Below are 57,066 nucleotides of genomic sequence, written 5' to 3'. Positions count from 1 at the left end.
TTGGGCGACCTGGGAAGACCCCTTTATGAAACCGGCATACCTGTTCGCCCTGGTCGCCGGTGACCTCTGGTGTGTGGAAGACAGCTTTACCACCATGAGTTCGCGCGAGGTGGCCCTGCGCATCTATGTCGAGCCGGAGAATATCGACAAATGCCAGCACGCCATGGACAGCCTGAAAAAGTCCATGAAGTGGGACGAAGAGGTCTACGGTCGCGAGTACGACCTGGACATCTTTATGATCGTCGCGGTCAACGACTTCAATATGGGCGCGATGGAAAACAAGGGCCTGAATATCTTCAACTCCAGCTGCGTGCTGGCCCGCGCCGAAACCGCTACCGATGCCGCTCACCAGCGCGTTGAAGCGGTGGTGGCCCACGAATATTTCCACAACTGGTCGGGCAACCGGGTGACCTGCCGCGACTGGTTCCAGCTGTCGCTCAAGGAAGGCTTTACCGTATTCCGTGACGCCGAGTTCAGCGCCGACATGCACTCGCGTACGGTCAAACGTATTGAAGACGTGGCCTATCTGCGTACCCATCAGTTCGCCGAAGACGCCGGCCCCATGGCCCACCCGGTGCGTCCGGACGCCTTTATGGAGATTTCCAACTTCTACACCCTGACGGTGTACGAGAAGGGGTCGGAAGTGGTGCGCATGATCCGCACCCTGGTCGGTGCCGAGGGCTTCCGCAAAGGCAGCGACCTGTACTTCGCCCGCCACGACGGCCAGGCCGTGACCTGCGACGACTTTATCCGCGCGATGGAAGAGGCCAATGGCATCGACCTGACCCAGTTCAAGCGCTGGTACAGCCAGGCCGGCACGCCGCGCCTGACGGTCAGCGAGCACTATGACGCCGCGGCCAAGACCTACAGCCTGAGCTTCCAGCAAAGCTGCCCGCCATCGCCTGGGCAAAGTGAGAAGCTGCCCTTTGTGATTCCCGTGGAGCTGGGCCTTATCGGAGCCCAGGGCCAGGCCTTGGCCCTGCGTCTGCAGGGCGAAGCGCAGGCCGGTGAGGCCTCGCGGGTATTCGCCATCGACCAGGCCGAGCAGGTACTGACCTTTGTCGATATCGCCGAGCAGCCCCTGCCATCCCTGCTGCGTGGTTTCTCCGCGCCGGTCAAGCTGAGCTTCCCCTACAGCCGCGACCAGCTGATGTTCCTGATGCAGCATGACAGCGATGGCTTCAATCGTTGGGAAGCGGGGCAGCAGCTGTCGGTGCAGGTGCTGCAGGAGCTGATTGGCCAGTATCAGCGCGGTGAGGCCCTGGTGCTCGACCAGCGCCTGATTACGGCCCTGCGCAGCGTATTGGCCAATGAGCAGCTGGATCAGGCCATGGTCGCAGAGATGCTCTCGCTGCCGGGTGAGGCCTATCTGACCGAAATCAGCGAAGTTGCCGATGTCGAGGCCATCCACGCCGCCCGCGAGTTTGCTCGCCAGCAACTGTCGGCGGCGCTGTTCGATCTGCTGTGGGCGCGTTATCAGGCCAATCGCGAGCTTTCCCGTGGCACCGCCTATATCGCCGAGGCCGAGCACTTCGCCCGGCGCAGCCTGCAGAACATTGCGCTGTCCTACCTGATGCTCAGCGCCAAGGCCGAGGTGCTGGCGGCCTGTCTGGAGCAGTTCGAGAATGCCGACAATATGACCGAGCGCCTGACCGCTCTGGCGGTGCTGGTCAATTCGCCGTTCGAAGCCGAGAAGGCCACAGCCCTGGCCAGCTTTGCCGACTTCTTCAAGGACAACCCGCTGGTCATGGATCAGTGGTTCAGCGTGCAGGCGGCCTGCGCCTTGCCCGGCGCGCTGCAGCGGGTCGAGCAGTTGATGCAGCATCCGGCCTTTACTCTGAAGAACCCGAACAAGGTGCGCGCCCTGATCGGTGCCTTTGCCGGGCAGAACCTGCTGGGCTTCCACCAGGCCGATGGCAGCGGCTACCGCTTCCTCGCCGATCAGGTAATCGTCCTCAATGCCCTCAACCCGCAGATCGCCTCGCGCTTGCTGGCACCGCTGACACGCTGGGCCAAGTACGACAGTGCTCGCCAGCAACTGATGAAGGCCGAGCTGCAGCGCATCCTGGCATCGGGCGAGCTGTCCAGCGACGTCTTCGAAGTGGTGAGCAAAAGCCTGGCTGGCTGACGCATCGGTTGCCCGGTCGGGCTGCGGGGGTGTCGCCCTGGCAACCCGAGCGGTGTTTCTCGCCTGTCCTTCTCGGCTAGGCAAAGTCTGCATGCAGGCCTTTGCCTGGCCGCCAGAGCGCAACTTCTGGTTGCGCTCGCTCCTTGTCTATCTTGTCCGACAAAACCAAATGAAAGTGTTACCCGTAATGGCTCGGGTAACACTTTTGTGTTACTTGTTCGATTGTAAGAAAGGTTTGCGGGGGCATGATCCATTTCGCTTGACTTGCAGAGGCTTGAAATATCTGAACTCGCCGCAGGTTAAAACAACTTGGCAACCGACATATAGCGCCAGGCTGTAGGACAAAACAGGTAATAAGTTGTGTTGTTTGGTGTCATTTGTATGCGGAATGACCAGTCACAAAATGGCCGGCTCTTGGTAATTATTTATTGCGAGAGTTTTTTATACGCTCGTTTGAATTGGCACCATGGTTGCAGTGGCAAGCATGAATTGACCTCGTCTGGCCCGTGCCAGACAGTGGGGCGCGTGTAGCGCATTGGGGGATATGGCTTCCAATCACCATCTAAGGCTGTCGCTAGTACGGCCATCTCGTGCCCGGTAAACCAGGCGCACATAAAAGAATGATCTGTTCGCGGAGTAAGTCTCGATGCTAATTAAGTTCCGTAAACCTGTATTGGGTTTTGCGCCGGCTGCTGCTGGTTTCGCCTTTGCCGGTATTCTGCCGCTGCTGTTGTCCACTCAGGTTCAGGCCGTTGAATTCAGCTTTGCCGACAATGAAATCAGTGGCTCCATCGATACCACCGTGTCCTATGGTCAGTTGTGGCGCGTGCAGGGTGTCGACAAGACCAAGAACGATGTAAATACCAACGACGGTAATCGTAACTTCGATACCGGCCTGGTTTCCGAGGTCTACAAGTTCACCACCGATCTGGAGGCGACTTATCAGAACTACGGGCTGTTCGTTCGGGGATCTGTGTTCTATGACGCGCAGATCATGGACAAGCGCAACGACTACCTGAACAACAACGATCCAGCGCAGCCCAACCAGAATCTCGGCCGTCCGAGCAGCTTTACTTATGAAACCCGCCACAGTGCCGGGCGTGGTGCGGAAATTCTCGACGCCTACATCTATGGCAACTGGGATGTGGCCGATATGCCAGTCTCTGCGCGCGTCGGTCGGCAGGTGTTCAACTGGGGCGAAGGCCTGTTCTATCGCGGCGGTATCAACACCACCAACCCGGTGGATGCCGGCAGGTTCCGCCTGCCAGGTGCCGAGCTGAAAGAGGTGCTGGTGCCGGTCGAGGCGTTCAACTTCAATATCGGCCTGAGCGACAACCTGTCCCTGGAAGCCTTCTACCAGTGGAACTGGAAAGAGACGGCCATCGATCCGGTGGGTACCTTCTTCTCGGAAACCGATCTGTTCGCCGCCGGCGGCGAAACCGCCTACACCACGGTCGAAGCGCTGAGCAGTCCAACCTTTCAGTCGCTCTATCCGAGCCTGGCCACCGGTAATTTCGCTGGCCTGCAGGGCACCCAGTACCTCGATGCCAATGGCGTGTTCAAGGTCGCCAATATAGGTTCGGATATCAATGCGAAGAACGACGGCCAGTTTGGCTTGGCCTTGCGTTATATCGCCGAAGAGCTCAATTCCACCGAGTTCGGGTTCTACTTCGTCAATTACCACGCCAAAGAACCGACCATCTACGCCGACCTGAACCGCAGCTACGCTGGCCTGAATATCGATCAACTGGCTGGGTTGGGCGGTTTTGCCGGCTATGACGAGTTGGTGGCGGCCGAGGCGGCTGGTAATCCGCTGGCCGAGCAGGTGCTGGGCCTGGTCAATGGTGCGGCGGCGGTGGATGTGGCGAACCAGGTCAATGGTCGTCGCGAATATGCCGAAGATATCCGCATGTACGGGCTGAGCTTCAACACCACGGTGGCCGAGGCCTCGGTATTCGGTGAGCTGTCCTATCGGCCGAATCTGCCGATCGGCATCGCCGCCACCAACGACCTGCTCGGCGACCTGCTGGGCCAGGCCGCGTTGCTGGCCGCCGGCCGCCCGGCGAATATCGGCGGTCAGGAGGTGGTGATCACCGATCAGATCCATAACAGCACCCGGGTAGAGGCGTTCAATACCTCGCTGGGCACCATCTATAACTTTGGTCCGACCCTGAGCTTCGATTCACTGTTCGGCGTGGCCGAACTGGCCTCCGAGCATGTTCGTGGCGACAGTCTGCAGTACCTGGCCCATGACGGCAGCAGCCGTTATTACGCGGGCCGACCGAACGGCTCTTACATCTCGGGCTACGAGCGCGACGCGCAGATCAACAAGAACGCCTACGGCTACACTCTGGTGCTGTCCGGCACCTGGAACGATGTCTACGCCGGGGTGAATCTCTCGCCGTTCGCCGTGTACAAGCACGATTTCGAAGGCAATTCGCACCAGACCGGCAGCTTTATCGAAGGCCGCCAGGCCTACACCCTGGGCATGCGCGCCAACTACCTGAACAGCCTGGAAGCAGAAGTGCAGTACACCGAGTTCTATGGCGCGGGCCAGAACAACTCGGGCACCGACCGCGACAATATCGGCATCAACGTCAAGTACTCCTTCTAACCCAAGCAAGCAGTGTCGGGCGGCCGTGGCTGCCCGGCTGATGACTTATCACGGAGAAATACCATGCTGAACAAGCATTCCCTGGTCGCTGCCGCCATTGCCCTGGCGTTGTCTGCCGGTAGCGCGCTGGCCGCCGTTGCCCCTGCGGAGGTGGCCAAACTGGGTGCCAGCCTGACCCCCTTCGGTGCCGAGAAGGCCGGCAACGCGGCGGGTACCATTCCCGAGTGGACCGGTGGCATCACCCAGGTGCCTGCGGCCTACAAGGCGGCGGGCCAGCACCATCCGGACCCGTTCGCCGACGACAAGCCGCTGTTTACCATCACCAAGGCCAATCTGGAGCAGTACAAGGCCAACCTGACCCCAGGTCAGATTGCCATGTTCGATACCTACCCCAGCAGCTATCAGATGCCGGTGTACCAGACCCGCCGTTCCGGCTCTGCGCCGCAGTGGGTGTATGACAACAGCATCAAGAATGCCAGCACGGCCAAGCTGATCGATGGCGGCAACGGTTTTACCGATGCCTACGGCGGCATCCCGTTCCCGATTCCGCAAAATGGCGTTGAAGCGCTGTGGAACCACATCGCCCGTTATCGCGGCACCTATATCGTGCGTCGTGCCTCGGAAGTGGCGGTGCAGCGCAACGGCAGCTACTCCCTGGTGACCTCGCAGCAGGAGGCCATGTTCAAGTTCTACAACCCGAAAGGAACTGCGGCCGACCTGAACAACATCATGTTCTACTACCTGTCCTTCACCAAGAGCCCGGCGCGCCTGGCTGGCGGTGCAGTGCTGGTGCACGAGACCCTGGATCAGGTCAAGGAGCCGCGTCAGGCCTGGGGCTACAACGCCGGCCAGCGTCGCGTACGCCGTGCGCCGAACCTGGCCTATGACACCCCGATCGCCGCGGCTGACGGTCTGCGCACCGCCGACGACACTGACATGATCAACGGCTCGCCGGATCGTTATGACTGGAAGCTGCTGGGCAAGAAGGAAATCTACATTCCCTACAACAGCTACAAGGTCACCAGCCCCGAGGTCAAATACAAGGACCTGCTGCAGGTCGGTCACCTCAACCCGGCGTTCACCCGTAACGAGTTGCACCGTGTCTGGGTCGTCGAGGGCACCTTGAAGTCCAGCGCCCGGCATATCTACTCCAAACGTACCCTGTACCTCGACGAGGACAGCTGGCAGGCCGCCGTGGTCGATCAGTACGACGGTCGCGGTGAGCTGTGGCGCGTGTCGATCGCCTACCTGAAGAACTACTACGACCTGCCGACCACCTGGTCGGCCCTGGACAGCTTCCACGATCTGCAGGCCCGGCGTTACCACGTGCAGAACCTGGACAACGAAGAGTCGAGCACCATCGACTTCAGTCAGGCGATTCCGGACGATGGTTATTTCAAACCGGCAGCTCTGCGTCGCCGCGGGACACGTTAATCCGGTGTAGAGTGAGCGAAAGGCCGCTACTGTTGTAGCGGCCTTTTCCGTTGTTGTCGTCTAATTGGGTCGCAAGGTGCTGGCGGGTTTAACAAAACATAACGTCGCGCTGATTGTCAGGCCTTTTCAAAGCTCAGTAGGATAGACGGCTCTGCTATAACGGTAGTGCTACCTATAAGAATAAGGGGGAAGGTATATGAGTGAGCCCGTCATGCGGCGCACCCAGGCCGGTCATGTTGTGGGTCTACCCCGCACGCCGGCGTTGCGCGTCCACTCGCCGCTGGCTAAAGCGCTCTCGCTGTGCAGTGTGCTGTCCGTGCTGATGTTTGCCGCTGTACCCGCGTCCGCGCAAAACGCCAGCGATGCGGCCAGCAGCTATTCGATCGAGTCGGCACAGGCGCAGCACAGCCTGCTGCTGGATGTGGCCAGCCCCGGTAAGCGTCTGGTGACCGTGGGTGACCGCGGTCACATCCTGTTCTCCGACGACAATGGCGCTAACTGGAGCCAGGCCAAGGTGCCGACCAAGCAGCTGCTCACTGCCGTGTTCTTTATCGACGACCAGCACGGCTGGGCGGTCGGTCACGATGCACAGATCCTCGCCAGCAGCGATGGTGGTGCGACCTGGGTCAAACAGTTCGAAGACCTGGAGCGTGAAGCCCCACTGCTGGATGTCTGGTTCAAGGACCGCAACAGCGGTTATGCCGTCGGTGCCTACGGTGCCTTGCTGGAAACCACCGATGGTGGTGCCAGCTGGGAAGACGTCAGCGACCGTATGGACAACGCAGACGGTTATCACCTGAATGCCATCACCGAGGTCAAGGATTCCGGTCTGTTTGCCGTCGGCGAGCAGGGCGTGATGTTCCGTTCTCTCGACTGGGGACAGACCTGGGAAACCCTGGAGGGGCCTTACGAGGGTTCCCTGTTCGGGGCGCTGGGTACCGACGAGGCCGGGACCCTGCTGGTCTACGGTCTGCGCGGGCACCTGTTCCGTTCGGCCGATTTCGGCACGACCTGGGAGCAGATCCGCCTGAATACGGCGAACAACGGTCCTCTGGAGTTTGGTCTGTCTGACGGTAACCGTCTGGCCGATGGCTCTATTGTGGTGGTTGGGCATGGCGGCACCGTACTGAAAAGCACCGATAACGGCCGTAGCTTCAGCGTGACCAATCGTGTCGACCGGCTTTCGCTGGCAGGCATTGCAGCAATGGATAACGGCAATCTGATTCTGGTAGGGCAGGGCGGCGTGCATCTCGCTTCGCCTACTGGCGCCGATCTGGGCCAACAACAATAAGCCGGGAGCCTTTGCATGAGTAAGCATCAACAACAACCTGCGTCGTTCCTCGAGCGGTTGATCTTCAACAATCGCCCGGCCGTGATTTTGCTGTGCCTGTTGATCAGTGTTTTCCTGTTCTTCCAGGCGGCGCAGGTGCGTCCGCAAACCAGCTTCGAGAAGATGATTCCGCTGGGCCATCCCTATATCCAGAAGATGCTCGAGCATCGCAACGACCTGGCCAACCTGGGCAACACGGTGCGCATCTCGGTGGAAGCGGTGGATGGCGACATCTTCAGCAAGGAATATATGGAGACGCTGCGTCAGATCAATGACGAGGCCTTCTATATTCCCGGCGTCGACCGTTCCGGCCTGAAGTCGCTGTGGAGTCCGAGCGTACGCTGGACCGAAGTGACCGAAGAAGGCTTTGCAGGCGGCGAAGTGATCCCGCAGACCTATGACGGCTCCCCGGAAAGCCTGGAGGAGCTGCGCAGCAATATCCTCAAGTCCGGACAGATCGGCCGCCTGGTGGCAAACAACTTCAAGTCGAGCATCATCGACTTGCCGTTGCTGGAGACTTATGCCGACCCGAACGACCAGAGCAAGCAGATCCCCCTGGATTACCAGAAGTTCTCCCACGAGCTGGAAGAGAAGATTCGCGAGAAGTACCAGGCGCAGAACCCCAACGTCAAAGTGCATATCATCGGCTTCGCCAAGAAGGTCGGTGACCTGATCGATGGTCTGGTCGGTGTGGCCCTGTTCTTCGCGGTGGCCATCGCTATTACCTTTGTCCTGCTGTTGTGGTTCACCCACTGCTTCAAGAGCACCCTGGCGGTGGTCACCACCACCCTGATCGCGGTGGTCTGGCAGCTCGGTCTGCTGCATACCCTGGGCTTCGGTCTCGACCCCTACTCGATGCTGGTGCCGTTCCTGGTCTTCGCCATCGGTATTTCCCACGGCGTGCAGAAGATCAACGGCATTGCCATGGCCTCCGGTGAGGCGACCGACTCGCTGTCCGCTGCGCGCATGGCTTTCCGCCAGCTGTTTATTCCGGGCCTGGTGGCCCTGCTGTCAGACGCGGTGGGCTTTATCACCCTGCTGCTGATCGATATCGGCGTGATCCGCGAGCTGGCCATTGGTGCCTCCATGGGTGTGGCGGTGATCATCCTGACCAACCTGATCCTGCTGCCGGTGATGATTTCCTATGTCGGTATCAGCAAGAAGGCGGTGAAGATCAGCCGTGAAGAGGCGGAGAAGGAACATCCGTTCTGGCGCTTTATCTCCAACTTCGCGCACCCGATGGTAGCCCCCATTTCCGTGGTAGTTGCGATCACGGCGTTGGCCGGCGGTGTCTGGTACGGCCAGAACCTGAAGATCGGCGACCTCGACCAGGGCGCGCCGGAGCTGCATCCGGATTCGCGCTACAACCTGGACAACGATTTCGTCATCCGCAACTACTCGACCAGTTCCGATGTGCTGGTGATTATGGTCAAGACGGCCCCCGAAGGCTGTTCAACCTACCGCACGCTGTCGGCCATGGACGAGCTGATGTGGACCATGGAAAACACCGAAGGCGTGCAGTCGGCGATTTCCATGGTTACCGTGTCGCGTCAGGTGATCAAGGGCATGAACGAGGGCAACCTGAAATGGGAAACCCTGTCGCGTAACCAGGACGTGCTGAACAACTCCATTGCCCGCGCCGATGGCCTGTACAACGCTGATTGTTCGGTGGCTCCGCTGCTGGTGTTCCTCACCGACCACAAGGCCGAGACCCTGTCCCGCGCCGTGGCCGTGGCGGAAGACTTTGCCAAGCAGAACAACCAGGAAGGTCTGGAGTTTATCCTCGCGGCGGGTAACGCCGGCATCGAGGCGGCGACCAACGAAGTCATCGCGGCGTCGGAAACCACCATGCTGATCGCCGTTTACGCGGCCGTGAGCATCATGTGTCTGCTGACTTTCCGCTCCCTGGCCGCCACTCTCTGCGTGATCCTGCCGTTGGTACTGACCTCGGTACTGGGTAACGCGCTGATGGCCTACATGGGCATCGGGGTGAAGGTGGCGACTCTGCCGGTGATCGCCCTGGGCGTGGGTATCGGTGTCGACTACGGCATCTATATCTACAGCCGCCTGGAGACTTATCTGCGCCAGGGCCTGTCGCTGCAGGAAGCCTACTACGAGACCCTCAAGTCCACCGGTAAGGCCGTGCTGTTCACCGGCGTGTGCCTGGCCATCGGGGTGGCCACCTGGATCTTCTCGGCGATCAAGTTCCAGGCCGATATGGGCCTGATGCTGACCTTTATGTTCCTCTGGAACATGATCGGCGCGATCTGGCTGCTGCCGGCCCTGGCCCGCTTCCTGATCAACCCGGAGAAACTGCGCAACAAGGCCTGAGCCTGATACGCAGTCGCAACACTAAAAGCCGCGGCCCCTGGGTCGCGGTTTTTTTATGGGTGATGTATCAGTCATGTGTTGCAGGCAGTTTTTGTAGGGTGGGTCGGGCTAGCGCGGAACCGGGTTAGCCAAGTAACTGCGAGACCTGTGCGCCACGTAACCCAACAAGCGGTCTTCGGCTGGCCACCGATGGTGGGTTACGGCGCAACTGAATTAAGCATCGACGGATAGCTTGTGATCATGCGCCTAACCCACCCTACGAATCGTTGCCGGGCTGGCCCGCGCGCTGCGCCGGACTCCAGCAGCTTCGCGGACAAGTCCGCTCCTACATGGCCGGCGTGTAAGCCATCAGGCCAGGCAAGCCGATAATCGCCAGGTGGCTAGCGCGGATACAGCGGTGGCAGTGCACTGGCTTCCGAGTTGACGTTGCTTTCTGGGCTTTCTACCGCCGGCAGGCTGCGGATCGCCAGCCACAGGTTGCGCCCCTGCCAGTGCTGGCCGCTTTCGCTGTAGAGCGCGCCATTGAGGCCGTCGAGGGCGTCGGACAGCGGGGTGAAGCGTGCGGCCATATCGGCCAGGGTTTCCGGCTGTTGCCGGGCCCAGGCATCCAGCGCGTGGCGGGTGGCCTGGGAGTCGTTGGCCAGGCAGCTGCGTTTGAGGTCGTCGAGCAGGTTGCGCGGGCTGGGCCCGGCCTGCTGGTTGGGCATCACCGCCGGCTGGCGGCGGGCGCGCCACCACAGGGCAAAGCCGAGCAGGGTGGTCAGGCTCAGCAGGGCGCTGCTCAGTTGCCAGGGCCACAGCGGCGGGCCTGGTTGCAGGATCGTTGGGGCGGGTTGCAGAGGGCTGTCTTGCGCCTCCAGGCTGGGATTGCTGGCCACCTGCAGAGTGAGGGCCGGCAGGCGGGCGATTTCCAGGCGATCTTCTGCGGTGTTCCACCAGGGCACTTCCACCGCGGCCAGTTCGAGCGGGCCGCTGCGGTTGGGCACCAGGGCTTCGCGCTCCTCGCGGCTGCCGGTCAGGCCCGTTTCGCCGGCCTGGTTGGCCAGTTGCGGCTGGTCGGGGTAGCGCCGCAGGTCCTGGCCACGGGTGGCCGGCAGGGGCGGTAGCTGCGCGCTGGAGAGCCCCTCGACCTTGAGCAGGATGCTACGGGTCAGCGATTCACCGACCCGGGCCTGTTCCGGTTGCGGGCTCCAGGCCTCCGCCAGGCTCAGGGCGCGGGCGGGCAGCCAGGGGGCGTCGGCCGGGTAGCCGGCGGGCTTGGCCTTGACCTGCAGGGGCACCTCCGGCGACTTGACCCGGGTAACCTTGCCGGTGCGAGGGCCGAAGGGGTTGAAGTCATCGCTGCGCGAACGGTCTACCGCCGTGGCGCTGAACACCTGGGCGGGGATCAGCAGTTCGCCGCTTTCCTGGGGGAAGATGGCGTAGCGCAGTTCGATCACACCATGGCGAACGCCATTGATCTCGCGCTCATAGGTGCGCGCCTCGCCCAACACCTCGACCCGGGCCTGGGGTATTTCCAGCGGGCTCAGGCTGCTGTCGTCGTACAGCGAAACCGAATGGTAGATGCGCAGGGTCAGCAGCGCCTGGGCCTGCACATAGACGCTGTCCTGATCCAGGCTGGCGTCGATAAACACCGGGGCCAGTTTATCGCTGGCCTGGCTGGCGCTGTCCTGGACATGCAGGGTGATGGCCTGGGTCTGGTTGTCGCCCAGGCTCAGCGGCGGGATCACCACATAGCCGCTCTGCCTGGGTTGCAGGGTGACAATCCAGCGGGTGATGGCTCGGGCCTGGTTGTTGATGGTGCTCAGGCGATTGACCTGCCGCGTACCCAGCACTTCGAACAGGGCATTCAAGGGTTCCAGATCGGGCTTGCTGAAGCGCGTGGCATCATCCGATTCGAGGGTCAGCTCGACGCTTTCGCCGGCGCTCAGGCGCGTGCGATCGACACTGGCGGTGAAGGTCTGGGCGCTGGCCGAGAAGGCCAGCAGGCCGAGAATCAGGGTGCAGAGCAGACGACTCATGGAGTTTGTTCCTGACGCTGTTGTTCCAGCCAGAATTTACGTCGCAGCAGTTCGCCCGGATTATCGGGTATCTGCCGTAACCATTGCTCCAGGGCCTGACGCCGCTCACCGTTGGTGGCGGGTTCGGCACTGGCGAATTGCTGTTCGCCGTCGCCCTCATCCGGTTCGTCGGCGGGCGGCGCGCCGGGCTCTTCGTCGGCTGGCGGCTGTTGCTCGGTTGGCTGCGGCGGCTCAGCGCCACCGGCAGGTGGCGGTGTGCTCTGGGGTTCGCCGTCGCGTTGGCCGCCCTGGGGTGTTGGCGACGGGCTGTCGGTCTGGCTGGAGGACTCCTGGGCGGTGTCCGGCTCGGCGGTTTGCTGCTGCCGCTGGCGCAGCAATTCTTCGATCAGGGCCTTGTTGGTCTGTGCCTGGAGCAGCTCGGGTTGCAGTTCCAGGGCCTGGCTATAGGCCTCCAGTGCGGCCTCCAGTTCGTTGCTATGCGCCAGGGCATTGCCGCGGTTGTAGTGGTCTGCGGCCGATTCGCCGGCGGCAAAGCGCTCGGCCGCCGCGGCATAGTCGCCGGCCTGGTACAGGGCCACGCCTTGCCACTGGCGCTGCTTGAAGCGCTGCGCGGCCTGGGCCGGTTGCTGTGCCTCGAGCAGACGCTGGCCCTGCTGGTCGGCGCGCAGCCAGAGGTCGGTGAAGTCGAAGGCGTAGCTGTGCTGCGGCAGGCTCAACAACAACAGTGGCAGGCACAGCAGCCAGCCGCGCCGTGCCGCGCAGGCGGCCAGCAGGAGCAACGGCAGAAGCAGCCAGTGGCCCTGGTCGGCCCAGGCCTGCAGCTGGGTTGGCTCGCCGTCGCTGCGCAGGCGTTCGGGGCCATCGAGCAGGCCGAGGCTGCGCAGGTCGCGTTCATCCAGGGTGACCTGCTGGAAGCGTCCGCCGATCTCGCGCAGAAAAGCACTCAGGCTGGCGCTGTCCAGGCGTGGGATAAGGATTGCGCCCTGCCGGTCCTTGAGGAAGGAACCGTCCTCCTGAATGATCGGTGCGCCCTGGGCGCTGCCGATGCCGAGCATATGCAGGCGTTCGTCGCGACCGTCGAGGGCCTGGGTGATGCCCTGGCGCTCCTGCTCGCTGAGGGCGCTGCCGAGCAGCAGTAGCCGGCCCTGGCCTTGCTGGCCCTGCTGGAGCAGTTGCAGGGCCTTGAGCACGGCCAGGTCGGCACGTTGTCCGGGCTCGGGCATGATCGAGGGCTTGAGGGCGTCGAGCAGGTTGCGGCTGGTGCTCAGATCATCGGACAGCGGCACCAGGGTGTGGGCGCTGCCGGCGTAGACGACGATGGCGGTTTGCGCATCCTGGCGGGCTTCCAGCAGGTCGAGCAGCTTGCGCCTGGCCTGTTCCAGGCGGTTGGGCGAGGCATCACTGGCCAGCATCGCCGGGGTCAGTTCGAGCAGGACCACCAGTGGGTCGGCCGGTTTCAGCTTGTTCTGTTCGATGCGCTCCCAGCTGGGGCCGAGTAACGCCATCAGGGCCAGCAGCCAGGCCAGGCCCAGGGCGATCCAGGGCAGACGGCTGTTGCGCCCGCTGCCTGGTGTCAACAGCACGCCGTGAAAGGCCGCCGGAAGCAGGGCCTGCCAGTGCCCGCTGCGTTTTTTGCGGTGCCAGAGTTGCCACAGCAGCATGCCCAGCAGCGGCAGCAGAAGCAGCCAGAAGGGGCGCAGCCAGTGGGGCCAGAGGCTGTTGCCGAGCAACTCGATCATGACGGCCTCCTCGTATGGCGGTTGGCCACGGCACTTAGGCGTCGCCACAGCTCAGGCCACAGCGTACGTGCGACCAGCAGCAGGCTCAAGAGCAGGGCCGCGCTCAGGGGCCAGGGGTACAGTGGCAGGCTCGGGCGGGCCAGGGTGGGTTTCTGCGCGACGGGTTCAAGGCGATCGAGGGTCGCCTCTATGCGTTGCAGCTCCTGGCTGTCGCGGGCGCGGAAGTATTCGCCGCCGCTGGCTTCGGCAATCGCGCGCAGGCTGGTTTCGTCCAGATCCAGGCTCGGGTTGAAACCGAACATGCCGAGGACCCCATCCTCCTGCGGGTCGGCCCCGATGCCAATGGTGTAGATGCGGATCTGCTCTTCGGCGGCCAGGCGGGCGGCGAGCAAGGGGTCGAGTTCGCCGCTGTTGTTGGCCCCGTCGGTCACCAGCACCAGCACTCGACTGTCCGCCGGGCGTTGGCGCAGGCGCTTGACGGCCAGGCCGATGGCGTCGCCGATGGCGGTTTGCGGGCCGGCGATATTCTGCTGCGCCTCGTCCAGCCAGAAGCGCACGGTCTGGCGGTCGAAGGTCAGCGGCGACTGCAGGTAGGCGCGGCTGCCGAACAGGATCAGGCCGACCCGGTCGCCCTGGCGGCCCTCGATAAAATCGCCAAGCAGTTGCTTGACCAGGCTCAGGCGGCTGATCTGCTGGTCTTCCCAGCGCATGTCGGCGTAATCCATCGAGCCGGACACATCCACCGCCAGCAGCAGATCGCGCCCGCTGGCGGGCATCGGCAGGGGCGTGCCGAGCCATTGCGGGCGCGCTGCGGCCAGCAGTAACAGGCTCCAGAGCAGGACAAATGGCAGCTGTTGCCGCCAGCTCGGCAGGCGGCTGCGGGCGCGCTGTCCGCTCAGGTGTTGCAGTTCGGCGATAAAGCTGATCTTCAGGGCCGCCTCGCCGCTGTCGGCGGCGGGCAGCAATCGGCGCAACAGCCAAGGCAGCGGGGCGAGCAGGAAGACCCAGGGCCAGGCGAATTCAAACATGCTTGCGAATCCAGATGGCCACGGCCTGGTCGAGGCCGGCGATGGCCTTGTCGTCGAGGGTGCAGTGCGGCCGATAGGTGCCCTCGACCAGGATCATCCAGCGGGTCAGACCGGCGGCCGGGCAGCGGCTGTCGAGAAAGGCCAGCCAGGCGCGGCTGCTCAGGGTATGGCTGTTGCCTTGCGGGTAGCGCTCGCGGCACAGGCGCTTGAGGATGGCATTGAGCTGTTGCAGCCAGGGCCCGGCATCGACGCCGTCGTAGGGTTTGCGCAGCTGTGCGAGTTCGTCCAGGGCGGCCTGGCGGACCGGGTCCAGAGGTGCGGCGGACTCGACCGCGGCCTTGCGCGGCAGGCGCTTAAGCAGCTTGAGCGCGCCCCACAGCAGCAGGGGCAGCAGTGCCGCGAGCAGCCACCAGCCCGGTGCCGGCGGCCACCAGCCGATCGCCGGCGGGGCGATCAGCGGTTCGAGTCGTTCCAGCGCGGTCACTGGGTTTTCCTCGGGCGCTGGGCGTTCAGGTGTTCGCGCAGCTGTTCGATCATTTCCGTCTGGGTGCTCAAAGCCAGCAGCGGCACGCCGAGCTTTTGCGCCAGACGCAGCCAGCGTGCCTGACGCGCCTGACCCAGGCTGCGATAGGCCTGGCGCAGGTCGGCGTCATGGCTGTCGAGTTCCAGCTGCGCACCCTGCTCGGCAAAACGCAGCAGGCCGGCGGCGGGCAGGGCGTGATCGAGGGGGTCGGACAGTGGCAGCAGCAGCAGGTCGATATGCCGGGCCAGGAGCTGCAGCTGCTGTTCGCTGTTGTCGCCCAGGGTGCGCTCGTCGCAGATCAGCACCACCAGGCTGCCGGGGCGCAGCACTTCGCGGGCACGGCGCAAGGCCAGGGCCAGGCTGTCGCGGTTGCCGCCGGCGTTGCCGGACAATGCCTGGTTGGCGCGCACCAGACGGTTGAGCAGTTGCAGCAGGCTCTGCTTGCTGCGTCGCGGCTTGATTTCATGCTGTTCCAGATCGCCGAACACCAGGCCGCCGATGCGGTCGTTATGGCCCAGGGCGGCCCAGCCGATCAGGCCGGCGGCCTGGGCGGCGAGTACCGATTTGAACACCAGGCCCGAGCCGAAAAACAGCCGGGCGCTCTGCTCGACCAGGATATAGATCGGTCGCTCGCGTTCTTCGTGGAACAGCTTGGTGTGCGGCTCCTGAGTGCGTGCGGTTACCCGCCAGTCGATGCTGCGCACGTCGTCGCCGGCCTGGTAGGCGCGCACCTGATCGAAGTCGACACCGCGGCCGCGCAACTTGGAGTGGTGCAGACCGATCAGCGGGCTGCGCTGTGCCGGGGTGGAAAACAGCTGCACCTCGCGCACGCGATGACGCATCTCGATCAGCTCGCCGAGGCTGATGCGTACACCGGGTTGGGACGGTTGGTCGTGCATGGCGATCAGGCGACCGCCACGACGTCGAGAATGCGCTGCACCACGCGGTCCTGGTCGATGCCGGCGGCTTCCGCTTCGAACGACAGGATGATGCGGTGGCGCAGTACGTCGAACAGCACCGCCTGGATATCTTCCGGGCTGACGAAATCGCGCCCGGCCAGCCAGGCGTGGGCGCGGGCGCAACGGTCCAGGGCGATGGAGCCGCGCGGGCTGGCCCCGTAGGCGATCCACTCGGCCAGCTCCGGGTCGAACTTGGCCGGGGTGCGCGAGGCCATCACCAGTTGCACCAGGTATTCCTCCACCGCATCGGCCATATACAGGCCGAGGATTTCCTGGCGCGCGGCGAAGATCGCCTGCTGGCTGACCCGCTGCTCGGGCTTGGTCTCGCCATGGAGCGCCTCGCCACGGGCCTGGGCGAGGATCTTGCGTTCCACGCTGGCATCCGGGAAGCCGATCTTGACGTGCATGAGGAAGCGGTCGAGCTGGGCTTCGGGCAGCGGGTAGGTGCCTTCCTGCTCGATCGGGTTCTGCGTGGCCATCACCAGAAACAGCGGCGACAGGTGATAGGTGCTGCGGCCCACGCTGACCTGGCGTTCGGCCATGGCTTCGAGCAGCGCCGACTGCACCTTGGCCGGGGCGCGGTTGATTTCGTCGGCCAGCACCAGGTTGTGGAAGATCGGCCCCTGCTGAAACACGAAACTGCCGGTTTCCGGGCGGTAGATCTCGGTGCCGGTGATATCGGCCGGAAGCAGGTCGGGGGTGAACTGAATGCGATGGAATTCCGCCTCGATGCCTTCGGCCAGCTCCTTGATCGCCTTGGTCTTGGCCAGACCGGGAGCGCCCTCGACCAGCATATGGCCGTCGGCGAGCAGGGCAATCAGCAGCCTTTCGATGAGTTTTTCCTGGCCGAGGATCTGTGTTGAAAGAAAATGTCGCAGCGCGACAAGCGCTTCACGGTGTTCCATCGTTAAGCTCATCCGGCAAATGTGACCAGCGAGTCTCGAACCTCGCCAGAGTTAAGTGGCAGCCACTTTAATGCAATCGCTGCCTCCTAGACTAACGTTGAACCACAAGGTTGTGGCGAAGGTCATTACTCGCGACTGCCCCTAGTTGAATAACAAGCCAAACGGAGCTTACCCATGGCGTTCTTTACGGCGGCCAGCAAAGCCGATTTTCAGCATCATCTGCAAACGGCGCTGGCGCAGCACGTCAGTGAACAGGCCTTGCCACAAATGGCCCTGTTCGCCGAACAATTCTTCGGCATCATCGCGCTGGAGGAGCTGACCCAGCGTCGCCTCTCCGATCTGGTTGGCTGCACATTGTCGTCCTGGCGCGTACTGGAACGTTTCGATTCGGCCAAGCCCGAGGTGCGGGTATTCAACCCCGATTATGAAAAGCACGGCTGGCAGTCGACCCACACCGCCGTGGAGATCCTCCACAGCGACATCCCGTTCCTGGTTGACTCGGCGCGCATGGAACTGAACCGTCGCGGTTACAGCATCCACACCCTGCAGAACAGCGTGTTCAGCGTACGCCGCAACAAGAACGGCGAATTGCTGGAAATCCTGCCCAAGGGTACCCAGGGCAAGGACATCCGCCAGGAAGCCCTGATGTTCCTGGAGATCGACCGCTGCGCCAACACCGGCGAGCTGAAGACCCTGGAAAAAACCTTGCAAGAGGTGTTCCGCGACGTGCGCATGAGCGTCGCCGATTTCCAGCCGATGAAGGCCAAGGCCAAGGAACTGCTGGCCTGGTTGGACAAGGTCAAGCCAGCCCAGGTCGGGCTCAAGGTCGAAGGGGCCGAGCTGGACGAGATCAAGGTGTTTATGAACTGGTTGCTCGACGACCACTTCACCTTCCTCGGTTACGAAGAATTCGCCGTGGTCGATGTGCCCGGTGGCGGCAGCATGCAGTATGACGAGGGCTCCCTGCTCGGTCTGTCCAAACACCTGCGCACCGGCCTTAAAGCCGATGAGCTGCATATCGAGCCCGAGGCGGTGGCCTACCTGCGTGAGCCGCAGCTGCTGTCCTTCGCCAAGGCCGCCGTACCGAGCCGCGTGCACCGTCCGGCCTACCCGGATCTGGTGTCGATCCGCGAGCTGGACAGCAAGGGCCGGGTGATCAAGGAATGCCGCTTTATGGGCCTGTACACCTCGGCGGTGTATGCCGAGAGCGTGTGGAACATTCCCTATATCCGCCGCAAGGTCGAGGTGATCGAGCAGCGGGCCGGTTTCGGCAGCAGCGCCCACCTGGGCAAGGAGCTGGCCCAGGTCTTGGAAGTGTTGCCGCGCGACGACCTGTTCCAGACCTCGGTCGATGAGCTGTTCAACACCGCCATGTCCATCGTGCAGATTCAGGAGCGCAACAAGATCCGCGTGTTCCTGCGCCGCGATCCCTATGGCCGTTTCTGCTACTGCCTGGCCTATGTGCCGCGCGATGTGTACTCCACCGAGACCCGCATGAAGATCCAGCAGGTGCTGATGGAGCGCTTGCAGGCCATCGATTGCGAGTTCTGGACCTTCTTCTCCGAATCGGTGCTGGCGCGGGTGCAGTTCATCCTCAAGGTCGACCCGAAGAACCGCGTGCAGATCGACCCGCTACGCCTGGAAAAGGAAGTGATCCAGGCCTGCCGTTCGTGGAAGGACGACTACGCCAGCCTGATGGTCGAAAGCCTCGGCGAAGCCCAGGGCACCGAGGTGCTGAGCGAATTCCCCGATGGTTTCCCGGCTGGTTACCGCGAACGCTTTGCCCCGCATTCGGCGGTGGTGGACATGCAGCACATTCTCAGCCTGAACAGCGCCCGCACCCTGGTGATGAGCTTCTACCAGCCGCTGACCCAGGATGGCCAGCAGCTGCACTGCAAGCTGTACCACGCCGACACGCCGTTGCCGCTGTCGGACGTGCTGCCGATTCTGGAAAACCTCGGCCTGCGCGTGCTTGGCGAGTTCCCCTACAAGCTGCGCCGCGCCGATGGCCGCGAGTTCTGGATCCACGACTTCGCCTTCACCTATGCCGAAGGCCTGGATGTCGACATTCAGCAGCTCAACGACACCCTGCAGGGTGCTTTCATCAATATCGTTGGCGGTGCGGCGGAGAACGACGGCTTCAACCGTCTGGTGCTGATGGCCGCCATGCCCTGGCGCGATGTGGCGTTGCTGCGTGCCTACGCCCGCTACCTCAAGCAGATTCGCCTGGGCTTCGACCTCAGCTATATCGCCAGCACATTGGTCAACCACGCCGATATCGCCAAGGAACTGGTGCGTCTGTTCAAGACGCGCTTCTACCTGGCGCGCAAGCTGGCAAGCGAGGACCTGGAAGACAAACAGCAGAAGCTGGAGCAGGCGATTCTGGCGGCTCTGGACAATGTCGCGGTGCTCAACGAGGACCGCATCCTGCGCCGCTACCTGGACCTGATCAAGGCCACCCTGCGCACCAACTTCTACCAGACCGATGCCAGCGGTGCGGCCAAGAGCTACTTCAGCTTCAAACTCAACCCGCGGGCAATCCCGGAAATTCCACGGCCGACGCCCAAGTTCGAAATCTTCGTCTATTCGCCGCGCGTCGAAGGCGTGCACCTGCGTTTCGGCGACGTGGCTCGCGGCGGCCTGCGCTGGTCGGACCGCGAGGAAGACTTCCGCACCGAGGTGCTGGGCCTGGTCAAGGCGCAGCAGGTGAAGAACGCGGTGATCGTGCCGATGGGGGCCAAGGGCGGCTTTATTCCGCGGCGTCTGCCGCTGGGCGGCAGCCGTGACGAGGTACTGGCCGAGGGCATCGCCTGCTACCGCATCTTTATCTCGGGTCTGCTGGATATCACCGACAACCTCAAGGAAGGTGCCGTGGTACCGCCGCAGAACGTGGTGCGCCACGATGGCGACGACCCGTACCTGGTGGTGGCGGCGGACAAAGGCACCGCGACCTTCTCCGATATCGCCAACGGTATCGCCGCCGACTACGGCTTCTGGCTGGACGACGCCTTCGCCTCGGGCGGCTCGGCGGGTTACGACCACAAGGGCATGGGCATCACCGCCAAGGGGGCCTGGGTCTCGGTGCAGCGCCACTTCCGTGAGCGCGGCATCGATGTGCAGAAGGACAACGTCACGGTGATCGGTGTCGGCGATATGGCCGGCGACGTGTTCGGTAACGGCCTGCTGCTGTCGAAAAGCCTGCAGCTGGTGGCGGCCTTCAACCATATGCATATCTTTATCGACCCCAACCCGGATGCGGCCAAGAGCTTTGTCGAACGCCAGCGTCTGTTCGACCTGCCGCGTTCCAGCTGGAGCGACTACGACAGCTCGCTGATCTCCGAGGGCGGCGGCATCTTCCTGCGCAGTGCCAAGAGCATCGCCATCAGCCCGCAGATGAAGGAGCGCTTCGATATCAGTGCCGACAAGCTGGCCCCCACCGAGCTGCTCAACGCGCTGCTCAAGGCCCCGGTGGACCTGCTGTGGAACGGCGGTATCGGCACCTACGTCAAGTCGAGCAAGGAAAGCCATGCAGACGTCGGCGACAAGGCCAACGACCTGCTGCGGGTCGACGGTCGCGAGCTGCGCGCCAAGGTGGTGGGCGAGGGCGGTAACCTCGGCATGACCCAGCTGGGGCGTGTCGAGTTCGGCTTGACGGGTGGCGCGAGCAACACCGACTTTATCGATAACGCCGGTGGCGTGGACTGTTCCGACCACGAGGTCAACATCAAGATCCTGCTCGGCGAGATCGTTGCCGCCGGCGACATGACCGGCAAACAGCGCAACAAGCTGCTGGTGGAAATGACCGATGCGGTCGGCGGCCTGGTGCTGGGCAACAACTACAAGCAGACCCAGGCCCTGTCCCTGGCCGAACGCCGCGCCCGCGAGCGGGTCGGTGAGTACAAACGCCTGATGGCGGCTCTGGAAAGCGCCGGCAAGCTGGATCGCGCCCTGGAGTTCCTGCCCAGCGACGATGAGCTCAACGAACGCGCCAACAACGGCCTGGGCCTGACCCGGCCGGAGCTGTCGGTGCTGATCTCCTACAGCAAGATCGACCTCAAGGAGTCTCTGCTCAAGTCCCGGGTACCCGACGACGAGTACCTGGCGCGGGAAATGGAAACCGCCTTCCCGCCGCTGCTGGCGCAGAAGTTCGGCGAACCGATGCGTCGCCATCGCCTCAAGCGCGAAATTGTCAGCACCCAGATCGCCAACGACCTGGTCAACCATATGGGCATCACCTTCGTGCAGCGTCTGAAGGAGTCCACCGGCATGAGCGCGGCCAATGTCGCCGGTGCCTATGTGATCGTGCGCGACGTGTTCCGCCTGCCGCACTGGTGGCAGCAGATCGAGGCCCTGGACCACCAGGTGCCAGCCGACCTGCAGCTGCAGCTGATGGACGAGCTGATGCGCCTGGGCCGTCGGGCCACCCGCTGGTTCCTGCGTAGCCGGCGCAACGATCTGGATGCGGCCCGTGACGTGGCGCATTTCGCGCCACGTGTCGAGGCCCTGGCCATGCGCCTGGACGAGCTGCTCGAAGGCCCGGCTCGCGAGCAGTGGCTGGCGCGCTTCCAGGCCTATATGGAAGCCGGTGTGCCGGAGGTGCTGGCGCGGGTCGTGGCCGGTACCAGCCATCTGTACACCCTGCTGCCGATCATCGAGGCCTCCGATGTCACGGGGCAGGAGCCGGCCCGCGTGGCGGCAGCCTACTTCGCGGTAGGCGGCTCCCTGGAACTGTCCTGGTACCTGCAGCAGATCACCAGCCTGCCGGTGGAAAACAACTGGCAGGCCCTGGCCCGTGAAGCCTTCCGCGACGATCTGGACTGGCAGCAGCGCGCCATCACCGTGTCGGTGCTGCAGATGGTCGACGGTCCGGCGGATATCGAGGAGCGTGCCGGTGTGTGGCTGGAGCAGCATCGCCGTCTGGTCGATCGCTGGAAGCTGATGCTCGGCGAACTGCGCTCGGCCACCACCACCGATTACGCCATGTACGCCGTGGCCAACCGGGAGTTGATGGACCTGGCGCAAAGCGCCTGAGGTAAAGGCGCAGGCAATGCCTGCGCCGCTGCATAAAAAAGCCCCGCTTGATGCGGGGCTTTTTTATGGCCATGTCCCAACCGGATGCTGGAAAAAGTACTACCGGTAGGGTGCGCTGCGCGCACCAGCGCAGCCTGATGATTTGCTGCGCACGGCGCACCCTACAGCAGCAGGGTCGGCTTCAGTCGTCGAAGTCCATCCAGCCGCCCATTTCCTTCCAGCGATTGACGATGCCGCAGAACAGCTCGGCGGTCTTCTCGGTGTCGTAACGGGCCGAGTGCGCTTCCTTGCCGTCGAAGTCGATATCGGCGGCCTGGCAGGCTTTGGCCAGGACGGTCTGGCCGTAGGCGAGGCCGGCCAGGGTGGCGGTGTCGAAGCTGGAGAAGGGGTGGAAGGGGTTGCGCTTGATGCCGGTCCGCGCCACGGCGGCATTGAGGAAGCCCAGATCGAAGCTGCTGTTATGGCCGACCAGGATCGCCCGCTTGCAGCTGTTGGCTTTCAGCGATTTGCGCAGACCACGGAAGATTTCCGTCAGCGCGTGCTCTTCAGTGACGGCCATGCGCAGCGGGTGATCGAGCTTGATCCCGGTGAAGTCCAGCGCCGCCTGTTCGATATTGGCCCCGACGAAGGGCTCGACCCGGAAGAAATGGGTGTGGTCCGGGTAGAGAAAACCCTGCTCGTCCATGGCGATGGTGGTGGCGGCGATTTCCAGCAGGGCATCGGTGGCGCAGTTGAAGCCGCCGGTCTCGACATCCACAACCACCGGCAGGTAGCCGCGAAAACGTGCGGCCATGGGGTGGCGCGGGCCGGAGGGGCTGCTTTCCAGTTCGTCGTCGTACAGATCTTCGCTCACGCGTTTTCCTCCAGCAGGTGCCAGCGCAGGGTTTCGCCGGCACGCAGCGGGATAACGCGTTGCTCGCCCAGCGGCAGGCTGGCCGGGGCGGTCCAGTCTTCACGCACCAGGGTGATGGTTTCGCGGTTGCGCGGCAGGCCATAGAAGTCCGGGCCGTTGAGGCTGGCGAAGGCCTCCAACTTGTCCAAGGCGTTGCGCTGCTCGAAGGCCTCGGCATACAGCTCGATGGCGGCGTAGGCGCTGTAGCAGCCGGCGCAGCCGCAGGCGGCTTCCTTGGCGTGCTGGGCATGGGGTGCCGAGTCGGTGCCGAGGAAGAACTTGGCATTGCCGCTGGTGGCGGCATCCAGCAGGGCGTCCTGGTGGGTGTTGCGCTTGAGAATCGGCAGGCAGTAGAAGTGCGGGCGAATGCCGCCGACCAGCATGTGGTTGCGGTTGTACAGCAGGTGATGGGCGGTGATGGTCGCGCCGACATTGGCCGAGGCGCTCTGCACGAACTGCACCGCATCGCGGGTGGTGATGTGTTCGAACACCACTTTCAGGCTCGGGAAACGCTCCACCACACGGGTCAGGTGTTCGTCGATAAAGACCTTCTCGCGGTCGAATACGTCGATCTCGTTGCGCGTCACTTCACCATGCACCAGCAGCGGCAGGCCGATCTCGGCCATGGCCTCGAGCGCCGGGAAGATCTTGTCGATGCTGGTCACGCCGGAGTCGGAGTTGGTGGTCGCGCCGGCCGGGTAGAGCTTGGCCGCATGGACGAAACCCGAGGCCTTGGCCGCGCGCACGTCGTCGGGGCTGGTCAGGTCGGTGAGGTAGAGCACCATCAGCGGTTCGAAGCGGCTGCCGGCAGGGCGGGCGGCAAGGATGCGCTGGCGGTAGGCGTCGGCTTCGCTGGCGTTGCGCACCGGCGGCACCAGGTTGGGCATGATGATGGCGCGGGCGAAGGTGCGGGCTACATCGGCGACCGTGTGGGGCAATACGGCACCGTCACGCAGGTGGATATGCCAGTCGTCGGGACGCAGCAGGGTAAGGCGGTCAGTCATGGAAGCTTCCAGGCGGGCGAAACGTGGCGAGAATGCTACCGGAAAAGGCTTGTGGCGGCACGCTGAAAGCTGCCCAGTCCGACAATCTCGGACGGATGCCAGGGGCGCTTGGCGCGGCAAGTACCGCGCGCATAGCCGCAAGGCCTCAAGTTTTCCCCTCAGGCACCGATAGCCCGAACGTAAGCCGTATTCCTGGGAGCCTGTCGTGCGCCGTTATCCACTCGTCCTGCTTTGCCTGCTGGCATGCCAGCCAGTGCTGGCCATTAGTTTCCAGACCCGCCTGGAGAAGGTCGAGTGGCAGGTCGAGGGCGATCAGTTCGAATGCCGCCTGAGCCAACCCATTACCGATTTCGGTTCCGGGGTATTTGTACGTCGGGCGGGGGAGCAGGTGACCTTCCGTATGCAGGCCCGCGAACGCTGGCTGGGGGCTGGGTCGGCGACCTTGCTGGCGGCCGCCGCACCCTGGCAGCCCGGGCGCGGCGATATCAATCTGGGCGCGGTCAGCGTTGGCTCCTCCGAGGTGCTGTTCAACAGCTCCCAGGAGCAGGGCGCACGCCTGCTGACCGGCTTGCTCGAAGGCCGCAGCCCATTGCTGCGCCACCGCACCGCCCAGGGCGGCGAAGCCATCGAGGTGCGTCTGCTGCCGGCCAGATTCCACAAGGCCTATAACGACTACCTCGCCTGCACCGCCAAACTGCTGCCGGTGAACTTCGACCAGGTGCGTCGCAGCCAGGTGGGCTTTCCGGGGGGCGGGGTGGACCTCGAACCAATGGCCCGGGCCAAGCTCGATATCATCCTCAGCTTTCTCAAGGCCGACCCCAGCGTCAATCGCATTCAGCTCGATGGCCATGCCGACAACAGTGGCAATCGCCTGATCAATCGCGACCTGTCGCGCCGCCGCGCCCTGGCCGTGATGGAATACCTCAAGGCCAACGGCGTGCCGGCCGAGAACATTACCCTGCGTTTTCATGGCGAACGCTACCCGCTGGTACCGAACAACAGCGAGGCCAACCGGGCGAAGAATCGTCGCGTCAATGTGCAACTCGAACGCGCCCCTGAAGCCCCGCCTGCGGCACCCGCCGAAGCTCCAGCCACCGACCCGGCCGCGCCTGCAACCACTTCCTGAGCCCAGGGAAACACGGCTGGCGGGCAACAGAAGCTGTCGCTTGGTCGTCTCAGGCTGTCGCGGCCCTGTAAATTGGCCGCCGAGGCCAGTAGAATCACGGGTTTTCCCGCACAACCCCGTGGAGTTGATGGCATGGCCGACGTAAACAAGGTAGTCCTGGCATATTCCGGTGGCCTGGACACTTCCGTGATCCTCAAGTGGCTGCAAGACACCTATAACTGCGAAGTGGTGACCTTTACCGCGGATCTCGGTCAGGGTGAGGAAGTCGAGCCGGCCCGCGCCAAGGCCCAGGCCATGGGCGTCAAGGAAATCTACATCGACGACCTGCGCGAAGAATTCGTACGCGATTTCGTCTACCCGATGTTCCGCGCCAACACCGTCTACGAAGGCGAATACCTGCTGGGCACCTCCATTGCCCGTCCGCTGATCGCCAAGCGCCTGATCGAAATCGCCAACGAGACCGGTGCCGACGCCATCTCCCATGGCGCTACCGGCAAGGGTAACGACCAGGTGCGTTTCGAACTGGGTGCCTACGCCCTCAAGCCCGGCGTGAAAGTCATTGCACCTTGGCGCGAGTGGGACCTGCTGTCGCGCGAGAAGCTGATGGACTACGCCGCCAAGCACGAAATCCCGATCGAGCGTCACGGCAAGAAGAAGTCGCCGTACTCCATGGACGCCAACCTGCTGCATATCTCCTATGAAGGCGGCGTGCTGGAAGACACCTGGACCGAGCACGAAGAAGACATGTGGAAATGGACTGTCTCCCCCGAGGCAGCGCCGGATACCCCCACCTATATCGAGCTGACCTACCGTAAGGGCGATATCGTTGCCATCGACGGCAAGGACATGAGCCCGGCCACCGTGCTGGCTGAACTCAACCGCATCGGCGGCGAGAATGGCATCGGTCGTCTGGATATCGTCGAGAACCGCTTCGTCGGCATGAAGTCGCGCGGCTGCTACGAGACCCCCGGCGGCACCATCATGCTCAAGGGCCACCGCGCCATCGAGTCGATCACCCTGGACCGCGAAGTCGCTCACCTGAAAGACGAGCTGATGCCCAAATACGCCAGCCTGATCTACAACGGTTTCTGGTGGAGCCCTGAGCGTCTGATGCTGCAACAGATGATCGACGCCTCCCAGGCCAACGTGAACGGCGTGGTGCGCATGAAACTGTACAAGGGCAACGTGATCATCACGGGGCGCAAGTCCGATGACTCGCTGTTCGACGCCAATATCGCCACCTTCGAAGAAGATGGCGGCGCGTACAACCAGGCCGACGCCGGCGGCTTTATCAAGCTCAACGCCCTGCGCATGCGCATTGCTGCGGGCAAAGGGCGCAAGATGCTCTGATAGACTTGAACACCTGAGCCACAACAAGCCCCGGCCATAAGCCGGGGTTTGCATTTATAAGCCCGCAAGATGGGCCATAACGAGGAGAAATCTGATGAGACTGCTGCATACCATGCTGCGCGTCGGCGATATGGATAAATCCATCGCGTTCTATACCGAAGTGCTGGGCATGACCCTGCTACGGCGCAAGGACTACCCGGAAGGGCAGTTCACCCTGGCCTTTGTCGGCTATGGCGATGAGGCGCACAACAGCGTTATCGAGCTGACCCATAACTGGGGTGTCGACGGCTATGATCTGGGCACGGGTTATGGCCATATCGCCCTGGAAGTGGCCGACGTGTACAAGGCCTGCGAGGACATCCGCGCCCGCGGCGGCAAGATCACCCGCGAGCCGGGGCCTATGAAGCACGGCAGCAGCATTCTGGCCTTTGTCGAAGATCCCGACGGCTACAAGATCGAACTGCTGTCGCCGTCGCGTGCCGACTGACAGCTGCTAGACTTTGTAGGCAATGGCTTGCAAGACTAATTGCAGTTTTGCCAGGCCGGGCGAGGTGTTCCATGGCTAGCGAGAACTATGCACAGCGGCTGATCCAGGCCGTGCAGGAGTTATCCATGGCAAGGAGCCTGAATGCGGTAGCGGAAGTCGTGCGCCATGCGGCGCGCGAGTTGGTCGGGGCCGACGGTGCCACCTTCGTCTTGCGTGACGGCGAGCAGTGTTTCTACAAGGACGAAGACGCCATCAGTCCGCTGTGGAAGGGCCAGCGCTTTCCCCTGCTGGCCTGCATCAGCGGTTGGGCCATGCTCAATCGCCAGGCCGCGGTCATCGAAGATATCTACCTGGATGATCGGATTCCCCACGCCGTCTATCGACCGACCTTCGTCAAAAGCCTGGTCATGGTGCCGATCCGTGCACTGGAGCCCATAGGCGCTCTCGGCACCTACTGGGCCAGCCAGCACCGCGCTACGACGGAGCAGGTCGAGATGCTCCAGGCCCTGGCCGACGCCACCTCGGTGGCGCTGGAAAACGTTCAGGTGTATGCCGAGCTGGAGCGTCGAGTGGCGGAGCGCACCGCGCAACTGGCCGAAACCAATAGCCGTCTGCGCGTCGAGATTGCGGAGCGGGAGCGGGCCGAACAGGCGGTGCGCCAACTGTCGCTGAGCGATGAACTGACCGGTCTCTACAACAGGCGCGGCTTTCTGCTGCTGGCCGAGCGCGAGCTGGAGGCCGCGCGGCGGCGCAAGGGACGCAGCCTGCTGCTGTATGCCGACCTGGATTATCTGAAACAGGCCAACGATCGCTTTGGCCATGCCATGGGCGATAGCATGCTGATTGATGCGGCCCAGGTGCTGCGGTCCCTGTTTCGCCCCACCGATGTGGTGGCGCGCCTGGGGGGCGATGAGTTCGTAGTGCTGGCCTGTCATTACAGCAGCAGCGAAGAGGTGCTGCAGCGTCTGGACAAGGCCGTGGCGGCCTTCTGCCGCAATAGCGGTCGGCAGTTGTCGCTGAGTGTCGGCATTGCCGAGTCGTCGTTGCAGGCTGACGAGAGCCTGGAGCAGTTGCTGACCCAGGCCGATGCCGCCATGTACGCCAACAAGTGCGCCAGGCGTGATTTGCAGGCCGTGAGCTAAGCAGGCGCTACAACGAAAAAGCCCCGCGGATCGGCGGGGCTTTCTATGACGGGCTAGGGCTTACAGGTCGAAGTCGTATTCGGCCAGCTGCTTGTGCAGGCGTCGTTCCTCGAGAAAGTTATCGATGATGCGGCGCTTGGTCAGGTTGGTTTTTGCCACCTCGACCGGGGTTTCCGCATCCTCGGTCTCTTCTGCAACAAAGTCTTCATCGAGTTCAAGATCTTCTTTCGCGGTGCTCATCTTTTTCACTCCTGGCTACAGGGGGCCATTTGCGCACCTTATAGCGGCAAAACCTGTGCGGGTAAAAAAGATTTTTTCAATCGACCTATCGATTGGCTAAATAGCCGCTCAATCGTCTGAGGTTTTCTGCTTGTATTCGCATAGGTCTTCGATGCGGCAACTGCCGCAGCGCGGCTTGCGCGCCTGGCACACGTAGCGGCCGTGCAGGATCAGCCAGTGGTGTGAGTCGAGGAGAAATTCCTTGGGCACAAACTTCATCAGCTTCTTTTCCACCTCCAGCACGTTCTTGCCGGGAGCGATGCCGGTGCGGTTGCTGACCCGAAAAATATGCGTGTCCACGGCCATGGCCAGCTGGCGAAAGGCGGTATTGAGCACCACGTTGGCGGTCTTGCGGCCGACGCCGGGCAGGGCTTCGAGGTCTTCGCGGTTATCCGGTACCTGACTGCCGTGCTTCTCGATGAGGATACGGCAGGCCTCGATGACGTTCTTCGCCTTGCTGTTGTACAGGCCGATGGTCTTGATGTAATCCGACAGCCCCTCCACGCCCAGGGCATGGATGGCCTCGGGGGTGTTGGCTACCGGGAACAGTTTGGCCGTGGCCTTGTTGACGCTGACGTCGGTGGCCTGGGCGGACAGGGTGACCGCCACCAAAAGCTCGAAGGGCGAGCTGTAGGCCAGCTCGGTCTTGGGCTCGGGGTTGTCTTCGTGCAGGCGGCGGAAGATCTCGTAGCGCTTGGCCGCGTTCACTCGATGACTCCGGTCACCCGCACCCGGCGGCTTTGCACCGGCACATCGACCTGGCGCGCCTTGGCCCGTTCGGCCAGCACCTCGTCCACGCGGTTTTTACAGGCGATCAACAGGCCGAGGACGATAAAGGCTCCCGGCGGCAGAATGGCCAGCAGAAAGCCGCGGTACTCGGGAAACACCGTTACCTGCCAGTTGGCGGCAAGCGGGCCGAACAGCAGGTGCATATTGGCGAACAGCACGCCGGTGCCGAACAGCTCACGCAGGGCTCCGATCATCACCAGCACCGAACCGAAGCCCAGGCCCATGGCCAGGCCGTCATAGGCGGAGCGGGCCGGGTCGTTCTTCGCCGCGAAACCGTCGGCGCGGCCGAGGATCACGCAGTTGGTGGTGATCAGCGGGATAAAGATGCCGAGAATCTGGTACAGCTCGTAGGTAAAGGCCTGCATCAGCAATTCGATGCAGGTGGTCAGGGCGGCGATGATCATCACAAAGGCCGGCAGCCGCACCGCGGTGTTGACTACGCCGCGCACCAGCGATACCGCGGTGTTGGAGCAGATCAGCACCACCGCGCTGGCGAGTGCCAGGCCGAGGGCGTTGACCACAGAGTTGCTCACCCCCAGCAGTGGGCAGAGGCCGAGCAGCTGCACCAGCGCCGGGTTGTTCTTCCACAGGCCGTTAAGGGTGATATCGCGGTAACTGGGGCTAGCCATTGGACTTCACCTGGGCTGCGAACAGCTGCTGCTTATGGGCATCGAAATACTGCAGGGCCTTGTGTACCGCCTTGACCACCGCGCGCGGGGTGATGGTGGCACCGGCAAACTGGTCGAACTCGCCGCGATCCTTCTTCACCGCCCAGCCCGCTTCGTCGGGCGCTTGCAGCGAGCGCCCGACGAAGCTTTGGATCCAGGGGCTTTTCGCCAGTTCGATCTTGTCGCCCAGGCCCGGGGTTTCCCGGTGGTTGAGCACCCGTACCCCGGCCAGGCGGCCATCGATCTGGATACCGATCAGCAACCGGATCGCGCCGCTGTAACCATCCGGGGCGGTAGCGCGCAGGATAATGGCGCTGGGTTGGCCATTCTTCAGGGCGATATAGGCGGGCTGGGGCGATTTGCTGCCGAGCAGCAGTGGGTCATGCAGCTGGATACTGTGGTCCAGCAGCTGGTTGTCGTAGCTGCCCGGGGGCAGGATTTCGCTCAGGGCGCGGACCTGAGCCGCGCGCTCGGAGGCGGCGATACGCCCGGCAGTGGCTTGTTGCAGCACCGCCACCAGACCCACGGTGGCAATGGCGAACAACCCGAGTACCAGGCTGTTCTTCAACATCGAGCGGCTAATTTCAGGCAGGGCCACGGTCACTCTCCCAACTTGAAGCCGCGAGTCGGCTTGCGGTGGCCATAGGTGCGTGGCCGCGTGTAGTAGTCGATGGTTGGGGCCGCCAGGTTCATCAGCAGCACGGCGAAGGCCACCCCGTCCGGGTAACCGCCCCAGGCGCGGATCACATAGACCAGCACGCCGACGCCGACGCCAAAGAGCAGTCGGCCGAGGTTGCTGGTCGCGCCGCTGACCGGGTCGGTGACGATAAAGAAGGCCCCCAGCATGGTCGCGCCGGTGAGCAGATGAAACAGCGGCGAGCCGTGGGAGTCTGAGCCTGAGCCGTTCCAGAACAGCAGGCTCATCAGGGCCAGGGCGGCGAGCATGCCCACCGGCGCATGCCAGCTGAACAGGCGCTTGTGCAGCAGGTACAGACCGCCAGCGAGGAAGGCCAGGTTGACCGCTTCGGTGGCGGCACCGCCGAGATAGCCGAAGGCCGGATTCTGCGCCCACAGCTCGTCCATGGTCAGGCTCTTATTGATCTTCAGGGCGTCCAGGGCGGTGGCCTGGGCCCAGCCGTCGGGCAGGCTGGCGAGGCCGAGGATCTGCTGCAGGCCGTCCAGCAGGCCGACAGTATGGGGGGCTGGCCAGCTGGTCATCTCCACCGGGAAGGAAATCAGCACCACCACATAGCCAAGCATCGCCGGGTTGAAGGGGTTCTGCCCGAGACCGCCATACAGCTGCTTGCCGAATATCACGGCAAAGCCGGTGGCCACCAGGGTCAGCCACCAGGGTGAGTAGGGCGGCAGCGCCAGGGCCAGCAGCACGGCGGTGACCAGCACGCTGTAGTCCTTGAGGAAGAACAGTAGCGGGCGCTTGCGCAGGGCCAGAATGGCGGCCTCGAAGCCCAGGGCGCAGATACTGGCCCACAGCAGGTTGATCAGGGTGCCGGCACCGAACAGCCAGGTCAGGGCCAGGATGCCCGGCACCGTGGCCAGCAGCACCTGCAGCATGACCTGCTGGGTGCGGTTGCTGCCCTTGGCGTGGGGCGAGGTGATGCGGGGCAGGGCCATTGGTGCTCCGGTTGATGCTTGGGTTGGTTGCGCGGGGCTGTTATCAGCTGTCCGCGTGTTCCTGTAGCTTGCTTTCGGCGTCTGTCAGCCGCTGGCGCGCGGCGGCCAGGGCATCGGTTGCGCTGCTGTCGTCGCGCTCCAGTTTGCGCAGGTCGGCGCGGGCGAAGGCCACCTCGGTTTTCAGGGCGCGGGTGGTTTCGTCGATGGGCTTCTTGTCGGTGCGCACCAGCTCTGGCGCGGGCTTGCCGGAGGCATCCTCGGCCTGATGCAGCGCCTGTTCAGCCGCCGCCAATGCGCTGCGCAGTGGTTCGAGCGTGGCATCGTCGCTGCCGGCCTTCTCGGCCTTTTTCAGTTCGGCGCGCTTCATCGCCAGTTCGATCTTGGCCTTTTTCAGCGGATCGACGGCTTGTGCATCAGTCGTTTTTTCTGCGACTGCCGGTGCCTGGGCTTCGAGACCAGCCAGTAGCTTCTCTGCCGCCTCCAGCTGGCTGCGCACTTGTGGCAGTTCGGCTTCCTGCTCGGGACTGGGCGCTTCGAGTCTTTCCAGCTTGCGCATTTGGGCGCGGAGCATGGCGGCATCGATCTTGGCTTTTTTCAGTGCGCCATCGTCGGCAGCAGTTTTGGCTGCGGGGGCCGGTGCCTGGGTTTCGAGGCCGGCCAGGAGTTTTTCCGCCGCTTCCAGCTGGCTGCGCAATTGTGGCAGTTCGGCTTGCTGTTCGGGGCTGGGCGCTTCGAGTCTTTCCAGCTTGCGCAGCTGGGCGCGGAGCATGGCGGCATCGATCTTGGCTTTTTTCAGTGCGCCATCGTCGGCAGCAGTTTTGGCTGCGGGGGCCGGTGCCTGGGTTTCGAGGCCGGCCAGGAGTTTTTCCGCCGCTTCCAGCTGGCTGCGCAATTGTGGCAGTTCGGCTTGCTGTTCGGGGCTGGGCGCTTCGAGTCTTTCCAGCTTGCGCAGCTGGGCGCGGAGCATGGCGGCATCGACCTTGGCTTTTTTCAGCGCGCCATCGTCGGCAACCGGTTTGACTGCCGGGGCTGGTGCCTGGGCTTCGAGACCAGCCAGTAGCTTCTCTGCCGCGTCCAGCTGGCTGCGCACTTGCGTTAGTTCGGCCTGCTGCTCGGGGCTGGGCGCTTCGAGTCTTTCCAGCTTGCGCAGCTGGGCGCGGAGCATGGCGGCATCGATCTTGGCTTTTTTCAGTGCGCCATCATCGGTGGCAGTTGCTGGCGCGGCCGGAGTTGGCGGGTTGGCGGCCATGGCCGTGTCGAGCGCCTGCTGGGCGGCGGCTGCGGCGCTGCGCAGTTCGTCGACCTGGGCCTGCAGTTCGGGGCTGGCATGGGCGGCCAGCTGTTTCTCGGCCTTTTTCAGGGCGACCTGGGCCATGCTGGCTTCGATCTTGAGTTTCTTCTGTTCGTCACTCAGGCCGGCCGGTTTGGCTGCAGGTACGTCGTTGCTGGCCGCAGCAGTTGCGGCGTGGGCCTGGGCGGCCTTGGCCTGGGCCGCTTTGGCGGCGCGGGCCTGACGTTCGGCTTCCTTCTGCTCTTCGGCGCGGCGCAGGCGTTCCTGGCGCAGCTCGAAGCGCTGTTTCGACTGCTCGGCCTTGAGCTGCTTCTGCTCCAGGTCGCGAATTTCGCCCTTGGCCGCGCGGTAGTACTGCACCAAGGGGATGCTTGATGGGCAGACGTAGGCGCAGGCGCCGCACTCGATGCAGTCGAACAGGTTATGCGCCCTGAGCTGCTCATGCTCCTGGCCGATGGCGAAGAAGTGCAGCTGCTGCGGCAACAGGCTGGCAGGACAGGCCTCGGCACATTCGCCGCAGCGGATGCAGGGCATGGCCGGCGGCGGGGCCGGCAACTCGGCCGCGGTCGAGGCCAGCAGGCAGTTGGTGGTCTTGATCAGCGGTACGGCGAAATCCGGCAGGGTAAAACCCATCATCGGCCCGCCCATGATCAGGCGATTCAGCTTGCCGCGGTCGAGGCCGGCAAACTCCAGCAGTTCGCCCACCGGGGTGCCGAGTAGCACCTCGACGTTCATCGGCCGCGCCAGGGCTTCGCCGGTGAGGGTGGTGATGCGCGAGATCAGTGGCTTGCCGTTGATCACCGCGTCATGAATGGCCACGCAGGTGCCGACGTTCTGGCAGAGGATGCCGATATCCGCGGGCAGGCCGCCGCTGGGCACTTCCACGCCGGTGAGAATCTGGATCAGCTGCTTCTCACCGCCCGAAGGGTATTTCGTGGGGAACACCTTGAGCTGATAACTGCGCTCGCTCAGCGCGCTGCGCAGCGCGGCAATGGCTTCGGGCTTGTTGTCTTCGACGCCAATCAGCACCTCATCGGGCTGGATCAGCTGGGCGAGGATATCGATGCCCGAGATCAGTTCGCTCGCGCGTTCGCGCATCAGCAGGTCATCGGCGCTGATATAGGGTTCGCACTCGGTGCCGTTGATGATCAGCGTGTGAATCTTCTGGGTCGGCCGCGCGTTGAGCTTGACCGCCGTGGGAAAGCCCGCACCGCCCAGGCCGCTGATCCCGGCCTGGCGAATCAGCTCGATCAGAGCGCTGTTTTCCAGATGGCGATAGTCCGCCCAGGGCGTCAGTTCGATCCACTGCTCCAGGCCGTCGCTGTCGATGACGATAGCCGGGGCGAGCATGCCGGATACGTGCGGGTAGGGCTGTGGACCAATAAAGCTCACGGTGCCGGAGGTCGGCGCATGCACCGGCACGCTGACAAAACCATTGGCGGCGGCGATCAGCTGGCCTTTCAGCACGCGCTCGCCCACGGCCACCACCGGCTCAGCCGCCGCGCCTATATGCTGATTAAGCGGCAGGACCAGGCGCTTGGGCAGCGGTGCGGGTTGAATCGGCGTGCGGTTGGACAGCTCCTTGCGCTCGGCCGGGTGGATGCCACCGGGAATATCCCAGATGCGTTGCTGCGCGCTCATGCTGCCTGCTCCCGGTCCGAGGCGATCAGTTGGCCGGGGGCCAGGGGTTTTTCCCATTTCCAGCTCTGTAGCGTGCTGCCGACCTCAAGCATGTCGATGCAGTCCACCGGGCAGGGTTCGACGCACAGGTCGCAGCCGGTGCACTCGCTGACGATCACCGTGTGCATCTGCTTGGCCGCGCCGACGATAGCGTCCACCGGGCAGGCCTGGATGCACTTGGTGCAGCCAATGCACTCGGCTTCGCGGATATAGGCCACCATCTGCGGTTTCTCGCCTTCCACGGCGTCCAGCGGCTCGGCTTCAACGTCGAGCAGGTCGGCCAGGGCGGCGATGGTTGCTTCGCCGCCGGGTGGGCATTTGTTGATCTTGTCGCCGCCGGCAATCGCCTCGGCGTAGGGCTTGCAGCCCGGATAGCCGCACTGGCCGCACTGGGTTTGCGGCAGCAGGGCATTGATCTGTTCGGCAATCGGGTTGCCTTCGACCTTGAATCGCACCGCGGCGAAACCGAGGATGGCCCCGGCCACCAGGCACAGGCCGAGCAGGGCCAGAACGGCGATCAGCACCAGACTCATAGCTTGATCAGCCCGGTAAAGCCCATAAAGGCCAGGGACATCAGCCCGGCAGTAATCATGCCGATGGCCGCGCCCTGAAAGGATTTGGGCACGTCGGCAATGGCAATGCGCTCACGCATGGCGGCGAACAGCACCAGCACCAGGGAAAAGCCCAGGCCGGCGGCGAAGCCGTTGGCGGTGGCGGTGATAAAGGTGAACTCGGCCTTGTTGGCGTTGAGCAGGGCCACGCCCAGAACGATGCAGTTGGTGGTGATCAGCGGCAGGAATATACCCAGCACGCGGTACAGCAGCGGGCTGGTCTTGTTCACCACCATTTCGGTGAACTGCACCACCACGGCAATCACCAGAATAAAGCTGATGGTGCGCAGGTATTCGATATCCAGCGGTTTAAGCACGTACTGCTGCACCAGGTAGCTGCACATGGCGGCCAGGGTCAGCACGAAGGTGGTGGCCAGGGACAGGCCGATGGCCGTCTCGATCTTCTTCGACACGCCCATGAAGGGGCACAGGCCGAGGAACTGCACCAGCACGAAGTTATTGACCAGGATGGCGCTGACCATGATCAAGGCGAGTTCGGTCATTGCAGGTTCCATTGATGGACGGGCAAAAGGCCATTTCCCTCATCCGGCGCTACGCGCCACCTTCTCCCAGGGGTAGAAGGCCAGAAGGATGCTGTCGCTGCGCGACTTACTGTGTTCAAGGGCCGCTATTATCGGTAAGCCGACCCAGCCAGACAAGCTGGATCAGCCACCTTGAGGTGTCGGCATAAGGCTGGCAGCCCAAGAAGCTACAGGCTGCCCGGGCTTATTTGACCCGTTGACCCGGCTTGGCACCGCTGTCGGGGCTAAGCAGGTAGATTTCTTCACCGCCGGGGCCGGCCGCCAGCACCATGCCTTCGCTGACGCCGAACTTCATCTTGCGCGCTGCCAGGTTGGCCACGTACAGGGTCAGGCGGCCTTCCAGCTTGCTCGGGTCCGGGTAGGCGCTCTTGATGCCGCTGAACACGTTGCGCTTGGCATCGCCGATATCCAGGGTCAGGCGCAGCAGCTTGTCGGCCCCTTCGACGAATTCGCACTTCTCGATCAGGGCGATACGCAGATCCACCGCGGCAAAGGCGTCGAAGGCGATCTCGGCGGCCAGCGGGTCTTTAGTCAGCTCGCCATTGCCCGCTGCGGCAGGTGCGGCTTCGCTGGCGGCCAGGTCTTCTTTGGAGGCTTCGATCATGGCGTCGATTTTCGCAGGCTCGATACGGGTCAGCAGGGCGCTGAACGGATTTAGCTGGTGGTCGGCCAGCAGCGTCTGGTGGTCGTCCCAGCTCAGCGGCGCGACATTGAGGAAGGCCTCGGCATCGCTGGCCAGCTTGGGCAGTACCGGCTTGAGGAAAATCACCAGCTGGCGGAACAGGTTCACGCCCAGGGCGCAGATGGCCTGCACTTCGTCCTGCTTGCCGTCCTGTTTGGCCAGGGACCAGGGGGCTTTGTCGGCGATCCAGGCGTTGGCGCGGTCGGCCAGGGCCATGATCTCGCGCATGGCGCGGGCAAAGTCGCGGGCTTCATAGGCTTCGGCGATGCTCGGCGCGGCGGCCTGGAAGGCCTCGGTCAGTTCGGGCGCGGCGTTGCCGGCGACCAGCAGACCGTTGTTGCCCTTGTGGATAAACCCGGCGCAACGGCTGGCGATATTGACCACCTTGCCGACCAGGTCGGAGTTGACCTTCTGCACGAAGTCTTCCAGGTTCAGGTCCAGATCGTCGACGCCGCGGCTCAGCTTGGCCGCGTAGTAGTAGCGCAGGTACTCGGGGTTGAGGTGATCCAGGTAGGTGCGTGCCTTGATAAAGGTGCCGCGCGACTTGGACATCTTCTGCCCGTTGACCGTCAGGTAGCCGTGTACGGCGACCGCGGTCGGCTTGCGGAAACCCGCGCCTTCGAGCATGGCCGGCCAGAACAGGGCGTGGAAGTTGACGATGTCCTTGCCGATAAAGTGGTACAGCTCGGCGGTCGAATCCTTGCCCCAGAACGCATCGAAGTCCAGCTCGGGCGTGCGCGCACAGAGGTTCTTGAAGCTGGCCATATAGCCGATCGGCGCGTCCAGCCAGACGTAGAAGTATTTGCCGGGCTCGTCGGGGATCTCGAAGCCGAAGTAGGGCGCATCACGGCTGATATCCCATTCCTGCAGGCCGGAATCCAGCCATTCGGCGATCTTGTTGGCCACCGCATCCTGCAATGCGCCGCCGCGGGTCCAGCTTTTCAGCATGGCCTCGAAGTCTGGCAGCTTGAAGAAGAAGTGTTTGGAGTCGCGCAGCTCCGGCACCGCGCCGGAGATGGCCGAGCGTGGGTTCTTCAGCTCGGTTGGCTCGTAGGTCGCTCCGCACTTTTCGCAGTTGTCGCCGTACTGGTCTTCGGCCGCGCACTTGGGACAGGTGCCCTTGATAAAGCGGTCGGCGAGGAACATGCCCTTTTCCGGGTCGAAGTACTGGGTCACCGAGCGGGTAGCGATATGCCCGGCGTCGCGCAGCTTCAGGTAGATGGCCGCCGACAGCTCGCGGTTTTCATCCGAGTGGGTCGAATGATAGTTGTCGAAGTTCACCCCGAAGTCGGCGAAGTCGGCGGTGTGTTCGGCCTGCACATTGGCGATCAACTGTTCCGGGGTGATGCCTTCCTTCTCGGCGCGCAGCATGATTGCCGAGCCATGGGCATCGTCGGCGCAGACGTAGATGGCCTGGTTGCCGCGCAGCTTCTGGAAGCGCACCCACATGTCGGTCTGGATGTACTCGAGCATATGGCCAAGGTGGATCGAACCGTTGGCATAGGGCAGGGCGCTGGTAACGAGAATCTTGCGGGCTTCGCTCATGGGGATCGGCTGCACTGGTAACTCAGGGAAGCCGGTAACTATAAAGCAGCTGTAAGCTGCAAGCCACAAGCCGCAGGCCTGTGGGGTGGAAAACTGCATGGCGGTTGTCGTCTTGGGCGGCGTCGGCGGCGGAAAAGGCCTGCGGCGGTTTTCCACCCTACGTTATGATGTCCGCCTGCTTTACTCAGCCTTTCGGAGCCTTCCATGAGTGTCGTCACCCGCGCAGCGGTCGAAGCCGCCTTGTCTCAATACACCGATCCGCATCTGAATCAGGACCCGGTCAGTGCCGGCTGCCTGCGCGAGGTGGATATCCAGGGCGGTCAGGTCAAGGTGCGTTTGCAACTGGGCTACGCCGCGGGGCTGTTCAAGAGTGGCTGGGCGCAGATGCTGCAGATGGCCCTGGAGAACCTCGACGGCGTCGAGCGTGCCCGGGTCCAGGTCGACTGCGTGATCGAGGCGCATAAGGCCCAGGAGCAGATACCGGCCCTGGCCAATGTGAAGAACGTGATTGCCGTGGCCTCCGGCAAGGGCGGGGTGGGCAAGTCCACCACGGCGGCCAATCTGGCCCTGGCGCTGGCTCGCGAAGGTGCCAAGGTCGGCATTCTCGATGCGGATATCTATGGGCCGAGCCAGGGCATCATGTTCGGCATCCCTGAAGGCACGCGGCCCGAGATTCGCGATCAGAAGTGGTTTGTGCCGCTCAAGGCCCATGGCGTGGAAGTGATGTCCATGGCCTTTCTTACCGACGAGAACACTCCGGTGGTCTGGCGCGGGCCTATGGTATCCGGAGCATTGATTCAGTTGATCACCCAGACCGCCTGGGATGATCTGGATTACCTGGTGGTCGATATGCCGCCGGGCACCGGCGATATCCAGCTGACCCTGGCGCAGAAGGTGCCGGTGGCCGGTGCGGTGATCGTCACCACTCCCCAGGATCTGGCCCTGCTGGATGCCAAGAAGGGCGTAGAGATGTTCCGCAAGGTGAATATCCCGGTGCTTGGCGTGGTGGAAAACATGGCGGTGCATATCTGCTCGAAGTGCGGGCATGCCGAGCACCTGTTCGGCGAAGGCGGCGGCGAGAAGCTGGCGGCGCAGTTCGGCGTCGATCTGCTGGCCTCGCTGCCGCTGTCGATGGCCATTCGCATGCAGTCAGACGGCGGCAAGCCGACCACTGTGGCCGATCCGGAAAGCCAGATTGCGATGATCTACCAGGAAGCCGCGCGCAACGTCGGTGCGCGTATCGCCCAAGGCACCGGGCAGCAGGCTATGCCGAGCATCGAAATCAGCGAGGACTGAGAGGTTGCGGCGCGCAGGCTCTGCGCGCCGTTGCTGTAAAAGCCTAATTACAAAACATACACCCACAAAAAAGCCCCGCACTAGGCGGGGCTTTTTATCAAGCAGGTTAGTGCAGGTTATACAACCTGAACTTCCTCAGCCTGCATGCCTTTCTGACCACGGGTGGCCACGAAAGTCACTTGCTGGCCTTCTTTCAGGCTCTTGAAGCCATCGCTCTGGATAGCTTTGAAGTGTACGAAGAGGTCGTCACCGGATTGCGGAGTGATGAAGCCGTAGCCTTTTTCATCGTTAAACCACTTGACGGTGCCATTCTGACGATTCGACATGTTATGTCTCCTAACAATTTAAATAACAGCCCTGGAAAAGCCCAGGCCGGGACTGAGTGCAACGAGTACTAGGAGTCGGACGATGTTTGGATCGAAATCTAGGCATCAAGTAGCGATTCGCGGTGACACATGCAGCACAGTGGAATCACCATACTCGCTTTTAACGCTAAGCGCGAATGCTCTGTGCATCTTTCTGTTATTTGGTCGGGCCAGGTGGATGGCCTGCTGGTCGTCCGCAGTGGTGCAAGAGGCTTTGAACCCGGTGGCCGGCCCCGGTAAGATGCGCTCACTTTTTCATCATCAGCCCATTCAGGACGCCCGCCATGAGCATTAAATCGGATAAGTGGATTCGCCGCATGGCCCAAGAGCACGGCATGATCGAACCCTTCGTCGAGCGCCAGGTGCGTGCCGAGGGTGCGCAGCCGCTGATCTCCTACGGTGTTTCCAGCTACGGCTACGATGTGCGCTGCGCTGACGAATTCAAGGTGTTCACCAATATCAATTCGGCCACGGTCGACCCGAAGAACTTCGACGAGAAGAGCTTCGTCGATGTGAAAAGCGACGTGTGCATCATTCCGCCTAACTCCTTTGCGCTGGCCCGTACCGTGGAATTCTTTCGCATCCCCCGCGATGTGTTGACCATCTGCCTGGGCAAGAGCACCTACGCGCGCTGCGGCATTATCGTCAATGTGACGCCGCTGGAGCCGGAGTGGGAAGGCCACGTGACCCTGGAGTTCTCCAACACCACCACCCTGCCGGCGAAGATCTATGCCAACGAGGGCGTGGCGCAGATGCTGTTCCTGCAGTCCGACGAAGCCTGTGAGGTGTCCTACAAGGATCGCGGCGGCAAGTATCAGGGTCAGTTGGGCGTGACCCTGCCCCGCGCCTGACGGGGTGTTTGCAGGACCTGAAGAGCCGGGCAGTGCCCGGCTTTTTTACGCCCGCAGGCTGGCTGCGGGCAAATTCCGGGCAAAAAAATAGGCGCTTAAAGCGCCCGGAGAATCAATCGATGCAGAGTTTCTGAGTGGACTCTGCGGCGAAAGTTCAATGATTGGCCAGCAACTGCCCGCTGAGCGGACAAAAGAAAGGGCGCTCTATAAGCGCCCTAAAACGATGATCTATGGAGTAAGTCCACTCACTCTGAGTGGTGCTGGCCGAAAGGGTTCAGTAACTCCCGACGAACGGTCGTTATTGCCCGGGTACCAGCACCAGGCGTCTGCTGCCATAGGCTTTATCGAGGTTGTGCGGCTGGAAGGGGAAGGTCATGTACTGTCCCTTGAGCCAGGCGTCGATGCCGTCGGCGTAGTGCTTGCTGGCCGGATTGCCGGATTGCCCGGAGCTGTTCAGGCCGATCAGCGGTTCCTCGCGGCCGAAGTCGACGACGATGCGCATGGCGGGTATCAGCCAGGTGTCGAAGTTCTGCCCCCAGTTGTAGGCCGACACGTTGAGCGTGCTGTGGTCGCCGCCTGCCGGGTAGGGGCCGCGATCCAGATAGCCCTTGAGGGCATTGATGCTGGCGCGCTGGCTGGCGCTCATATAGCGGGCGAGGTGGCTGGTTTCGGTGGTCCAGTTGTAGCTGTGCAGCTTGCCCCACTGCCAGGCGCTGCGCTCTGTGCCCAGCTTGCTTTCCGTAAAGCTCACTGCGTCGGCCAGGCTGCGGGCCAGGATGGCGGGTTTGTCTTCCTGCTGTGGGGTGCGGATATCGTTCCAGAAGGGGCTGTCTTCACGGCCCAGCAGGTGGTCGGCCTGGGCCGAGTAGGAGCTGTTGGCGGTTTCCACCAGGGCCTGCCAGGCCGGGCTGGTGTCCGGGCCCAGTTCGTCGAGGAAGGTCTCCCGCGCGCTCTGGTAGAGGAAGGCGCTGAACAGCGCGGCATCTGCCGAGGTGGCGGCCAGCTTGCCGTCGAATTTCATCAGTCGGCTGTGCGCCTCGCGGGCCTTGCTGCGCTCTGCTGGCGGCAGGGCGTCGATGGCTGTTTTCAGACCCTCGGCCATGCCCGGTGCGCCGAACATGCTCTGCAGTTTGCCGGCAAACAGCGAGGTCTGGTCGTACTGCATGGCGATCATGCTCTGGCTGTCATGCTTGCCTGTACCGGCGAGCTCGGCGATGCGTTCGGCGCGTTCGGGGTAGTACCAGGAATTGGACAGCTGCATACCGTAGCCGCGCGGTACCGTGCGCTGGTTGGCGGTGCCCAGCCAGCCTTCTGGCGGGTCCTGGTCGTAGGGGTGGAGCATGGGGTCGGCGAAACCGTCCCATTCATACTGGCTGTCCCAGCCTGGGGACGGCATCAGGCCCAGGCCGGCGCGGCGATTGGGGAAGCGGCCGGTAACTTGCCAGCCGATGTGCCGGGCGTCGGCGAAGACGACATTGAGCGGCATGGCCCTTACTTCGCGGGTGGCCTCGAAGGCCTGTTCGACCGACTGGGCGCGGGACAGGTCGAAGAAGGCATCGAGGGTCTTATCCGCTTCGAACTGGGTGGTTTGCAGCGCCAGGCCATAGCCGCTGCTCAGCTGCATGGGCTGCAGCATGTGCTTGCGTTCGCCCAGCGCGGAGTTCAACAGCGGGCCATGGCGGGTTTCGTAGAGGGTTTCGCGGATTGGCCGCTGGCCCTTGATAAAGAAGGTTTCCTGGCGCTGCTGGGCGGGTAGCCACTTGCCGTCGGCCAGGTACATCAGCCGGCCGTTTTCCCGTTTGATCTTTTCCAGAAACAGGTCCTGGTTGTCGCCCATGACCATGGTCATGCCCCAGCCGAGTTTGCCGTTGAAGCCGGCCACTACTGCCGGTACCCCGGCAATCGACACGCCGGCCGCCTGGTACTTGGGCGAGCGGATCTGCACGAAATTCCATGCCGAAGGCATCGACAGCGGCAGGTGGGTGTCGTTGGCCAGCAGGCTTTTGCCACTGCGACTGTTTTGCGGCGCAATCGCCCAGTTGTTGGACGCGGCGACGCCGAGCATATGGGCGTCGGCGAATTGGCTGACGGCATTGCTGACGGCTCCTAACCCTACAAGCTGACCGTTGAGGTTCAGGCCCTTGAGCTTGGCCGCTTCCTCTACAGGGAGTGGCTCATCGGGGTAGGTCGGCAGCAGCCAGGCCAGCTGGTCGCTGCCAACTTTCTGCGCCAGCACCAGGGCGGCGATTTCTTCCTGCAGGTTGACCGACAGGCCGAAGTTCAGCAGGCAGAACACCAGCACCGAGTCTTCCGCCTTCCAGTAGGGCGGGCGATACCCGGACTCGGCCAGGTCCATCGGCAGCTTGTCGCGGTAGCGGAACAGGTAGGCATTGACCCCGCGGGCATAGACCTCGAAGAAGCGCTGCAGGCGTGGGGAAGCATTGCGGTAGAGCACCTCGGCGCTTTTCTTCAGATTGACCGCACGCATGAATCGGTCGATTTCCAGCACGCCGGGGCCGGCCATTTCAGCCAGGCGGCCCTCGGCCATCAGACGCAGACCCACCATCTGGCTCAGGCGATCGCTGGCGTGCACATAGCCAAGGGCGAACAACGCGTCATGGAAGGTGTTGGTTTCGATCAGCGGCATGCCCAGCGCGTTGCGGCGGATGACCACGCTTTGCGCCAGCCCCTGGACGCGTGCGGTGCCCTGGTCCGGGTGCACGCTGGCGCTGTAGCGGCTTTGCAAAAACGACTGGCAACCGCTTAGCGTCACCACAGCGGTCAGGGCGGCAGCCAGGCTCAGGTGGGCCATGGGGCGAAACAGGCGCGATAGCATGCAGCGGGCTCCTTGCGGTACGGGCAGACATCGATGGGGCACGCGCCTTCGCTGCTGTGCAAACAGGGTGCAGGTGCGGGGTTGTTAAATTAGTCAGCGGCCATGCGCCTGGCAAGGCGCATGGTGGCTACTTCAGGCGCTTTTACGCGGTGCCTGCAGGCCTTCGTCGAGCAGCCAGCGCGCCGCAGCACGAGCCGCCGCCTTGTGCTGCAGCTCTAGCTCGTTGAAATGCTTCTCGTGCTGGCGGCGCAGGTGCTTGTCCAGGGCCTTCCATTCGGCGTGGGTTGGCACCTGTGCGGTGGCCTCGAACAGCAGATGGAAAACCTGGCAGCGGGCATCCTGAGTGAGCGAGGTGTCGTAATTGTCGAGCAACACCTTGATCCGGATCGCGCCTTCGATCAGCGGCAGCTGACCTTCCAGCAGGCTGCCGGCGAGGATCTGCAGATCTCCGCCGATCCGTTCGCGTTGCGCATTGGCTGCTGCGGCCTGGGCTTTCTCCCGGGCCCAGACGCGCCGCCATAGCAGCAGGGCATAGGCTGCCAATGCTGTCAGCAGCAGACCACCGAGACCCAGCAGGAACAGATTGAGGTTACTCATTGCGAGCTTATGCGCCGTGGCATTTTTTGAATTTCTTCTGGCTGCCGCAAGGGCAGGGGTCATTGCGGCCGACATCCTTGAGGCTGTTGCGCACCGGTTCTTGATGGCCGTGGTTGCAGTGGGGGCCGTGCACATGGCCGTGATCATGATCGTGGGCGTGATCATGGTCGTGATTGCAGTCAGAGCCATGGACATGGTCGTGTTGATTCATGGGAACTACTCCGAGATATATTCGCCGGGAATTATCTCGCCATTGCGCGACATGTGCACGCTCCGTCCGAACATCAGGCCGGTTTTCACCTTGCCCTGCAGGCGGTAGGGGATCGGCTGGTCGGGTTTTTCCAGGGCTTTGACGATCTGGCGCAAGTGCCGCCAGAGGTTGGTGCGTACCGGTACATCGAAGCTGTGGTGACCATGGGCCGGTACGGTGAACCAGCTGCTGGACTCCCCTTCGGCCAGTTTCACCCCGTTGAGGTGGACCACGTAGTCGAGCCCGCGCACGGGCAGGCTGACGCTATTGGGATTGTCGATGCGAAAGCGCAGAGTGAAATGCTGCTCCAGCAGTTTGGCTTTGACCACGTCGACCTTGATCAAGCGAACATCCGGGTCCTTGAAGTCGCCTGACATCCAGGAGGAACATCCGCTAAGGCCGGAAAAGAGGCCGAAAACAATCAATAGGCTGAGAATTCTTATCGTTTGCGCCTGATAAAACATTGCGTACTCCGAATGACGCATCAGTGTAACAAGCAAGTGCTCGGCTGCAACCTGTTGTGAGGGTAAAAAAACCTGCGCCATACTGAGCAGTAATTAGGACAGGAGTATGACCATGGCTTGTTACGAGATCGCTTTCAGTGGGCAATTGGTGCCGGGCGCTCAACTGGAATTGGTGAAGGCCAATCTGGCCAAGCTGTTTCAGGCCGATGAGCAGCGTTTGGCCCTGCTGTTCTCGGGGCGGCGGATCGTGATCAAGAGCAACCTCGATGCGGCGGGGGCGGAGAAATACCGCAGCACCCTGGAGCGCGCCGGAGCCCTGGTCGAGGTGGTCGACCTGGATCAGGCAATCGAGGAAATCGAGCTGGCCCCGCCACCTGCCGACCCCGTGGCAGGGGTGGGTGCGTCTGGGGAGCCTGTGGTCGGGCGTCTGCAGGTGGCCCCGCGGGACGAATATATGGCGGCCTTTGCCGAGGTGGATGCACCGGATTTCGGCATCGCGCCCCTGGGAGCCGATGTGCAGGACGACAAACCGTCGCCTGTGGCTCCCGCCCTCGATCTGTCGCAGTTCAGCCTGGCTCCGGTCGGCAGTGATATGGGCGAGGCGAAGAAGGCCCCGGCCGGCCCGCCGCCGGATATCTCGCATTTAAAACTGCAGCCTTAAGTTCTGCCTGTTAGAAAAAAGCCGAACAGCATTTCTTGAATTTCTGCCCGCTGGCGCAGGGGCAGGGGTCATTGCGCCCGACCCTTAGCTCGACGGTGGGGTCGATGAAGTACCAGGCGTCAGCGCTGCGGACGAATGCCGAGCATTCGCGATGGCTGTGCTCGCCGCCGGCATCGCGCCAGCGCGCGGTAAAGGTGACCCGGGCATGTTCCGGCTGTCCGGGGATTACTTCGGCACTTTCCACGGTCAGGCCCAGCCAGCTGCTTTCCCTGCTCCAGGCGCTGATGGCCGGCAGATCCAGCCCGGCCTGCTGGGCGGGAAGTGTGGTGGCCTGCAGATAGTCGATCAGTCCCAGTGCATAGGCGCTGTAGCGAGAGCGCATCAGGGCTTCTGCAGTGGGGGCTGGCTGCCCGTGATGATAGGGCGCGCAGCATTGCTGCAGGGGGTTGTCGCTGCCGCACGGGCATGTCGCTGTGGGCATCAGCTCACCACCAGTATTTGCCGAAGTTTTCCGGGTTGGCCCAGAACTTTGCGTTAAGCCAGTCGGGCACCTGTTTGTAATCGAGCAGGTCGTAGGTAAACAGCTCGAGCACCTGATCGCCACGCTGGAAGCGTTCGCTGGCTTGCAGGGCGAGGGCGAAGAAGTCGGTTTCCCGCCAGCCGCAGGCCTGCAGGTCGACCAGCACCGCCAGGCGGCTGGCATTCAGGTTGCGAATGCCGGCGAGCAGTTCCAGAGCCGTACGTTTGGGCAGGTGCTCGAGGCAATCGACAAACAGGGCCAGGTCGAAGCGCTGCGCTGCCAGTTCCGTCGACAGGGGGCCGGCATCGGCATGTTCAATATGACAATCGGGGTGGGCAGCTTTGAATGCCTCCAGTGCGGGCAACTGGCTGGCACCCACCAGCAACAGGCGTTGGGGGGTATAACGTGCCAATAATGCCGCCAGCGCTTGCTGGGGTGTGCGGCAGTGCATGCTTGCAGGCATAAAGTATCCTCAGTACAGGTTGAGAAAGACTAACGTGCCGAGGCACTATGGCCTAGCGGCCTGTCGAACTTAACGCAGCCACTAGTGTCGTGAGGGTCTGGCTTGCCCCGGGAAGGGCGAATTTGACAAATCGCAGGCGAATGTACCGCAGATGTTTATTCTCTGGCGTATTCGCAAACTGGCGTCTTTACTGCTTATGTATCGGTTTCAGGCCGACTTACCAATAGGAGAGGTATATATGAGCATTATGAGGAAGGCAGTACCCCTGATCATCGCGAGCAGCTTTTTGACGGGTTGTGCCGGGTTGCAGAAAACAGACTGGCCGACCTGTGCAGCTGTAGGTGGTGTGGGTGGTGCGGCGTTGGGCGCAATTGAAAGTTCGACCTGGGCCGCTGGCGGTGCCGTGGTCGGTGCGGGTATGGCTGCAGCCTACTGCTGGGTACATGGTGCCGGTGAAGAGCAGGTGGTGATGGTCGAAGAAGTGGTCGAAGAACCGGTGCCAATGGCCGAACCTGCCGAGGCTGTGCGTGTCGAGTTGGACGTCAAGTTCGATTTCGACAAGGCTCAGGTCAAGCCGGAAAGCTACGGCGACATCAAGAACCTTGCCGACTTCATGGGCCAGTACCCGCAAACCACTACCGTGGTTGAAGGGCATACCGACTCCGTTGGTAGCGATGCGTACAACCAGGGCCTGTCCGAGCGGCGTGCCAATGCGGTGCGTGATGTACTGGTCAACCAGTACGGCGTAGGCGCTGATCGGGTCAACGCTGTGGGTTATGGCGAGTCGCGTCCGGTTGCAGACAATGCTACCGACAGTGGCCGTGCCGTTAACCGTCGTGTAGAAGCCGAGGTGGAAGCGCGCCCATAAGCCGCTTGCACAACTGCTGTCAGTAAAAAACAAGCCAGACCCTTCAAGGTCTGGCTTGTGTGCTTTGAAGGCTGGGTCTTTACTCCAAAGGTACCGGTAATGGCCGGTATAACAGGAGATTTCAACCATGAGAGCCAGATTCATAACCGGGGTAGCCCCCATTCTCTTGGTCAGCAGTGTTCTTTCGGGGTGTGTCACAACTTCCAGTACGGGAGATGCGCCACTCAACCAAGGGAACTGGCCCCTGTGTAGCGTGATTGGTGGCCTGGCCGGTGGAGGTCTGGGCGCGATTGAAAGTTCCGCCTGGGCGGCGGGTGGTGCGGTGGCCGGCGCGGTTGTCGGTACGCTGATCTGCTATGCCCAGGATGGCGACGAGGACGACGATGGCGTGTTCGACCGGCGCGACCGCTGCCCGGGTACCCCCGCCAATACTCCGGTGCACCACAATGGCTGCCCGCTCAAGGAGTATGCCAGCAGCCCGCCGGCGATGGAGCCAGAACCGGTGGTCATGGATGAAGCGGTGCGCGTGGAACTGGACGTGAAATTCGATTTCGACAAATCCGTGGTCAAGGAAGGCAGTCAGGCCGATATCAAGAGCCTGGCCGACTTTATGACGCAGTACCCGCAAACCACCACGACCGTCGAAGGCCACACCGACTCGGTAGGCAGTGATGCCTATAACCAGGGACTGTCCGAGCGGCGCGCCAATGCCGTGCGTGATGTACTGGTCAACCAGTACGGCATCGAGGCAGGTCGGGTTTCCTCGGTGGGTTATGGTGAGGCGCGGCCCGTCGCGGATAACGACACCGATGCCGGGCGCGCGATCAACCGTCGGGTGGAGGCCGAGGTCGAGGCCAGACCCTGATGCCAAATTAGTACCCAGGGCATGGGGCGTGGTGGAAAAATGTTGCCAGCGTTTTTCCGCCCCAGTTGCCCGGGGCGCTTGGTCTTCTGACCAACGGGCGCATCCATCTTGCACTTGCCCGTCCGGGGCTCGTGGACTGCATCACCCCGCACGCAGTTTTTAATCATTGCCCACGCAGCGTTGCCATTCAAAAGGCCACCCGAAGCGGTCGCGCCGACAGTTTGTCCTGGCCTGCTGGTCGCCTGTGGCCAAAGCGGTTAAGGTGCTGCCAAACAAAAACTGCCGGGGCATGTATGAAGAAACTCTTGGTTATGGGCAAGGTGCTGGCCGCCATCTTCTGGGGCGTGGTGCTGGCCAATCTGTTGCAACCCTTCGCACAACCTTTTGCCCTGCTGTTGCAGCTGGCCGGGGCGCTGTTGCTGCTGATCCACGGTCTTGAACTCTGGGCCTTCAATAAGCGCCTCGCCACCTGCCAGAGCCCCGGTCAGGAACGGGTGCAAATTCTGTTGTTCGGTATTTTTCATTTGCACGGCCTGTCTGCAGCTCAGCCTGTGGCGCGGGAGCAGGACAACCTGCCGCTGGAGGCAGGCAATGCGTAACCTGATGCTGCTGGCCGCATTGTTCAGCCCCCTTGCCCTGGCCCAGGCCGTGATCGAAGTGGCACCCCATGGGGTGATGCGCTTGCCGACTACCGCCAGCACGCTGCACATCGAGCGCCTGCGGATTGCCGAACATGGCACCCTGCTGATCCCGGCCAATCTGACCGAGATGCGCATCGCCGAACTGCACCTTGGTCGCGACGCGCGGATTGCCATTGCCCCGGCTGAGCAGGCCTTTCGCCTTGAGGTGGCGTCCGGCGAGATTGCCAGTGGTGCGCAGATCAGTGCCCGGGGCGCGCGCGGTACGCCGCAACAACCCGCTCTGCCGGGACGTACATTGAGTATCCGGCTGCAGGCCGTGGTGGCCGAGAGCCTGCTGCTGGATGCCCGTGGCGGTAACGGTGCGCCGGGCTATGCCGGGCTGGATGGCGCCGATGGCCAGGCGGGTGGCTGTACCTGGGGACAGGCCAGCCGTGGTCATGATGGTCAGAACGGAGGCGACGGTCAGGAGGGTGCGGCAGGTGCCCAGGTGCGCCTTGAGCTGCCGGTCGATTTCCCGGCGCAGGTGCTGCAGGTGCGCCTCGATGGCGGTGCCGGTGGTCTAGCCGGTCAGGCAGGGCAGGGTGGTCGCGGTGGCTTGAGCAAGGGCTGCTTGCTCTATAGCACCCAAGGTGCTGGCGATGGTCGGCCTGGCCAGGTCGGCAACGCCGGTGCGGCCGGCCCGTCAGGCAATGTCGATCTACTGCGCTTCTAGGATTGCTATCGGCAGGGGCGCGGCGCGCACCCTGCCGACCCGTTAGAAGGCTGGACGTACGGCGGCAATGGCGACCACCAGCAGGCCCAGTATCAGGTTGATTCCGACCAGACGGCGAATGCCCGCGAGCACGGTGGCACCGCTGGGCCAGTCTGCTGCGCCGACGGCGTTGCGCAATGCCGGAAGCTGCAATATCTGCACCCGCAGGAAGAGCGCCAGCATGACGATATACAGGCCCATCATCACCTGCACATAGCGCGGGGCATTGTCGAACCCGGCAAAGCCCAGGTGCAGCATGCCCACGCCGCTGACCGGCAGCACGATGACCGCCGCCCAGACCCAGTAGAAAAAACGCGGGAAGACTTCGAGCCACAGTTTCAGGCGCTCGGGGCCCTGCAGGGCACTGACGGCCGCCGGGCGCAAGATCATCCAGGCGAAGAACATGCCGCCCACCCAGATCATTGCGGCCAGCAGGTGTAGTGCGTAGGTAAAGGCGTAAGGGGTCATGGTTTGTTCCTATCCGGTAAGCGGTTCTGCGCCGAAGCATTTTGCGCGCTATGATAGCGGCCCATTGCAAACACTGAAAATTTATCCAGCCTTTTCCTGTCCGGCCGGCGCGCGGAATTTTCCGTTCGCCGCCAGATCGCACACGGTTGCGGGACGCTACTGCCGCTGCCAGACGAACAGGCCCCGGGTCAACAAAACAGCGCAACCCAGGCGGCACCTCTCCCGGGTGCGCGGCTGCGATTTTGCGCGGTAGAACAGCGTCACGTCCGACAGGCTTGCCACTTCTATGCTCAGCACCGAACTCAAGGCCCAGATCCAGGGGGCCTATTCCCGCTTTCTCGAGGCCAAATCGCTCAAGCCGCGCTATGGCCAGCGCCTGATGATTGCCGAAATCGCCAAGGTACTTGGGACGATCAAGACCGGCGACGAAGGTCGGCGTCTGGGCGAGCCGGCTGTGGTGGCGGTGGAGGCGGGTACCGGTACCGGCAAGACCGTGGCCTACAGCCTGGCGGCGATTCCCACGGCCAAGGCCGCCGGCAAGCGTCTGGTGATTGCTACGGCCACCGTGGCCCTGCAGGAGCAGATCGTGCACAAGGACCTGCCGGACCTGATGCGCAACAGCGGGCTGAATTTCAGCTTCGCCCTGGCCAAGGGCCGTGGTCGTTATCTGTGCCTGTCCAAGCTGGATATCCTGCTGCAGGAAGGCCAGGCGCAGAGCGCCACCGCCCAGCTGTTCGAGGAGGAAGGGTTCAAGATCGATGTGGACGAGCAGAGTCAGAAACTGTTTACCGCGATGATCGAAAAGCTCGCCGGCAATAAATGGGATGGCGACCGTGACAGCTGGCCGGAAGAGCTGGAAGACAGCCGCTGGTCGCAACTGACCACCGATCACAGCCAGTGCACCAGCCGCCATTGCCCGAACTTCCAGCAGTGCGCCTTCTACAAGGCCCGCGAGGGCATGGGCAAGGTCGACGTGATCGTCACCAACCACGATATGGTCCTGGCTGATCTGGCCCTGGGCGGCGGCGCGGTATTGCCGGACCCGCGCGACACCCTCTACGTGTTCGACGAAGGCCATCACCTGCCGGACAAGGCCATCGGCCACTTCGCCCACTTCACCCGCCTGCGTTCGACCGCCGACTGGCTGGAGCAGACCGCCAAGAACCTGACCAAGCTGCTGGCCCAGCATCCGCTGCCCGGCGACCTGGGACGGCTGATCGAGCAGGTGCCGGAGCTGGCGCGGGAGATCAAGACCCAGCAGCAGTTTATGTTCGCCGCCTGCGAGCAGGTGGCCGAATTCAAGCCCGGCGAAGACATGCAGGGCCGCGAACGGCCGCGCCATCGCTTTGTCGGCGGCCTGGTGCCGGCGCATCTGATCGAGCTGGGTGTGGAGCTGAAGAAGGGTTTCTCCAAACTCACCGACCTGTTCACCGGGGTGACCGAGCAGCTCAAGGAGGCCATGGATGGCGAAGCCACTGTCGGCATCGCCAGCCACCAGGCCGAGGAGTGGTACCCGCTGTTCGGCAGCCTGCTGGCGCGCGCCCAGGGCAGCTGGGAGCTGTGGCTGGCCTTTACCGCCGAAGACCCGGAAGACAGCCCGCCGATGGCGCGCTGGCTGACCCTGGCCGACAGCGGCGCGCTGTTCGATATCGAGGTCAATGCCAGCCCGATCCTCGCCGCCGAAACCTTGCGCCGCAACCTGTGGAATGTTGCCTATGGTGCGCTGGTGACCTCGGCGACCCTGACCGCGCTGGGTACCTTCGAGCGCTACCGGATGCGCGCCGGCCTGCCCAAGGTGGCGGTGACTGCCGTGGTGCCAAGCCCGTTTCACCATGCCGATGCCGGTGTGCTGCGGGTGCCCAACCTGAATGCCGATCCGCGCGATGCGGTGGCGCACACTGCGGCGATCATCCGCGATCTACCGACCCTGGTGGCCGGCTCGCGCGGCACTCTGGTGCTGTTCTCCTCGCGCAAGCAGATGCAGGACGTATTCGAGGGGCTGGAGCGCGACTGGCGCAAGCGGGTGTTTATCCAGGGCAACCTGTCCAAACAGGAAACCCTCAACAAGCACAAGGCGCGGGTCGACAGCGGCGAGGAGAGCGTGCTGTTCGGCCTGGCCAGCTTCGCCGAAGGGGTCGATCTGCCTGGTGCCTATTGCGAGCACGTGGTGATCGCCAAGATCCCCTTCGCCGTGCCGGACGACCCGGTGGAAGCGGCGCTGGCCGAGTGGATCGAGGCGCGCGGCGGCAACCCCTTTATGGAAATCGCCGTACCGGATGCCTCCTTGCGCCTGGTTCAGGCCTGCGGGCGCCTGCTGCGCACCGAGGAAGACCGCGGCACCATTACCCTGCTCGATCGGCGTGTGGTCACCCAGCGCTACGGCAAGGCCATCCTCAATGCACTGCCGCCGTTTCGCCGCGAGATCAGCTAGCGTTCTGTCGCGTCATGGTCTGTGCGGTGCCGGCCGTCGGTGATGGGGAACCGCCCCTGGCTTTTTGTTTTCCAACCGCTGCCCCACCGGCCCGCGTAGCGGACAAGCAATCGCGGCGTGCCGGTTTGGGGCAGGGCTTATACCGGCTGCTAAGCTGCCAGGTATTCCGGGTATTCCTTGGAGAACGTGATCATGGCTAAGAAAATCACCCGGGTGCTGGCCTTTACCGCTTGCGCCATGCTGCTGTCCTCGATGGCAGCACCCGAGCACAATCCCTTTGTCGGTTCTGCCTACGCCGGTCCCGGCGGCGGTGGCGCGGGTGGCGGTGCCGGTGGCGGCCGTGGCGATGGTGGTGGCGCAGGTGTCGGTGGCGGTAAGGGCAATGGTCTGGGTCAGGGCAAGGGCCAGGCGGGCCAGGCTGGGGCCAACGGCAAAGGCCTGGCCAGTCGTGCGGACAACCGCGGCAGCAGCACTTCCGCCGCCGCCCAGTCCAAGGAAACCAGCGGCCTGGCCAAGGCCATGAGCGTGGTCGCCACGACGGCGGCCTCGTTTGCCGCCGCCATTGGCTTGCAGAATGCCGCCGAGCAACAGGCGTTGCGCGACCCGGACGAAGTCGATGAGGTTGCCACCGTCGAGACTATCGACTAGCCGGTGCAGGCCTGAGGCGCTGCTCAATCCTTGTCCTGCTCCTGCTGCAGGGCATCGCCCAGGCGGCCTTACTGCGGTTTGCCCCCGTCCGGTAGGCCGCCCGCGACAGTACATGGGCGGCCAGTGGGGCGTTGGCCAGCAGCACCAGCACACCCAGCAGCACCTCGCCGCCGGCCACCAGGGGAATCTTGCCAGCCAGGCAAAGGCCGCCAGTGGCGCGAGCATTAGCACTCAGCCGGCTCGATGCGGCAGTCGGTGTGTCAGCCTGGGTGCCAGCAGGGCCGCCAGCGCAATGATGGCCAACAGGCAAAGCACGGCAGTCTCCTCTAGCGTTTTTGGCTCGCCGTTTGTGCGCAGTCGCCTATCGGCGTGCCCGGCAATTGAGCCTTGGCTACGGCTGGTTGTTTTTCAGCATAGAGAGTTGCGCCGGCGCATCGCTATTCCTTGAGGTTTCAGAACGTTGCATGATTGGCCCACTTTGCCGCTGGCATCTTGCGCGAGACTCGTTCAAGGTCGCGGTATTTCAAGGTTCGAGGAGCGCAGGTTGATGCAGGTTCAGGGGTATTTCGATCTCAGGTTCGAGGCGGTCAAGGAGGCATTCGCGGCGCTGTTCGACGATCCGCAGGAGCGCGGCATGGCGCTGTGCGTGCAAATCGGCGGCGAAACCGTGCTGGATATCTGGGCCGGCACCGCGGACAAGGACGGCCAGCAGGCCTGGCACAGCGATACCATTCTCAACCTGTTTTCCTGCACCAAGACCTTTACCTCCGTGACCGTGCTGCAACTGGTGGGCGAGGGCAAGCTGGAGCTGGATGCTCCGGTGGCCCGCTACTGGCCGGAGTTCGCCGCGGCAGGCAAGGAAAAAATCACCCTGCGCCATCTGCTCAGCCATCAGGCCGGGTTGCCGGCCCTGCGCCAGATGCTGCCGGCCGAAGCGCTATACGACTGGCAGGCGATGACCAGCGCACTGGCCGCGGAAACCCCCTGGTGGGCCCTGGGCGAAGGCCACGGTTACGCACCGATCACCTATGGCTGGCTGGTGGGCGAAGTGCTACGCCGGGTCGAAGGGCGCGGGCCGGGCGAGTCCATCGTCGCGCGCACAGCAAAGCCCCTCGGGCTGGATTTCCATGTTGGTCTGGCCGATGAAGACTTCGAGCGGGTGGCGATCATCTCCCGCGGCAAGGGCAACTTCGGCGATGCGGCGGCCCAGCGCCTGCTCAAGACCATGATGAGTGAGCCAGCGGCCATGAGCACGCGGGCCTTTACCAACCCGCCGTCGATCATGACCAGTACCAACAAGCCCGAATGGCGGCGCATGCAGCAGCCAGCGGCGAACGGCCACGGCAATGCCCGCAGCCTGGCCGGCTTCTACAGCGGCCTGCTCGATGGCCAGTTGCTGGAGAGCGAGCTGCTGGCCGAGCTGACCCGTGAACACGCGGTGGGCGAGGACAAGACCCTGCTGACCCATACCCGTTTCGGCCTGGGCTGCATGCTCGACCAGCCCGCGGTCGCCAACGCCACCTACGGCATGGGCCCGCGCGCCTTTGGCCATCCCGGTGCCGGCGGTTCCATTGGCTTTGCCGACCCGGAACGAGATGTGGCTTTCGGTTTTGTCACCAACAACCTGGGACCGTTCGTCTTGATGGACCCCCGAGCGCAGAAACTTGCGCGGCTGTTGGCTGATTGTTTGTAGCAAGCTCGGCTAAACTACTGTGCAATATGGCTTGGCCTGCCGCCCGCGAGCGCAGGCCAGTTTCTCAAGTCTCTAGATGTGGATACCCAATGCCTAACAAATCTCTTGCCATAGCTCTGTGTGTCCTGGTCAGCGGTTGCAGCGCCTTCGAGAAAACCGACAAGGCCGCCAAGGTTGCGCCTATGCCGCCGCCCGCGGTGACCCAGGCCTGGCTCGACGATTATGAACCCCGTGTGCGCGAGGCGATCAAGGGCAGTGCCTTCGAACTGGAGCGCCGGGAAAACCTGCTGGTGGTCACGGCACCGGTGCAGAGCTCGTTCAACCCGGACCGTCCGCACATGATGCTGCCTTCTACCCTGGGGCCTCTGAGCCGCATGGCCAAACTCCTGGAAAGCGACGAGAAGATTGGCGTACTGGTACTGGGCCATGCCGACAGCAGCGGTGCGGATGACCTCAACCGCGAGCTGAGCCACCAGCGTGCCCGGGCCTTTACCTCGATTTTCCGCCTGAGCGGCCTCAAGCAGAACCGCCTGATGGTCAAGGGCTTGGGCTCGGATATGCCGCGCGCCGCCAACGACAGCGCCGAAGGTCGTGCCCTGAACCGCCGGGTCGAGATTCTTCTGACCTCCAAGGCTACCCTCAACGGCCTGATCGCCAAATACAGCCAGCCGGCCGCCGCTCCTGCGGTCGCCGCCGCCAACGTCAAAACCGCTGCCAAATAACTAGTTGTCGTAGATCAAGCCAAGTAATACGGCGAGGGTTAAGCTAGGCGAAATCTGTTCTGGAGGATTCGCCTATGACTCAGACCCTGGCCGATATGCGCCGCGACTACACCCGTGACGGGCTGTGCGAGGCGCAAGCCCCGCTCGAACCCTTCAGCCTGTTTCAGCGCTGGTTTGCCGAGGCGGTAAAGACCGAGCAACTGCCGGTCGAGCCCAATGCCATGACCCTGGCCACGGTGGACGAGGAGGGGCGGCCGCATTGCCGGGTGCTGCTGCTCAAGGGCCTGGATTCGCGCGGCTTTACCTTCTTCAGCAATTACGACAGTGCCAAGGGCCAGCAGCTGGCTGCCAGGCCCTATGCGGCCATGACCTTCTTCTGGCCCAGCCTGGAGCGTCAGGTGCGTATCGAAGGGCGTGTCGAGCGGGTCAGCGCCGAAGAGTGCGATGCCTACTTCCAGGTGCGTCCGCTGGGCAGTCGCCTGGGGGCCTGGGCTTCGCCGCAGAGTCAGGTGATTGTCGACCGTAGCGAGCTGGAACAGCTGCTGGCCGAAACCGAGCAGCGTTTTCTCGACCGCGCGCCGCATTGCCCGCCGCACTGGGGCGGCTACCGTCTATTGCCCGAGCGCATCGAGTTCTGGCAGGGCCGGCCGAGCCGTCTGCACGATCGACTCAACTACCGTCTGGATAATGACAACTGGGTGCGTGAGCGTCTGGCACCCTGACGGCCTGTGGATGGGCTCAGCTGTCGTCGCGGTAATCCCTGGCGGCAGCCTCCAGCCAGGCCTGCAGCTCGCCGCGCTTGATCCCGGTCGCGCGGGCTTCCTGCAGGCGTTCGAGCATATAGCTGCGCTTGTCTGGCGAGTCGCCGGCCAGCGACAGGGCCAGGTCGCGGTCGATCCAGCGTTTGATTCGCACATACAGCCACCAGTGGAAGTACAGGCCCGCCGCTGTGGTGATGGCAACAATAAAATAATCCATGGATCCTCCCCTGGGTCTTCTTTGCAGCTTAAGCCCGCGGCACGCTGGGCCGAAAGAGGGTGCGATGTCGCGGCTGGGGCAAAATTTTGCCTTATATTGACGGGTGACAGTCGGACCGTGCTCGCGCTCTAATAAGCGCCTCGCAAACTGGAGGATCCACCATGCGTAAACCCCTTTTGTTGATTGCCTCGTTGGTCGCGCTGGCCCTGTTGGGTGGTTGCGCCTCCAGTCTGACCGGCGACACTTACTCGCGCGGCGAAGCCCGCGCCGTGCAGACCGTGCGTATGGGCACCATCGAAGCCCTGCGGCCGGTGCAGATCGAAGGCACCAAGACCCCCATCGGCGCAGGTGCCGGTGCGGTTATCGGCGGCATTGGCGGTAGCACGGTCGGTGGCGGCCGCGGCAGTGCAGTGATGGCGGTGATCGGCGCAGTGGCGGGCGGCCTGTTGGGCGCGGCGGCCGAGGAAGGCCTGACCCGTACCCAGGGCGTGGAAATTACCGTGCGCGAAGACGACGGCAGCATGCGTGCCTATGTGCAGGAGGTCGAACCGAATCAGATCTTCCGCGTGGGCGAGCGTGTACGCATCATGACGGTCAACGGTACCAGCCGCGTTACCCATTAAGTGTCGACCGAGCCGGATCAGTAATGGCTGATCCGGCTTTTTCTTGCCTGGGGTTTTATATTGGGCCGTGTTTATCGGGAATGTCCGGTAAATTTCAGGCGGAAACCTTGAATAAGAGCCTTTAGTAATACTTCTATCCATGACGGCGTGCCGATAGGTATGGATAATCGCTGAATTATCCTGTGCCGCCAGGGGGTTAGCGGATTGCTGTAGGCCGTTGCTTCTGGCGCAATCATTTTCCACGCACTGTTAAGCGGGCATAGATCCGCAGCCACACAAGCACGCCGCGGCCCTGAAACGGGGTGGCGTTGC

At 63.0% G+C, this 57,066-nt stretch carries 46 protein-coding genes and 3 pseudogenes (1 of these 49 running past the window's edge); 23 read left to right on the top strand and 26 right to left on the bottom strand.

Translation table 11 applies throughout. The features are described from left to right. The 5 genes from pepN to WMW70_RS12855 form a co-directional block, all read left to right on the top strand. Positions 1-2,128 carry the 3' portion of an aminopeptidase N gene (gene pepN, locus WMW70_RS12875; protein WP_341437900.1) on the top strand. It extends 533 nt beyond the left edge of the window, so the window shows 2,128 of its 2,661 coding nt (coding positions 534-2,661); its start codon lies beyond the left edge, outside the window; its stop codon occupies positions 2,126-2,128. A 646-nt stretch (positions 2,129-2,774) separates the two neighbouring features. Beyond that, entirely contained in the window at positions 2,775-4,742 is a 1,968-nt protein-coding gene (locus WMW70_RS12870; protein ID WP_341437899.1) for a DUF1302 domain-containing protein, read from the top strand. 63 nt (positions 4,743-4,805) lie between these two features. Then, positions 4,806-6,176 (top strand): DUF1329 domain-containing protein, encoded by a 1,371-nt coding sequence (locus WMW70_RS12865; RefSeq protein WP_341437898.1) that lies wholly within the window; start codon positions 4,806-4,808, stop codon positions 6,174-6,176. A gap of 196 nt (positions 6,177-6,372) precedes the next feature. Further along, entirely contained in the window at positions 6,373-7,467 is a 1,095-nt protein-coding gene (locus WMW70_RS12860) for a WD40/YVTN/BNR-like repeat-containing protein (RefSeq protein WP_341437897.1), read from the top strand. A gap of 15 nt (positions 7,468-7,482) precedes the next feature. Continuing rightward, positions 7,483-9,837: an efflux RND transporter permease subunit gene (locus tag WMW70_RS12855; RefSeq protein WP_341437896.1), complete on the top strand. Its 2,355-nt coding sequence runs from the start codon at positions 7,483-7,485 to the stop codon at positions 9,835-9,837. A gap of 380 nt (positions 9,838-10,217) precedes the next feature. On the opposite strand, the gene WMW70_RS12850 is transcribed toward WMW70_RS12855, so the two are convergent. Genes WMW70_RS12850 through WMW70_RS12825 form a run of 6 tightly spaced genes read right to left on the bottom strand, consistent with a single transcriptional unit; the run spans position 10,218 to position 17,012 of the window. Beyond that, positions 10,218-11,858 carry a BatD family protein gene (locus WMW70_RS12850; RefSeq protein ID WP_341437895.1) on the bottom strand — a complete coding sequence of 547 codons (1,641 nt, stop codon included), beginning with the start codon at positions 11,856-11,858 and terminating at the stop codon, positions 10,218-10,220. Beyond that, the gene (locus tag WMW70_RS12845) at positions 11,855-13,597 is read right to left on the bottom strand and encodes a VWA domain-containing protein (protein ID WP_341437894.1); all 1,743 of its coding nucleotides are present in this window, start codon (positions 13,595-13,597) and stop codon (positions 11,855-11,857) included. Before WMW70_RS12845 ends, WMW70_RS12850 begins: the two co-directional genes overlap by 4 nt. Continuing rightward, positions 13,594-14,625, bottom strand: a complete 1,032-nt coding sequence (locus tag WMW70_RS12840) for a vWA domain-containing protein (RefSeq protein ID WP_341437893.1) — start codon at positions 14,623-14,625, stop codon at positions 13,594-13,596. The genes WMW70_RS12845 and WMW70_RS12840 overlap by 4 nt, the downstream gene beginning before the upstream one ends. Next, positions 14,618-15,109 (bottom strand): DUF4381 domain-containing protein, encoded by a 492-nt coding sequence (locus WMW70_RS12835; protein ID WP_341437892.1) that lies wholly within the window; start codon positions 15,107-15,109, stop codon positions 14,618-14,620. The genes WMW70_RS12840 and WMW70_RS12835 overlap by 8 nt, the downstream gene beginning before the upstream one ends. Next, positions 15,106-16,047 (bottom strand): DUF58 domain-containing protein, encoded by a 942-nt coding sequence (locus tag WMW70_RS12830; protein ID WP_341437891.1) that lies wholly within the window; start codon positions 16,045-16,047, stop codon positions 15,106-15,108. Before WMW70_RS12830 ends, WMW70_RS12835 begins: the two co-directional genes overlap by 4 nt. Positions 16,048-16,052: 5 nt before the next feature. Continuing rightward, the gene (locus WMW70_RS12825; protein ID WP_341437890.1) at positions 16,053-17,012 is read right to left on the bottom strand and encodes an AAA family ATPase; all 960 of its coding nucleotides are present in this window, start codon (positions 17,010-17,012) and stop codon (positions 16,053-16,055) included. Positions 17,013-17,186: 174 nt separating this feature from the next. On the opposite strand from WMW70_RS12825, the gene WMW70_RS12820 reads away from it, so the two are divergent. Continuing rightward, the gene (locus WMW70_RS12820; protein WP_341437889.1) at positions 17,187-22,043 is read left to right on the top strand and encodes an NAD-glutamate dehydrogenase; all 4,857 of its coding nucleotides are present in this window, start codon (positions 17,187-17,189) and stop codon (positions 22,041-22,043) included. A gap of 181 nt (positions 22,044-22,224) precedes the next feature. Here WMW70_RS12820 and rnt read toward each other — a convergent pair whose 3' ends face one another. Together rnt and pyrC are read right to left on the bottom strand one after the other, a co-directional pair. After that, entirely contained in the window at positions 22,225-22,896 is a 672-nt protein-coding gene (rnt, locus tag WMW70_RS12815; RefSeq protein WP_325509295.1) for a ribonuclease T, read from the bottom strand. After that, a complete protein-coding gene (gene pyrC, locus WMW70_RS12810; protein ID WP_341437888.1) occupies positions 22,893-23,939 on the bottom strand; it encodes a dihydroorotase in 1,047 nt (348 codons plus the stop codon). Before pyrC ends, rnt begins: the two co-directional genes overlap by 4 nt. A 205-nt stretch (positions 23,940-24,144) precedes the next feature. Between pyrC and WMW70_RS12805 the strand changes: the two genes are divergently transcribed. The 4 genes from WMW70_RS12805 to WMW70_RS12790 all read left to right on the top strand — a co-directional run bounded on the left by WMW70_RS12805 (position 24,145) and on the right by WMW70_RS12790 (position 28,044). Continuing rightward, entirely contained in the window at positions 24,145-25,065 is a 921-nt protein-coding gene (locus tag WMW70_RS12805) for a flagellar protein MotY (protein WP_341437887.1), read from the top strand. A gap of 132 nt (positions 25,066-25,197) precedes the next feature. Continuing rightward, positions 25,198-26,415, top strand: a complete 1,218-nt coding sequence (locus WMW70_RS12800; RefSeq protein ID WP_341437886.1) for an argininosuccinate synthase — start codon at positions 25,198-25,200, stop codon at positions 26,413-26,415. A 94-nt stretch (positions 26,416-26,509) separates the two neighbouring features. Then, positions 26,510-26,902, top strand: a complete 393-nt coding sequence (gene gloA, locus WMW70_RS12795) for a lactoylglutathione lyase (RefSeq protein ID WP_341437885.1) — start codon at positions 26,510-26,512, stop codon at positions 26,900-26,902. 71 nt (positions 26,903-26,973) lie between these two features. Beyond that, positions 26,974-28,044: a GGDEF domain-containing protein gene (locus WMW70_RS12790; protein ID WP_341437884.1), complete on the top strand. Its 1,071-nt coding sequence runs from the start codon at positions 26,974-26,976 to the stop codon at positions 28,042-28,044. Positions 28,045-28,104: 60 nt separating this feature from the next. Here WMW70_RS12790 and WMW70_RS12785 read toward each other — a convergent pair whose 3' ends face one another. The 9 genes from WMW70_RS12785 to metG all read right to left on the bottom strand — a co-directional run bounded on the left by WMW70_RS12785 (position 28,105) and on the right by metG (position 37,763). Then, entirely contained in the window at positions 28,105-28,284 is a 180-nt protein-coding gene (locus WMW70_RS12785) for a PA3496 family putative envelope integrity protein (RefSeq protein WP_341437883.1), read from the bottom strand. 108 nt (positions 28,285-28,392) lie between these two features. Further along, a complete protein-coding gene (gene nth, locus WMW70_RS12780) occupies positions 28,393-29,031 on the bottom strand; it encodes an endonuclease III (protein ID WP_341437882.1) in 639 nt (212 codons plus the stop codon). Beyond that, positions 29,028-29,741, bottom strand: a complete 714-nt coding sequence (locus WMW70_RS12775) for an electron transport complex subunit E (RefSeq protein ID WP_341437881.1) — start codon at positions 29,739-29,741, stop codon at positions 29,028-29,030. Before WMW70_RS12775 ends, nth begins: the two co-directional genes overlap by 4 nt. Beyond that, entirely contained in the window at positions 29,734-30,351 is a 618-nt protein-coding gene (gene rsxG / locus WMW70_RS12770; RefSeq protein WP_341438049.1) for an electron transport complex subunit RsxG, read from the bottom strand. Before rsxG ends, WMW70_RS12775 begins: the two co-directional genes overlap by 8 nt. 29 nt (positions 30,352-30,380) lie before the next feature. After that, positions 30,381-31,412, bottom strand: coding sequence for an RnfABCDGE type electron transport complex subunit D (locus tag WMW70_RS12765; RefSeq protein ID WP_341437880.1), 1,032 nt, complete (start codon positions 31,410-31,412; stop codon positions 30,381-30,383). Positions 31,413-31,455: 43 nt separating this feature from the next. Continuing rightward, positions 31,456-34,344 (bottom strand): electron transport complex subunit RsxC, encoded by a 2,889-nt coding sequence (gene rsxC / locus WMW70_RS12760; RefSeq protein ID WP_341437879.1) that lies wholly within the window; start codon positions 34,342-34,344, stop codon positions 31,456-31,458. Beyond that, positions 34,341-34,916 carry an electron transport complex subunit RsxB gene (gene rsxB / locus WMW70_RS12755; RefSeq protein WP_341437878.1) on the bottom strand — a complete coding sequence of 192 codons (576 nt, stop codon included), beginning with the start codon at positions 34,914-34,916 and terminating at the stop codon, positions 34,341-34,343. Before rsxB ends, rsxC begins: the two co-directional genes overlap by 4 nt. Continuing rightward, positions 34,913-35,497: an electron transport complex subunit RsxA gene (gene rsxA / locus WMW70_RS12750; RefSeq protein ID WP_090252381.1), complete on the bottom strand. Its 585-nt coding sequence runs from the start codon at positions 35,495-35,497 to the stop codon at positions 34,913-34,915. Before rsxA ends, rsxB begins: the two co-directional genes overlap by 4 nt. 223 nt (positions 35,498-35,720) lie before the next feature. Next, entirely contained in the window at positions 35,721-37,763 is a 2,043-nt protein-coding gene (gene metG, locus WMW70_RS12745) for a methionine--tRNA ligase (protein WP_341437877.1), read from the bottom strand. Positions 37,764-37,967: 204 nt separating this feature from the next. Between metG and apbC the strand changes: the two genes are divergently transcribed. Beyond that, complete coding sequence (apbC, locus tag WMW70_RS12740) at positions 37,968-39,059, top strand: iron-sulfur cluster carrier protein ApbC (protein WP_341437876.1); 1,092 nt, start codon at positions 37,968-37,970, stop codon at positions 39,057-39,059. Positions 39,060-39,175: 116 nt separating this feature from the next. Here the strand turns inward: apbC and WMW70_RS12735 are convergent, their stop codons facing one another. Further along, the gene (locus WMW70_RS12735; protein WP_090498617.1) at positions 39,176-39,385 is read right to left on the bottom strand and encodes a cold-shock protein; all 210 of its coding nucleotides are present in this window, start codon (positions 39,383-39,385) and stop codon (positions 39,176-39,178) included. Positions 39,386-39,708: 323 nt separating this feature from the next. On the opposite strand from WMW70_RS12735, the gene dcd reads away from it, so the two are divergent. Beyond that, entirely contained in the window at positions 39,709-40,275 is a 567-nt protein-coding gene (gene dcd / locus WMW70_RS12730) for a dCTP deaminase (RefSeq protein WP_090384763.1), read from the top strand. 298 nt (positions 40,276-40,573) lie between these two features. On the opposite strand, the gene WMW70_RS12725 is transcribed toward dcd, so the two are convergent. The 4 genes from WMW70_RS12725 to WMW70_RS12710 form a co-directional block, all read right to left on the bottom strand. Then, entirely contained in the window at positions 40,574-43,111 is a 2,538-nt protein-coding gene (locus WMW70_RS12725; RefSeq protein WP_341437874.1) for a penicillin acylase family protein, read from the bottom strand. A 132-nt stretch (positions 43,112-43,243) separates the two neighbouring features. Next, complete coding sequence (locus tag WMW70_RS12720; RefSeq protein ID WP_341437873.1) at positions 43,244-43,708, bottom strand: DUF2489 domain-containing protein; 465 nt, start codon at positions 43,706-43,708, stop codon at positions 43,244-43,246. A 7-nt stretch (positions 43,709-43,715) separates the two neighbouring features. Beyond that, the gene (locus WMW70_RS12715) at positions 43,716-43,919 is read right to left on the bottom strand and encodes an SEC-C metal-binding domain-containing protein (RefSeq protein ID WP_341437872.1); all 204 of its coding nucleotides are present in this window, start codon (positions 43,917-43,919) and stop codon (positions 43,716-43,718) included. A 5-nt stretch (positions 43,920-43,924) separates the two neighbouring features. Continuing rightward, a complete protein-coding gene (locus WMW70_RS12710; protein ID WP_341437871.1) occupies positions 43,925-44,422 on the bottom strand; it encodes an LEA type 2 family protein in 498 nt (165 codons plus the stop codon). 112 nt (positions 44,423-44,534) lie between these two features. On the opposite strand from WMW70_RS12710, the gene WMW70_RS12705 reads away from it, so the two are divergent. Next, on the top strand, positions 44,535-45,083 hold the full coding sequence (locus WMW70_RS12705) for a hypothetical protein (protein WP_341437870.1): 549 nt from the start codon (positions 44,535-44,537) through the stop codon (positions 45,081-45,083). A gap of 10 nt (positions 45,084-45,093) precedes the next feature. On the opposite strand, the gene WMW70_RS12700 is transcribed toward WMW70_RS12705, so the two are convergent. After that, a complete protein-coding gene (locus WMW70_RS12700; protein ID WP_341437869.1) occupies positions 45,094-45,564 on the bottom strand; it encodes a YchJ family protein in 471 nt (156 codons plus the stop codon). 4 nt (positions 45,565-45,568) lie between these two features. Further along, complete coding sequence (locus WMW70_RS12695; protein ID WP_341437868.1) at positions 45,569-46,066, bottom strand: DUF6231 family protein; 498 nt, start codon at positions 46,064-46,066, stop codon at positions 45,569-45,571. A 514-nt stretch (positions 46,067-46,580) separates the two neighbouring features. Here WMW70_RS12695 and WMW70_RS12690 point away from each other — a divergent pair. The 4 genes and pseudogenes from WMW70_RS12690 to WMW70_RS12675 form a co-directional block, all read left to right on the top strand. After that, a pseudogene (locus tag WMW70_RS12690) lies at positions 46,581-46,934 on the top strand (OmpA family protein); the annotation flags it as partial. Positions 46,935-47,304: 370 nt separating this feature from the next. Beyond that, a pseudogene (locus WMW70_RS12685) lies at positions 47,305-47,799 on the top strand (OmpA family protein); the annotation flags it as partial. Positions 47,800-48,092: 293 nt separating this feature from the next. Further along, entirely contained in the window at positions 48,093-48,398 is a 306-nt protein-coding gene (locus tag WMW70_RS12680; RefSeq protein ID WP_341437867.1) for a DUF1145 domain-containing protein, read from the top strand. After that, positions 48,391-49,152 carry a collagen-like protein gene (locus WMW70_RS12675; RefSeq protein WP_341437866.1) on the top strand — a complete coding sequence of 254 codons (762 nt, stop codon included), beginning with the start codon at positions 48,391-48,393 and terminating at the stop codon, positions 49,150-49,152. Before WMW70_RS12680 ends, WMW70_RS12675 begins: the two co-directional genes overlap by 8 nt. Positions 49,153-49,194: 42 nt before the next feature. On the opposite strand, the gene WMW70_RS12670 is transcribed toward WMW70_RS12675, so the two are convergent. After that, positions 49,195-49,659 (bottom strand): CopD family protein, encoded by a 465-nt coding sequence (locus tag WMW70_RS12670; protein ID WP_341437865.1) that lies wholly within the window; start codon positions 49,657-49,659, stop codon positions 49,195-49,197. A 286-nt stretch (positions 49,660-49,945) separates the two neighbouring features. Here WMW70_RS12670 and dinG point away from each other — a divergent pair, with 286 nt between their 5' ends. The 5 genes and pseudogenes from dinG (at position 49,946) to pdxH (ending at position 55,875) form a co-directional block, all read left to right on the top strand. Next, on the top strand, positions 49,946-52,090 hold the full coding sequence (gene dinG / locus WMW70_RS12665; protein WP_341437864.1) for an ATP-dependent DNA helicase DinG: 2,145 nt from the start codon (positions 49,946-49,948) through the stop codon (positions 52,088-52,090). A gap of 192 nt (positions 52,091-52,282) precedes the next feature. Further along, positions 52,283-52,738 (top strand): hypothetical protein, encoded by a 456-nt coding sequence (locus WMW70_RS12660; protein WP_341437863.1) that lies wholly within the window; start codon positions 52,283-52,285, stop codon positions 52,736-52,738. 547 nt (positions 52,739-53,285) lie between these two features. Next, the gene (locus tag WMW70_RS12655) at positions 53,286-54,431 is read left to right on the top strand and encodes a serine hydrolase domain-containing protein (RefSeq protein WP_341437862.1); all 1,146 of its coding nucleotides are present in this window, start codon (positions 53,286-53,288) and stop codon (positions 54,429-54,431) included. Positions 54,432-54,520: 89 nt separating this feature from the next. Continuing rightward, positions 54,521-55,150 (top strand): annotated as a pseudogene (locus WMW70_RS12650) (OmpA family protein); the annotation flags it as partial. Between the two features lie 77 nt (positions 55,151-55,227). Continuing rightward, complete coding sequence (pdxH, locus tag WMW70_RS12645) at positions 55,228-55,875, top strand: pyridoxamine 5'-phosphate oxidase (RefSeq protein ID WP_341437860.1); 648 nt, start codon at positions 55,228-55,230, stop codon at positions 55,873-55,875. Positions 55,876-55,891: 16 nt separating this feature from the next. Here the strand turns inward: pdxH and WMW70_RS12640 are convergent, their stop codons facing one another. Further along, positions 55,892-56,131, bottom strand: a complete 240-nt coding sequence (locus WMW70_RS12640) for a hypothetical protein (protein WP_341437859.1) — start codon at positions 56,129-56,131, stop codon at positions 55,892-55,894. Positions 56,132-56,292: 161 nt separating this feature from the next. Here WMW70_RS12640 and WMW70_RS12635 point away from each other — a divergent pair, with 161 nt between their 5' ends. Continuing rightward, the gene (locus tag WMW70_RS12635; RefSeq protein ID WP_341437858.1) at positions 56,293-56,754 is read left to right on the top strand and encodes an outer membrane lipoprotein; all 462 of its coding nucleotides are present in this window, start codon (positions 56,293-56,295) and stop codon (positions 56,752-56,754) included. The last annotated feature ends 312 nt before the right edge of the window (positions 56,755-57,066 follow it).

This window comes from Pseudomonas sp. XK-1 (assembly GCF_038069885.1).
Classification (GTDB): domain Bacteria; phylum Pseudomonadota; class Gammaproteobacteria; order Pseudomonadales; family Pseudomonadaceae; genus Aquipseudomonas.
The sequence above is the reverse complement of the archived record's forward strand: the minus strand, read 5'-3'. Positions and strand labels throughout refer to the sequence as shown.

What these genes read in the sequence shown, in the direction of transcription:
- WMW70_RS12870 (WP_341437899.1), top strand. Translation starts at nt 2,775, where the DNA reads ATGCTAATTAAGTTCCGTAAACCTGTATTGGGTTTTGCGCCGGCTGCT.
- WMW70_RS12865 (WP_341437898.1), top strand. Translation starts at nt 4,806, where the DNA reads ATGCTGAACAAGCATTCCCTGGTCGCTGCCGCCATTGCCCTGGCGTTG.
- WMW70_RS12860 (WP_341437897.1), top strand. Translation starts at nt 6,373, where the DNA reads ATGAGTGAGCCCGTCATGCGGCGCACCCAGGCCGGTCATGTTGTGGGT.
- WMW70_RS12855 (WP_341437896.1), top strand. Translation starts at nt 7,483, where the DNA reads ATGAGTAAGCATCAACAACAACCTGCGTCGTTCCTCGAGCGGTTGATC.
- WMW70_RS12850 (WP_341437895.1), bottom strand. Translation starts at nt 11,858, where the DNA reads ATGAGTCGTCTGCTCTGCACCCTGATTCTCGGCCTGCTGGCCTTCTCG.
- WMW70_RS12845 (WP_341437894.1), bottom strand. Translation starts at nt 13,597, where the DNA reads ATGATCGAGTTGCTCGGCAACAGCCTCTGGCCCCACTGGCTGCGCCCC.
- WMW70_RS12840 (WP_341437893.1), bottom strand. Translation starts at nt 14,625, where the DNA reads ATGTTTGAATTCGCCTGGCCCTGGGTCTTCCTGCTCGCCCCGCTGCCT.
- WMW70_RS12830 (WP_341437891.1), bottom strand. Translation starts at nt 16,047, where the DNA reads ATGCACGACCAACCGTCCCAACCCGGTGTACGCATCAGCCTCGGCGAG.
- WMW70_RS12825 (WP_341437890.1), bottom strand. Translation starts at nt 17,012, where the DNA reads ATGGAACACCGTGAAGCGCTTGTCGCGCTGCGACATTTTCTTTCAACA.
- WMW70_RS12820 (WP_341437889.1), top strand. Translation starts at nt 17,187, where the DNA reads ATGGCGTTCTTTACGGCGGCCAGCAAAGCCGATTTTCAGCATCATCTG.
- pyrC (WP_341437888.1), bottom strand. Translation starts at nt 23,939, where the DNA reads ATGACTGACCGCCTTACCCTGCTGCGTCCCGACGACTGGCATATCCAC.
- WMW70_RS12800 (WP_341437886.1), top strand. Translation starts at nt 25,198, where the DNA reads ATGGCCGACGTAAACAAGGTAGTCCTGGCATATTCCGGTGGCCTGGAC.
- gloA (WP_341437885.1), top strand. Translation starts at nt 26,510, where the DNA reads ATGAGACTGCTGCATACCATGCTGCGCGTCGGCGATATGGATAAATCC.
- WMW70_RS12790 (WP_341437884.1), top strand. Translation starts at nt 26,974, where the DNA reads ATGGCTAGCGAGAACTATGCACAGCGGCTGATCCAGGCCGTGCAGGAG.
- WMW70_RS12785 (WP_341437883.1), bottom strand. Translation starts at nt 28,284, where the DNA reads ATGAGCACCGCGAAAGAAGATCTTGAACTCGATGAAGACTTTGTTGCA.
- WMW70_RS12775 (WP_341437881.1), bottom strand. Translation starts at nt 29,741, where the DNA reads ATGGCTAGCCCCAGTTACCGCGATATCACCCTTAACGGCCTGTGGAAG.
- rsxG (WP_341438049.1), bottom strand. Translation starts at nt 30,351, where the DNA reads ATGTTGAAGAACAGCCTGGTACTCGGGTTGTTCGCCATTGCCACCGTG.
- WMW70_RS12765 (WP_341437880.1), bottom strand. Translation starts at nt 31,412, where the DNA reads ATGGCCCTGCCCCGCATCACCTCGCCCCACGCCAAGGGCAGCAACCGC.
- rsxC (WP_341437879.1), bottom strand. Translation starts at nt 34,344, where the DNA reads ATGAGCGCGCAGCAACGCATCTGGGATATTCCCGGTGGCATCCACCCG.
- rsxB (WP_341437878.1), bottom strand. Translation starts at nt 34,916, where the DNA reads ATGAGTCTGGTGCTGATCGCCGTTCTGGCCCTGCTCGGCCTGTGCCTG.
- rsxA (WP_090252381.1), bottom strand. Translation starts at nt 35,497, where the DNA reads ATGACCGAACTCGCCTTGATCATGGTCAGCGCCATCCTGGTCAATAAC.
- metG (WP_341437877.1), bottom strand. Translation starts at nt 37,763, where the DNA reads ATGAGCGAAGCCCGCAAGATTCTCGTTACCAGCGCCCTGCCCTATGCC.
- apbC (WP_341437876.1), top strand. Translation starts at nt 37,968, where the DNA reads ATGAGTGTCGTCACCCGCGCAGCGGTCGAAGCCGCCTTGTCTCAATAC.
- WMW70_RS12735 (WP_090498617.1), bottom strand. Translation starts at nt 39,385, where the DNA reads ATGTCGAATCGTCAGAATGGCACCGTCAAGTGGTTTAACGATGAAAAA.
- dcd (WP_090384763.1), top strand. Translation starts at nt 39,709, where the DNA reads ATGAGCATTAAATCGGATAAGTGGATTCGCCGCATGGCCCAAGAGCAC.
- WMW70_RS12725 (WP_341437874.1), bottom strand. Translation starts at nt 43,111, where the DNA reads ATGCTATCGCGCCTGTTTCGCCCCATGGCCCACCTGAGCCTGGCTGCC.
- WMW70_RS12720 (WP_341437873.1), bottom strand. Translation starts at nt 43,708, where the DNA reads ATGAGTAACCTCAATCTGTTCCTGCTGGGTCTCGGTGGTCTGCTGCTG.
- WMW70_RS12715 (WP_341437872.1), bottom strand. Translation starts at nt 43,919, where the DNA reads ATGAATCAACACGACCATGTCCATGGCTCTGACTGCAATCACGACCAT.
- WMW70_RS12710 (WP_341437871.1), bottom strand. Translation starts at nt 44,422, where the DNA reads ATGTTTTATCAGGCGCAAACGATAAGAATTCTCAGCCTATTGATTGTT.
- WMW70_RS12705 (WP_341437870.1), top strand. Translation starts at nt 44,535, where the DNA reads ATGGCTTGTTACGAGATCGCTTTCAGTGGGCAATTGGTGCCGGGCGCT.
- WMW70_RS12700 (WP_341437869.1), bottom strand. Translation starts at nt 45,564, where the DNA reads ATGCCCACAGCGACATGCCCGTGCGGCAGCGACAACCCCCTGCAGCAA.
- WMW70_RS12695 (WP_341437868.1), bottom strand. Translation starts at nt 46,066, where the DNA reads ATGCCTGCAAGCATGCACTGCCGCACACCCCAGCAAGCGCTGGCGGCA.
- WMW70_RS12680 (WP_341437867.1), top strand. Translation starts at nt 48,093, where the DNA reads ATGAAGAAACTCTTGGTTATGGGCAAGGTGCTGGCCGCCATCTTCTGG.
- WMW70_RS12675 (WP_341437866.1), top strand. Translation starts at nt 48,391, where the DNA reads ATGCGTAACCTGATGCTGCTGGCCGCATTGTTCAGCCCCCTTGCCCTG.
- WMW70_RS12670 (WP_341437865.1), bottom strand. Translation starts at nt 49,659, where the DNA reads ATGACCCCTTACGCCTTTACCTACGCACTACACCTGCTGGCCGCAATG.
- dinG (WP_341437864.1), top strand. Translation starts at nt 49,946, where the DNA reads ATGCTCAGCACCGAACTCAAGGCCCAGATCCAGGGGGCCTATTCCCGC.
- WMW70_RS12660 (WP_341437863.1), top strand. Translation starts at nt 52,283, where the DNA reads ATGGCTAAGAAAATCACCCGGGTGCTGGCCTTTACCGCTTGCGCCATG.
- WMW70_RS12655 (WP_341437862.1), top strand. Translation starts at nt 53,286, where the DNA reads ATGCAGGTTCAGGGGTATTTCGATCTCAGGTTCGAGGCGGTCAAGGAG.
- pdxH (WP_341437860.1), top strand. Translation starts at nt 55,228, where the DNA reads ATGACTCAGACCCTGGCCGATATGCGCCGCGACTACACCCGTGACGGG.
- WMW70_RS12640 (WP_341437859.1), bottom strand. Translation starts at nt 56,131, where the DNA reads ATGGATTATTTTATTGTTGCCATCACCACAGCGGCGGGCCTGTACTTC.
- WMW70_RS12635 (WP_341437858.1), top strand. Translation starts at nt 56,293, where the DNA reads ATGCGTAAACCCCTTTTGTTGATTGCCTCGTTGGTCGCGCTGGCCCTG.